Source organism: Photobacterium sp. TLY01, assembly GCF_021432065.1.
In the GTDB taxonomy this organism is placed as follows: Bacteria; Pseudomonadota; Gammaproteobacteria; order Enterobacterales; family Vibrionaceae; genus Photobacterium; species Photobacterium halotolerans_A.
On sequence record NZ_CP090365.1, the window covers coordinates 634387 to 691799 of the forward strand.

Here is a 57413-nt window from a genome sequence, read left to right on the forward strand (position 1 = left end):
GTGAGCCGGGTGAAATCATTGTTCGCGGTCATAACATCATGAAAGGCTACCTGAACCGGCCGGAAGAAAATGTAAAAGCCTTGCGCGATGGCTGGTTCTATACCGGCGATGTCGGGCGTTTTGATGAAAAGGGCAACCTGTTCATTGTCGATCGGGTGAAAGATTTGATTATCCGTGGCGGCTTTAACGTCTACCCGCGTGAAATTGAAGAAGTCTTCATGACACACACTGACGTGGCGATGGTCGCGGTCGTCGGTGTGCCTTGCGATCAGTATGGCGAAGAAGTGAAAGCCTTTGTGGTACTGAAAGAAGGTGCGACAGTGAGCGAAGAAGCCCTGAAAGCCTGGGGTAAAGAGCAGCTTGCCGCTTATAAATACCCACGTATGGTCGAGATTCGTCAGGCACTGCCAATGAATGCGACCGGGAAAATCCTCAAAAAAGATCTGCGGGCTGAAGTTCTGCAGGCCGCTGAAACCGCTTAACCCTTACTGACATCAAACACCGGGTCATCTGCCCGGTGTTTGCATTTCCTTAGTTCGTCATCATCTCCTGTTTTCCTTTGTTACAGCTACACTTATCCAGAATATCCTTAACTTTAAGCCAGTTGTTCATTCATGAACGGCAAACGGAGGCCCTATGTATACAACGCATGGATTAATGTTTGAAGTGGACAGAGATGGCGATAACTTTTTTATGGAGTTGAAAGCCATCGGCAAGCTGACTCACCAGGATTATGAACAGATCACTCCACTGATCGACGATGCTCTGGAAGGCGTGGCCAATCCTAAGGTGAATGTCTACTTTGATGGCTCAGAGTTTGAAGGCTGGGAATTGCAGGCGGCCTGGGATGATCTCAAACTGGGGCTGAAACACGGTAAAAAGTTTCACCGGATTGCCATTTACGGTAACCAGCGCTGGATGGACATCGTGGCTAAAATTGGCAGCTGGTTTATCTCAGGGGAAGTGAAATGCTTCGATACTCCCTTTGATGCCTTAGCCTGGTTACGGGAAGAGTGAGATAAAAGCTGAGTGTTTGTCGCTGTTTTTGCTGGGATTTCTCTCGTCTGTAAAGCAGGGAGTTGCTATGATGCAACAGAATTTATGCGCTGGGGAAGTCCCCGATATGGCTGTTTAAACAGGGAGGCAGCTTTGCCGTTTCGAACCTTTTCGTTTTTACCTTTTTCTTCCGTGTTGTTCTTTGGGTGTCTTGCCAGTGCCGGTTCCATAGCGGCAACTCCGCAACCGACTGCTGCTAAGGCCGAAAGTGTTCTGCCATCGGGCGAAGAGGCCGATAAAGAAGACAGCCGTTATTTCTTTGGTTTACGGGGTGGTGTCAGCCTGATGGGTTTAACAGACACAGCAACGATTGCCGGCGTGTCTGAATCGTCTGATGACGCCGGTGCCACTGGCTTCTGGGGCGTGGATTTTGGTTATTACACCCCTGAAGGGCGCAGCCGTCTCTACTACAGCTTTGAAAGGCATGTGGAAGAGAGCAAGTTTCCGTCATCAGGACTGAAATTTGACAACATTGCTAATCTGAACCTGCTCGGTACAGATTACTTTTTCTTGTACAACAAAGACTTTTCGCCTTATGTGGGCCTGCATTTCGGTTATGCCAGCGTCAGTTCCGATTCCGGCTATGGAGGGGATTACAAAGCCAGTGGCTTTGTGATTGGGATGCAAACCGGTCTGGCATGGCGCGTTTCATCGGATATGTCAGTCGAAGCCGGTTTCCGACACACTGTGCTGCCAAGCAAGCTGAAAAACTGGCAGGGGCAGGATGATTCAGGCAATACGGTGAATTTTGAATCTCAGCAGCGCGGTGTCAGCTCGTTGTTTCTGGCAGCGAACTACCGTTACTGAGTGTTGTTTGCCCACAGCTGGCGAAGTGCATGATGAAGGCAACGGCTTTGGGTTTACACCTTGGGCTGTGCGCGTATAATGCCCAGCTCCGAAAACGACAATCATTTCTGTAAGGACGTCAGCGTGAAGCTATTTGTCAGAGATCTCACCGTTATTGATGCCTCCTATCTGTGCCCGGTCCGAGGGATGGTGGGAGAAAGCTGGATTCTGGACGTGGTGATGTCTGGCGAGCTGAATGAAATGAGCATGGTGCTGGATTTCAGCCGCGTCAAAAAGCAGATCAAACAGCTGGTGGATCAGTATGTCGACCACCGTCTGCTGGTGCCGGCTGCCCATGCGTCGATCAAAATGGCCGCGACTCAGCCGGGCTATGCAACTGTAGATTTGCTTCGGGGCGATCAAAGTATCCATCTGCATTGTCCGGACGAGGCCTACTGCCTGGTGGATGCTGATGCCATTACCATCGAGACCGTCACTCAGCATTTGCACCAAGTGCTGTCGGGAAAGCTGCCGGACAATGTTCAGGGCCTGGAGCTGGTTTTACGTCACGAAAAGATTGATGGTGCTTTTTATCATTACAGCCATGGCTTGAAAAAGCACGACGGTAACTGTCAGCGCATTGCACACGGCCACCGTTCACCAATTGAGCTGTATGTCGATGGTCAGCGTGACAGCAAGCTGGAAGCCGACTGGGCGAAGCGCTGGACGGATATCTATCTGGGTACTGCCGAAGATCAGGTGCGTGTCTCTGAGCTGAACCTGAGTGAGCACGCGGCCAGTGTGTCTGATGATACCCATTACGGTTTTCGCTATACCGCGCCACAGGGTCTGTTTGAGCTTGCGATCGCCAAAAGCGAGACGGAAATGATTGGCACAGATACCACCATTGAGCTGCTGGCGCATTATATCGCCGCTGCCGTGAAACCTGCCATTGGTCAGCATCAGACGTTGGATGTTGTGGCCTATGAGGGTGTGGGTAAAGGTGCGATGGCGAGTTTGTAATCGTACCGGGGAATCGGTTATTTTCCTCAGAGTATGTCTTTAACAGCAGTGCGCCCGCGGGAACCCTAAAAGCGAGCGCAATGTCTGAAGTTTAGCTTGTATGTCGCGCTTACTTTCTGTGCCAATTTCAGCATCTTAGTATGCGCGCCAGGTACTCTTTGTTGGTGCAAAGCGTACCCAGAAAGCCCCTTTTTATTCTTTGGTGTGGTCCGGGGCGGTTGTAGGCGCTCCCGGCGCCGACAACCTGAAAATTCGTCCTGAATTTTTCCCTGGGGGAGTGATTTTCTTGGGATTTGGGGTTGGTGTTGGGTAACGGGCGTGATGGTATGTCGCGCTTGAGTTCAGTGTTTCTCTCGCCATCGTCTGATGCGCGCCAGGTACTCTTTGTTGGTGCAAAGAGTACCCAGAAAACCCCTTTTTGTTCTTTGGTGTGGTCCGGGTCGGTTGTAGGCGCTCCGGGCGCCTACAACCTGAAAATTCGTCCTGAATTTTCCCCTGGGGGAGTGGGTTTCTTGGGTTTGGGTTAATGGGCGTGATGGTATGTCGCGCTTGAGTTTGGTGGCTCATTTGGCATTGTTTGATGCGCGCCAGGTACTCTTTGTTGGTGCAAAGCGTACCCAGAAAGCCCCTTTTTGTTCTTTGGTGTGGTCCGGGGCGGTTATAGGCGCTCCCGGCGCCGACAACCTGAAAATTCGTCCTGAATTTTTCCCCTGGGTTTGTGGCACGAGTATACATTCTCACCCCGCTTCACTTTTTCGTTCAATCTCAGTCACTTTATCGCAAATGTAGTCGGCAATCGGCATCGCTGAGGTGGCAGCCGGTGACGGGGCATTACAAACGTGCAGGCTGCGTGGGCTGTCTGCGAACAGAAAATCATGAACCAGCGTGCCGTCTTTCAGTACCGCCTGAGCACGGATGCCTGCCGGGTAGGGCTCCAGATCGTCGAGTCTCAGTCCCGGACAATATTTTCGTACCCGCGCAAGATAGCCGGCTTTCCACCAGGCATCTTTGAATTCCTGCAATCCGGTTTTCAGGTGCTTGCCGGTGACACGCCAGAAACCGGGGAAAGTCAGCATGTCCAGACTGTCATGCAAACTGAAATTGAACCGCCCGTAACCCTCGCGTTTAAACCCCTGCACTGCGTTCGGGCCAACTGTGACCGAGCCATCGATCATGCGGGTCAGGTGCACCCCTAAAAAGGGCAGGGAAGGGTCTGGGATTGGATAGATCAGGTGACGGACAATCTGATTATGTCTGGCGGCCAGACGGTAATATTCTCCGCGGTAGGGGATGATCTGAAAATCTGTCTTCAGCCCCATCATTTGGGTCAGGCGGTCGGCCATTAATCCGCCGCAACACACCAGAAAACGGCCTTTGACAGCAAAAGATCCGGCACTCGCTGCGTTGCTGTGGTGGCAGGTCAGTTCGATGTGATCGCTGTGCTCTGCGATGGCTGTCACTTGCGTACCCAGGGTTATTTCCCCGCCTGAGGCGGTAAAATCACTGGCCATGTGCTCAGTCACCCGGCGGTAATCCACGATGCTGGTTGCCGGGACAAACAGTGCCCCCAGCCCGTTGATGTTCGGCTCTCTTGCCTGCAGTTGTGCCTGATCCAGTACTTCGAACTCAATACCGTTTTCATGGCAGCGCGCGCGCAGATCCTGCATCCGGCGCACTTCCGTCTCATTGGTGGCGACCAGTAATTTGCCGCAGTTGTCGACCGGAATCCCGTGCTGGCGGCAGAAATCGAGTGTACGTTGTACGCCTTCTTTGCAAAACCGTGCTTTCAGGCTGCCGGGCGCATAATAGACGCCGGCATGGATCACACCACTGTTGTGGCCGGTCTGGTGACACGCGAGCGTGCTCTCTTTTTCAATCAGCAAAATTTTGCTGGCCGGATGCCGGCTTAACAAAGCACGGGCTGTGGCAACCCCCACGATGCCGCCACCAATCACCAGATAATCGTAATACTCATTCATTGCGGATCCTTTGCAACGGTAACTTAAGCCAGAGCAGGCCGGTATCATTCTGATTCATCAGGTATTGAAACACTAAGCCTTCATTCTGGCAAAAGATTCAATGGCTTTCACTCAACCCAGATTTCTGGGGATTTCATCTTGCGGCATGCGCCGGGCGGTGGTTTAATAGCCGCCATCACCTCATTTGGAGTTAACGCCTGCATGAATCACTAACCCCTGACATCCTTTGAACTTTTTCTTTTGGATCCGCAGGGTTAGTGGGCGTTAACCGTCTATATCTGAGCAGTCACCGACTGTGAATCACATCTTGTGATCGGCTGTACAACTCAGATTTGTCTGCAAAAAAGCAATGTCTTCCGACGGTAATGTCTCTCCCTGCGCTTGCGCCGGAGGTCTTCATGACATTATTGCAAGCTCAGTCTCTGACTGTTTTACTTCCCCACGGGGAACCACTGTTTTCTGATCTATCCCTGACTTTAGACCGTGAAATCACGGCACTGGTTGGCCGTAATGGCTGTGGCAAATCTGTGCTGGCCGCATTGCTGTGCGGCGCCCGCCAGCCGGATGAAGGTCGGGTGATCAGGAACGCACACATTGCCTGCTTACCTCAGCTGACAGAGCAGAACGACTTGTCGGCGCTGGGCACTGTCGCACAGGCACTGGGTGTGGACGATTGTCTGCAAGCGATCCGACGCATCGCCGCCGGCAGTTGCGATCCGGTGGATTTTGAGGCGGTCGGTGAGCAATGGGATCTGCCTGATTCCCTGTCCCGTCAGTTGTCAGAAATGGGATTACCACCCGATCCCGGGCAGTCTTGTGCCAGCCTGAGCGGCGGTGAGCTGACCCGGTTGCGATTGTGGCTGTGCTTTCGCAGCGATGCTGAGCTGCTCATTCTTGATGAGCCGTCAAACCATCTGGATCGGTATGGCAGAGCATGGCTGTCACAGCAAATCACTCGTTTTCAGGGCGGTATCTTGCTGATCAGCCATGATCCGTCATTACTGAAAAACGCCGATCGCATTGTTGAGCTCAGTCATACCGGGTTAACCTGCTACGGCACGGATTATATTCAGTACCGGCAACAGAAAAGCCATGAATCCCGTTTACTGACAGCGCAGCTCTCCAGAGCGAAACAGCAAATCAGCGCTATCAATCGCCAGCATCAGCGCAATGAAGAAAAAGCGCAGCGCCGCGCTGCGGCCGGGAAACGGGACAGACACGCTGGCAGCCAGTCGACCTTGTTGCTTGATTACCAGAAAAATGCTGCAGAAAGTGCAGCATCTTCCAGAAAACAGCAACAAAACCAGCAGTTGGAACAGGCGCAACAACAGCTCAAATCACTGCAGGACAAAATGGACAGCAACAAACCGCTGAGCTTCAGCACCAGAAGTGCAGCCAAGCGAAGTGCGCGTTTACTGACGATCTCTGAATTGGGCTTACTGCGGGGACAATTGCCTGCCATCAGCCGAACCATCAGATATGGCGACAAAATTCACCTGCGCGGCAGTAACGGGATCGGTAAATCAACCTTGCTGAAAACGCTGATGGGTGAGCTGCCAGCCAGCTCAGGCGAGGTTCACCGGCACGGGCCGCTGTGTTATCTCGATCAGCATTTCTCCTTATTTGATTTGCAGGCAACGCTGATGGATAACCTGACACGCCTCTGTCCGGCTTTATCTGTCGCAGAGCTGCGCACGCTGGCTGCCTGTATTGGTTTTCGCCGTGACCGAGTCGGGCAGCCGATGTCGACCCTGAGCGGCGGAGAGCGAATGCGGCTGGCGATGCTGGTGGTGAGTCATCAGCAACAGGAAGGGGTTTTGCTGCTGGATGAGCCGGATAATCATCTTGATTTGGAGGGAAAAGCCATGATGGCGCAGGCACTGAGTGAACATCAGGGCAGTTTCATACTGATCAGTCATGATCCGGATTTTGTGGATGCGTGTGGTGTGAATCAAGGCTGGGATCTTTGCCGGTAATTCAACTATGCTATCAGAGGCTTATGGATAAGGAGACCACCATGTCACAAGAAACGTCACAAACAACGGCATCGCCGCAGCGTCTGACGGGCCAATGCCTGTGCGGCAAAGTCGGGCTGATTTCAACCAGCGGCACTTTACATGCCGAGGCATGTCATTGCGGCATGTGCAGAAAATGGAGCGGTGGGCCGTATTTGGCGGTCGCCGCCGGCACAGAAGTGAGTTTTAACGGTGAAGAACACATCACCCGTTTTTCATCATCCGAATGGGGAGAAAGAGGGTTCTGCAAGCACTGCGGCAGCCATCTGTTTTACTTTCTTAAGCCAACCGGCCAGTACATCGTGCCGGCCGGTTTGCTGGATCAGGAAAGTCAGCTGGTGATGGATCAACAAATCTTCATCGACAAAAAACCCGCTTTTTATGCCTTCAGCAATGACACGGAGAATTTGACCGAAGCAGAAGTGTTTGCGAAGTTTTCCTCTTAAGAGTTTGATTCTTAAGCGTTATCTTATCAAACAACACTCACCCCGGGCCGGGATTTTCGGCCCGGGATGAGATCACGAATGCTGTGTACTGCGCGCAGTCGCTTACCTGACCGTGGCTTTTTCTTGTTGTGATTCCTGTTCTTCTCCATTCATCATCGCTTTTGCAGCCACAGGCCTGCGATTGCTGAGCAAAATGGAAGCGATCACGATCACCGTTCCTCCGGCAATGGTCAGACTGTCCGGAATTTCCTGCCAGAACATCAGGCCCCAGAGTATGTTAAATACAATGCCGATATACCGGGTGACGGCGACCACGGCCGCATTCTCGTGGCTAAAGGCTTGGGTCAGGAAAATCTGACCCAGCAGAGACACGACGCCAATCGCAATTAAATACAGCCAGGTAACACCCTGAGGCATCACAAAGTGATCTGCCATGAGCATGGCGGAAATCAGCGTGGCAATGAACAGGAAGTAAAAAACGATCTCATAAGTATGGTGCCGTTTGCTTAACTGTTTGATGGTAATTGAAGCGCCTGCCGCGAAGGCGGCACTGGCCACACCGGCGAGTGCATAAAGATTATAAGAGTCATAATCCAGCGGGTTAATGATCAGCCCTGCACCGGTTAAAACGGCAAGTAACAATAGGACTGAACGGGGCGGCAGTGTCTCTTTCAGGATCAGTCTTGAAAAAACAAGAACAAAGAAAGGGGACAGATACGCCAGAATCACCGCGTCTGCCATGGGAATATTGGCCAGCGTATATACGAAAGCCAGCAGATAAAGCGCGCCAAAAACACCCCGCAATACCAGCAGCGGTATACCCTGAGAAGAGAAGCGGATGCGGCTGTGTTTCATCAGCAGCAGGATCAGTACTGTGCCGATAATACTGCGGAAAAATACAATTTCAGCGGTCGGAATAGTATCGCTGGCGGCTTTGATCAGCGCATTCATAACGCTGAAAATAAAGGCAGAGCCAATGGTTAATAATACGCCATTATTCATCGCATGCAGGTTCCTTGACAGAGTTGGTCTCAGCAGCTGGATGACCTGACAGATAGGTCAGATCTTGTCGGGCTTCGCGGGTGAGGACATCGGGATTGATGGCAATGTCGGGCTTGTTTTGCAGCCAGGTTTCAAAATCATGAATCAGCTCGCTGACGGTTGGGGTTTCAACATGGATCACTCGGGCGATTTCCCTCAAACGGTACAGCAGGCGAATATCTTCGGCGGGGATACGCGGCAACATCCGCTGACCGGATTCAACCTGTGCGCGAGGAAACGGCACCGCCGAAAAATCAAAGTAACGACCTGTTTCATCCGGTGTCGAGAACGGATCAATCAGTATGGCGCTGTAACGAATGTAGATCAGGTATTCCTGCTCTATTGCGCTGAGATCAGTAAACTGGTCGATCTTTTCTCTGGGAATACTTTCCGCTCTGACCGGGTAGTTATCGTCATTGAGAAACTGCAGCAGATTGACCCTCTCGCCCCCAAGCACGCTGACGATCACAGAGATATCCCGCCATAAGTCGACCAGCCGCCGAATCACAGCTGCGGTAATGGGCCCTTCCGGAAACAGTTTGTACAGGTAAACGGGAATCGCGGGCGGTTGCGTGATCGCCTCCAGAGAAAAATCATTGATGAACAACGCAGGGTGTACATAAGAGGTAATGTTTCTGGCTTCGACACTGATACTGTCGTTCAGCCAGGCATAGCCGACACCGATGTTGTCAAGCATGGTTTCAATACGGCGATGCCAGATTGTCTGAGCCGGGTGGTTGTTCTGGCTTGATGACAAATAGACTTTCTTCTTGATGGCTTTGGTGATGACATGTGTCGGGATCCGGCTCCCGTTTGCGTTTGTCTGGCATTTGGTTGCGGCAAAATAGGTCGAAAAGCCAATCACATCAAGTGATAAACCCTGTGACTCGCTCCAATGGCGGATGATTTGCTGGGAACCCAGAGACGGGGAAAGCAAAATGACACGCCGGAGTGAGATCAGTACTTGTTCCGGCAATGAGCGCAGCACACTGAGATAGGCATCGGCGGGAACCGCCAGAATCAATGTCTGCCAGACTGGCTCAATGTGTTCAGGGCAGGCGTAATTGCGGTTGACCTGCACATAGCCAGACAGCGCTGATAAAGCAGGTTTGGCGGCTTCACTCAGAATGCAGCCATGACGGATGTAGCTTTCCTGCCAACGCAGCCAGTTTTCAGAAGGCCGGTTTGCGATGCCCAGATAAAGACTTGGCGTTTGCTTGAGGAGTACCGCAAGTTGCATGGCCGCCGGGCCGCTGCCAAACAGCAGGACATTTTCTGTGTCAGATTGCATGGCTTTTCTCCATCAGGATGACGTCGTACAACATAGAGCCGCAGTCCACAGGCTGAGCCCGCCAGCCGAGCGAAATATCAGGATTGAACGGGTAGTTAAATGCCGATTTCAGCCCGTTACCGTATCGAACCAGCACAGCTTGTGTCGTTGTAAGATAGGGACGAAGGGCCGACAGCACCTCCCATTTATGCTCGACCAGTGACGCAATCACAATGTGGGTCGGGCGGAACAACTCTAAGCAGGTCACGAGATCTGTACTTTCGAAGGAAATCCGTAAATGGGCGGTATTCAACTGTTGGGACTGAGCCACAGCGTCCTTGTCGATGTCGATTCCTTTGACTGTGGCATCCGTCTGGGTCGCAATGGTAATCGCCGATAACGGGAACGCCCCGGATCCGATAAAAAGCACACGGCTGTCACGGTTGATATTGACCGACTGGGTTTCTTTCCGGGCACTGTCATTTAATGCATTCAGATAGTGGGTAAAGTGGGACGGGTGATCAATGGCACATCTGGACTGATGTTTTTCCAGTGCGCATAAGGACTTGATTGACGTTTCGCGGATTCTCTTGATCTGACGATCCACTTCAGGACATTGCGCAAAGTGTTGCCATATTCGCTGATTGTCAGGGTGGGTAATGAGCTCACACACAGCGTCCAGTTTTTCCTGAACCAGCGTGTAACAGTCGCAGTTTTCCAGGCTGTAATCTGTCAGGGCCGACAATTGAGCTTCGCAGGCAATCAGTGATGAAAGCAGCGCATACTTTTCATTGAGTGTTGTCATTCTCTCGTCCGTGTAGGTGACAGGGTTGCGCGAAGGGCCGATGAAAATCGCCACATCAAAATGTTATAACATAACAATTCAGGTATGTAAGCTAATGCAGCCAGAGGCATATTTCAAGTGATTTTGCTGGCAAAAAAATGAGGTGTGTTCAGATCTTCGAGTCAGTCAGCAGAAACGCTTGTGACCCCAGGGCGAGGGCGTTGATGTATTTCCGGACGAGTTGAGCCAGAAACACAACCTTTCTGCGGTCAGCCGGAGAGCTGAGCCACAGAAGGTTAACAACGGGTGTTGGGATTCACTGCTTTTTCAAACTCACCGCCACTCGGCCAATCACTTTGATCTCGTTGTCATTCACTTCAACACAGGTGTGGCCAAGCGTCACCGCCAGCTTGTTCGGCAGGCGTTGGATCGCATTGATCGACAGGCGGCCGTCCATGTCTATCAGGTAATCACCGCTTACGGCATCGTTCTGGCTTTGATCAATCAGAAACCGCCCATCATGGGTTTCCACTTCAATGGTGGACGCGGCATTGAGGTTCCAGGACTGAAAAATGCGCTTGGCGTAGGGCAGTGTGCCCGTGCTGATCAATTTGCCATTGTTCAGGCTGTAGCTCTCCAGTGTGACGACAGCGTCTGATGCAGCCGTCGGCATTTGTCGTTCTGCTCTGTACTCATTTGACGTTTCAGCGATGGCATCATGCGTTGCGTGCTTATTGCCTGTGAACGAATGATGCAGATCTTCCAACGGATAATCAGACGGCAGAATCAGTTGGTGAACAGGAATGCCGGTACGTAAATGCGTACGGACAACCAGCTCGTGAGAGGTACGATTATGGGTATTCCAGGTGCTGAAGGTGGTTTTTGGCACGTCAAACAGCGTTGCCATCTCACCAAAGGAAGCACAATGGGTTAAGTCTCTCAAATTCGAAGTAAAGTCATGACCTTTCAGATAGTCAAAAATAAGGATTTTTTTACTCATGGACTGTCCAGTCAGTGTGATTAAACTCGAAAATGATCGTCAAAAGTTAATCTTTAATGGCAAGAGTTATTGACTGCATTCAATTGAGGATCAACACTGTGCGTATTCAACAAATCATCGCAAAAATTGGCAAAAAGTGCGCAAAACCAACGTGTAAGGATACCACTCATGGCAAGGAATCAAATAGCGATTGATGGACCCTGCATCGCAAAAGTTGAGATTCAGCGTCTGACCGACTCTCATTTTCGTACTCTGCTTGTGCCGCAAGTTCAATCGATGTCGTTTTGCGAACCAAAACCGTCCCATCTGAGCCGAAGTACTCAGGTGATTCTCAAATGGCAATTCCCGGTTCACTCAGATCGCGTTCATAGGGAGGTTGCGGCATGAGTACTGTCACGTTTCATGAACTGAAGATTCCGTCGGCCAATTTCACTGACATCCTGGCCGGACGCAAAACCCACCAGTTGTGTCTCAATCATCGCCAATATACTGTTGGTGATGTGCTGATCCTGCGCGAACTGGACGAGAACGGCGACGAGACAGGGCAGGAGATGAACTCGCTCATCACCCATGTTGAGCACGGCAACGCAACCGGCCTTGAGGACGGCTGGTGTGTCTTGTCGCTGGCCAACACCACGCCTTTACTGGGAATTCGTTTGATTGGGTATCTGCGTGATCGCTTAAAAGAGCACTGCGATTACACAGAAGCGGCCTATCAGATTATCAGGAAAGCCGGCAGTACAGATACGCAGGCGAAGCGCACGGTGCAGGCAGGGCGGTGTTGGGTGGATGAGGCGAATCATTTTTTGAAGAAGTTTTCGGTGGAGTTGTGATGCTTTTTTTGAGTTATTCCAGATTCTGAGGGTATGTCGCGCTTGAGTCTGGTGGTTCACATGGGCATCTGAGTTCGCGCGCCAGGTACTCTTTGTTGGTGCAAAGAGTACCCAGAAAGCCCCTTTGTGTTCTTTGGAGTGGTCCGGGCCGGTTGTAGGCGCTCCCGGCGCCAACAACCTAAAAATTCGTCCTGAATTTTTCCCTGGGGGAGTGCGTTTCTATTGGGCTGTAAACTCGTTTTTGGACATTTCCGAGTTAGGAGCATGTATAAATGTAGGCTAACGGTCATTATCTTAAGACTTGGTTTCTATACTGCATCACTTACTTTTTTAGTATCCACCCCCCTCTTTTTCATTAGCCTCTGGTGATGTACACTTGATTGCACACTAAGTGTGAATAAAGAGAAAAAAATGAATGAAGAAGTAGAAAGAAAATGCCGTAACTTAATGAAGTTGGATGTAGTTAACGAGTCTTTGATAAAGAGTTATTTAAACAATGAGTTAGTTAATATCTCAGAGACTAGACAGGGTCAATTTGATGGTTTTGATGTCCAATTTAACAATGAAAAGTATCTGTTCCCAAATTCAAGAATCTCAAAAAAATACAATAAAACAGGAACAACTCTAAAGTTACAAAAGAAAGCAAGTCTGTTCATTATCCCTTTGCCTTTGAGTAATTTTAAAGTTCCGCCAATAGGTCGAGGTGCGTTTCGAGAATTATTGAAAGGCTTTGCTTCTAGTGATGATGGAATGTTTCAAGCGAATGAATGGCTTGTTAGTCTGTTTGAAGAAGAAGACGCTGCTCGTTTTTATACTCAACAAGTCTGTCGAAGTACGTTTTTAACCGATTATAAAGAGATCATCTTAGAAGCCATAATTGCTTATTTTAGCGGCTACAAAAGTATTTCAACTATGTCCCTTTTCCCAGTGTTTGAAGGGGCATTGAGAGAACTTCAAATTCAGTTTGCAGAAGGTGAAGAGGGTAATGTCTCAAAAGACAAATTCATTAAACAGTTCAAAAAGTTAAGTGAGAAACGAATTAAAAAAGTAACTACTCATTACACCAAAACACCTCTAGACTTTTTATCAGATGGCTGTGAAAAAATGATGTTTGCAAGCCTCTTTGACATACATTGCGATGTCATCGCTGCGATTAAAGAGTTTTTTGAAGAAGTTCTATACAAGAAAAGCACTGATTGCGACCAAGGATTTAACCGTCATTTAGTTATGCATATGCTTAAAAATGACTTTAATGAAAAAGCAAATTTTGTACGCATAATAATTGTAATTTCTTATATCGTTTACTTTGAAGATGTGGAAAACAACATAACCCCATTTGATGACATTTCTTTCGATAGAAGATTAAATCAAGAGCTTTGTGAAATGTTAAAAAAGGCGAGCAAATCCAAAATAAGCTTAGATGAGTTTTAACGTGGGTGGATGTAAACTTCACTTAGAATCTAGGCAATGGATTGGGTAAATTTGGTCGAAAGAGAACATGATGGACTGTTACTCTAAACAGAATTGGGGCAAATCTGAGCTAGCCACGGTAGCTAGCTCGTTGTTGGACAGAAATGCGTTAGGGTTGTTCTAACGCCTTTGTTCAGATGAGAAAAAGTAGCTTGCGAGTTTAGACGTTCGTTATAGGCCATACACTTGCTTACTTTTACAATAAACAGTATTAAAAGACTGACATATAAGATTTTTGTTATACCTTGATAAGGTCTCTAGATTATTGTTTACATATTTAACATTAATGGTTGAAGTTTTATTTTCTTGCATTCGTAAGAGAGACTCTATAAGCGAATTATCATCGGTAAATTTACGGGCCATTGTTTCCATATCAGTAAAACAATAGGTTATGAAAGCATTACTTGTTAGATTAAACTCATATGTATTGTGAGAATTATCATTAGTTAAAGCAGTAAATCCTCGATCAGACAATAAAACATGCTTATCAATGTGCTCACCAGTATATGTGGAAATAATAATGTTTATATAGCTCTTAGTGTCTTCAAAAAAACTTTTTGTAAGAATCTCAATTGCGTTCATGTCTTTATCAATTGGCGGAACTAAAAGCATAAACAATGACTTCATCCATTTCTTGTAATCTTCAACAGACACCCCGAATCTTGAAGATATATCCTCAGCTTTAGGGTGGTTGAAATTATCAATTTTTTCATATAGCTCTCTTAGTTCGACAGTCGCTGGGTAATAGTTAGATAACAGACCTATTGTATTAAGTGTCTTTGTAATACAATAGGGATTCCTAAAAGAATTGAGTAATTTTAAAACAAAAATCTCCAAAATTTCGCTTTTAATATCATCACTATTATCTTTGACCTTTTTTAATAAAGATTTCGTTAATTCACCAACATTGTTCTCATATGACCCAAAGCACCCTTCTAAATTAAGCCTTTGTTTTTCATTTAAAATTTCAAATGAGAATAAATCATCAAAACTAAGGTTGCTTTCAATTTTGTCACCATTTTCAGATGACAGGTTGAGTTCGTAGTTTTTTCGATCTTTGATTTGAAACGAATAAATTCTTTGGTTTTTCTTAGATATATTAGGATTAATAGAGTTAAGTCTCTGCTCCACCTGAGCAACAAAATGATGATTACGTGTAACGTTTTTCATTCAAACATCGCTCCTTGATTTAGCTTATAACGCTGAGTACTAACATAGCGCGTCTTGCATTTAGCACGCTGCCCCTTCAGTCAACTTTGACTACTTTGAATCACTATAAAAACTTGGTCAAGCAATAACTAATACTAACAAACTTTGGCGTAGTACTGAGCTAGCAATGGTAGCTAGCGCAGTGTTGGACAGAAACCAGATAGAATGAAGTCGGAAAAAGCTTGTTTCAGACAAGTAAATGTACTTTTACTTCGTTGGGACTTCTCTATGCCAGACAAGCTTTTCGTCGTTTTGGGGCTTTGTTTGTTCATCAAACTCAATGGAAAATGAGAGATAAATGATTGAATTTCTGACTAACTCAGCAAGCGTCATAAGCTGAGTATTGAAGTCTTCATCAGTCATAATAAGCGTGTGCTTTGAGCGTTTCTTTTTTTCATAGAGTTGATTTTCAATGTGTTGAATTTTCTTCTCAAGCAGTTCCTTTTCTCCAATCAATTCTATGTGCTTATCTGTGCCTTTTTGTTTTTTTATCTCTGGATATAAAGCTACTAATTCACAGTTGTATTTCTTTCTTTTATCAATTAAGTGCCGTATCTCATTTTGTTGAACAGCGTCAGAAAAAACCAAATCAGAATACAGGCTGTCAATAAGTTTAAAAGATCTGTGTTCGATGTAATTGCGAATTTCACAGATTTTAACGAGATCAGGATTGAGCCATTCTGAAATAGATTCTTGGTCTTTAATATCTCGTAAATCTTTAAGTATGTAGAAGAGCGCGTGCAAAAACTGGTTTCTACTATCCTTGAGTTTATCGTGTGGTTTCCACTCTTTATTACCTTTCCCTGAATTTGGCTTTTTAAACAAATTTTCAAAGCTAATCTGTTGGTCTTTTTCTATATCGTTAAGATCGTAATAATGACTTATAAAATAGGAAATTTTGTCAAATAAGGAATAGAGAATTTTGAAAGCTGACTTTAATTGTTGAGCTTTAACGTTATCGATTGTGTGGGTTAAATCGTCAGTCTTTTTGAATGTGTTATTGAAAAAGCTTACTTCGTAATTTGGAATGTTTGATGCACTAAAAATAAGGTAACGAGCATAACAAAAATCGTTCTTTATCTCGTCAAAGTTGGTGTGATAAACTAATTCTTCGTGATAGGCTAGGGTCATATTTAATCGAGAGCTGATAGACGGTAGTGAAAGCGAATCAGGGAATATAGCTTCAGGAAGTTCGTCGATTTCCAGTTCATCGATAAATAGGTTTTTTTCCCGCACCAGTGTAAGTAATTAACTACTTTTTTACTCAGTTCTTTATCATTTTTTCTATAAAAGTGCTTAAAATAATCGAGAGTATACTGTTCTTCAAACCACTGTTTGAAATTCTGTGTTTTTTCATCATCAAAGATGTAATGGCTGTCATTGAAATACGCTTGATTATTAGGAAGTTTCAATCGTTCAGAAAGACTTTTATATGCTAGAAACTGATGATAAATGGCTTTTTGTTCGTCATGCGATATACAGTGTGAAAGGTATAGCTCATTGTCATACATAGCAGTGTGAGCTATCGGTTGATTGTTTAAGTTAATAGCATTTTTCCAATGCCTTTTGGCGCACATAAATCGCCCTTGTTGAGAAAGATAGTTTCCGTAATTTGTCTCGATTTGGCTAGTTAGAGCAATTTGACATTCATCATCAATGTTACGGTTTTTCAGAGCATTAAGTGCTTTCTTGAAGTGAATAATCACTTTGTTCAAATTAGGGCTATACCATTCGTTTAACTGTGGAACATAGAGCAAAGAATAAGCATTCCCTAACATATAATGAAATTCAGCTTCTCGAAAATCATCTTCAAAAACAGGCGTAAATGCGTCAAACGTTCCAATGAATTTCTCCATATCTGCAACGTTCTTCCTGTCTATCAACTCATCAACTCGTGCATTGAAGAGATCGAGTGCATCATCATCAATTCGCACGGTTTGCTTTTCTTCCATTTAATCATTCCTGCCTTAGTGAAACTATGTGACTAAACATATTTTTGAGTAATAATTTAACAGGTTGCAATAGCAATTATGAATCGTGATAAAGAGATCTTATGATATGTTGCGAGTAACTGCTCTAACACGTTTTGGGGCAATAACGAGTTTCGAGCCAAACTATTTCCCCAGCTCTAGGGAAAAATTCAGGACGAATTTTTAGGTTGTCGGCGCTGGGAGCGCCTACAACCGGCCCGGACAGCGACAAAGGACTAAAAGGCATTTCTGGGTACTCTTTTTGCCACAAAAGAGTACCTGGCGCGCATAAGAAAATGCTGAGGCAGGCACAAAAGTGAAAGCGCGACATGCAAATTCACTCACGGTAAGACGAGCACGGCACCCCCTCCCATCGCACAAAAAAACACCACTCAAACAAATAACTCCTTAAAACCAAGCTAAGTCACTAAAAAGTAACTAATTGCTGGCTACACTGAAATAACTATCAGTGGAGAGATAAGGGGAAGGGTATGACAATGAAATCATTACAAGCAGATACCCTGTACCGCACCTGCACCTTAAACGGGCTGGATGCCGAGTTTTCATCAACCAAACATTTAGAACCCCTGAACGAAATTGTGGGGCAGGAACGCGCTCAGCAGGCGGTTGAGTTCGCGATGTCGATTAAAGAAAAGGGGTACAACATATATGCCATCGGCCGGAACGGGCTGGGGAAACGGACTATGGTGCTGCGGTATCTGAACCGCCATGATCCGAACGGGGATGCTTCGCCATTATATGACTGGTGCTATGTCGCCAATTTTGAAGAGACCCGGACCCCTAAGCTGCTGAAACTAAAACCCGGCACGGGGATGCCGTTCAAAAAAGACGTTGAAAAGCTGATGCTGCGCCTGGTGAAAGCCTTGCCGCTGGCGTTCGACAATGAAATGTATTATTCGCGCTCGGAGCAGCTGAAAAATCAGTTGGCGGAGAAACAGCAAACGGCCTTGGGCAACCTTACCGAACAAGCGAAAGAGCAAAAGGTGAGCCTGACCCTGACGACTCAGGGCGATTATCAGTTAGTGGCGATGAATGGCGAAGAGCCGCACACCGAAGAAAGTTTTGTGGCGCTGCCTGAAGAAGAGCAGGAAAAATTCGAAACCATCATCACGGCGCTGGAAGTGAAACTGCGTGGCATTGCGCGCCAGTTGACTGACTGGGAAGAAGAGTTTTCCGATAAAATCCAGAAGCTCAATGAAGAAGTGGCGCTGGAAGTCGTTTCGCATTTTGTCAAACCACTCAAAAAGCAATACCGCGGTCATACTGAGATAAAAGACTATCTCACGGCGATGCAGAAAGACATTCTGGAAAACCTCGATATCTTTTTGGAAGAAAGTGAAGATCAGGTCGCGCTTTCTTATGCAGCATTGGATAAGAAAATGCCGCGTCGCTATCAGGTCAATGTGCTGGTCAGCCAGGAGGGGGAACGCTTTCCGATTGTGGTGGAAGAGAGCCCGAATTATCACGCTATCTTTGGTTACATCGAAAATGCGACCTACAAAGGCACAGTCTTTACTGATTTCTCACTGATTCGATCCGGCAGTCTGCACCGGGCGAACGGCGGTGTCTTGCTGATGGATGCGGTGAAGGTGCTGGAGCGACCCTATGTGTGGGACGGCCTGAAACGGGCATTGCGTTCACGCAAGCTGAACCTGAGTTCACTGGAGCGGGAAGTCACGCTGTCGGGGACGATTTCACTGGAACCTGAACCGATTCCGCTGGATGTGAAAATTATCCTGTTCGGTGATTATCAGACCTATCAGTTGCTGGTCCATTACGATCCTGATTTTAGTGAGCTGTTCCGTGTCACAGCGGACTTTGAAGATGAAATGGAACGTACCGATGAGACTGAGCTTCAGTATGCGCGTTTCATTTCCAGTATCGTGCACGATAACGGCATGCTGCATTGTGACCGCAAAGCCATTGCCCGCATCATTGAATACAGCTCCCGTCAGGCCGAGGATCAGAACAAGCTGTCGCTGCATTCGGCAGATATCGCCAACCTGCTGCGCGAAACCAATTACACCGCCAAAGCGGCCAATGCCAATATGATCCGCGTGGCCCATGTGGAACAGGCGCTGCAGCGGCAGGAAAAACGGGTCAGTCGTCTGCAGGATCAAATGCTGCACACCTTCAGGAACGGCACCACCCTGATTGATACCCAGGGCGAGGTGACGGGCCAGATTAATGGCTTGTCTGTGGTTTCGACCTCGGATCACCGTTTCGGCTTGCCGAACCGGATCACTGCGACGACCTCGTGGGGGGAAGGCGAGGTGATGGACATTGAGCGCAGCGTGAAGCTGGGCGGGCGGATTCACTCCAAAGGTGTGATGATACTGACCGCGTACCTGTCGTCGCTGTTTGGCAAGAGCGCACGCATTCCGTTGACCACACATCTCACCTTTGAGCAATCCTACGGCGGGGTGGATGGCGACAGCGCCTCCATGGCCGAACTGTGCGCCATTATTTCTGCCTTTTCCGGTTGTCCGATCAACCAGTCGATCGCCATTACCGGCTCGATGAATCAGTTTGGACAGGCACAACCGATTGGTGGTGTGAACGAGAAAATCGAAGGCTTTTTTGATGTCTGTACCATTAAGGGGCGACATAGCAACCAGGGGGTGATTATCCCGCAGTCGAATGCCCATAACCTGATGCTCCGCAAAGATATTCTGACTGCTGTCGACAAAGGCGATTTCCACATATGGGCGATTTCTCATGTCAGTGAGGCGATCAGTCTGCTCACGGGCAAAGATGCCGGGGAATGGCTGGACGGCAATTACCCGCCAGAGTCGGTTCTGGGTATAGCGCAAAATAGGCTGAATGCGATGCGCAAGTAAACGTGTTTCGCAAAGAGAAAAAGCCATCCTGCCGGATGGCTTTTTTTTTGGTTACACAGGTTCGCGCTGGCGGGCGACGGAGAGAAAAGTCGCCATCGCCTGAACATCAAGAAAACCGTCTGTCTTTTTATGGCCACGCAGAAACTGATAACCGGCCAGCACTTTGATTAACTCCTGGCTGACACCGTCAAAAGGTTGTCCTGTGACATGTTCCCAGGCGAGGGCCAGCGCTTCTTTGTCGACTACCTCAGCCTGACGGTACAGATAGCCACAACCGGTGGCTAACCACTCCAGGGAGCAATTGGCTTTCAGCGCAATTTGATTGGCTTTTTGCAGGCTGGGTTCGCTGCCGTTGAGGTATTTGCGGATCAGGGCTTCACTGAGATCAACCCGGCGCGCGAAGCCGCTGATACTTTCTTCGCCAATCAGGCTACGCAAGCGTTGAGCAAATGACATAGACTCGTACTCTGGTTCGAAACTTGTGGGTTATATCATTGCCCGGTGGGCCGATCCAGCCTAGGATACGTTCAGCGAATTATTTCGGGCAATGAATAAAGGAGTATTGACCATGGTGGCAAACGTCGAACTGACGCCGAACGGGCCGCAGTTTTCTGAATTGGTTCAGGGTTACTGGCGTCTGGCGGATTGGGGCATGACCCCGCAGGAACGTCTGACCTTCCTGAAACAGCACATTGAATTGGGCATTACGACCGTTGACCATGCCGATATTTATGGTGGTTATACCTGCGAGCAGTTGTTTGGTGAAGCGCTGGCGCTGGACCCGAGTGTGCGCGAGCAGATTCAGATTGTCTCTAAATGCGATATCAAGCTGTGTGGCAGCCAGTATCCGGAGCAGAGAATCAACCATTACAATACAGGGAAAGCGCATATTACTGAGTCGGTGAACAATTCACTGCAACGTCTGGGCGTTGAACAGCTCGATGTGCTGTTAATTCACCGCCCGGATGTGCTGATGGATGCCGATGAAGTTGCAGAAGCATTTGCGACGCTGAAACAGCAGGGCAAAGTGGCCCATTTTGGGGTGTCGAATTTCTCTCCGGCACAGTTTGATCTGTTGCAGTCGCGTCTGGATGCGCCGCTGGTGACTAATCAGGTGGAAATCAATCCGCTCAACTTTGAGGTTTGCCATGACGGGACGCTGGACCAACTGCAGATGAAACGCACCAAGCCGATGGCATGGTCCTGCATGGCCGGTGGTGAGATCTTCCAGGGTCAGTCAGAGCAAGTGATCCGGGTTCGCAACGAACTGGAAGCGATCCGCCAGGAAATCGGCGCCGGTTCAATTGACCAGGTGATCTACGCCTGGGTTCGCCGCCTGCCGTCCAAGCCATTGCCGATTATCGGCTCAGGGAACATGAAGCGCGTTGAAGATGCCGTTGCTGCACTGGCATTTGAACTGAGCCGCGAACAATGGTTCCGCGTCTGGGTCGCTTCGAAAGGTCACGGTGTGCCATAAGCTGTTTTTCCTCAGCCATAACGACACAACCCCGCATCTGGCGGGGTTGTGGTTTCTTAGTCGCGGTCGCTGATGTGACCGCTTATTTTTTCTTCTCAGTGGTTGCTTTCAGGATTTCTTTGATGCGCTTGTTCGAGACTCGTTTAGCCATAAATCACTCCATGTAAAAAGACGACTCATACTGAAAAAACGGTCGATGCGATTGGATTGAGTGAATCTGCTGTTACTGATGGTGACGCTGTCACTTTATGGGGCAGAATGTCACTCTGTTGCATCCGACCTCAGTCCACTATAGCGTCTGACAGACTGAAAAAAGGGATCTGGCTCAACCTCTCGGGATTTGATGTTCGGAAAATGCGAGCTGTGCACCTTAGTATCACGGGGATAACGGATTGTTTTAATTGAGTCATACGCCATGAAAGAGATTGAGATTCAAGGAATGACCCCTGCGCATTTACCGCAGGTGGCTGAGTTGTCGGTCGCAACAGAGCAGGTGAAGTTTGTCGGCACCATGGCAGAGATTCTGGTCAACATCGACCATACCGTGCACCCGCACGTGATTCTGGATGGCGATACTGTGGTCGGCTTTTTTCTGATTGATACACAGTACGGGCACAAATACGACTTCGCCGATTCAGCGGCGCTCGGGCTGCGTGCTTTCTTTATCGATCAGCGCTACCAGGGCAAAGGTTACGCCAGGCGTGCTGTGCTGGGCTTAAAAGCGTTTCTGGTTTCCGCCTATCCCGGTTTTCATCAGATCGTGCTGACAGTGAACTGCAAAAACCCGGCCGCCAGACATTGTTATGAACAGGGTGGGTTTGCCGATACTCATGCGCTCTACTTAGGCGGCGCCGCTGGCCCGCAGCATATTATGAGCATGGCGCTCTAAAAGCCACATCGCATACTGACTGAAACAAGCGGGTGATGCGACAGCGTTCTTGCTGATTTCAAACTATATTTTAATCACATCAGCTATCTGCCAGAGGGATGCGCATGGACAGCAAGCACTACAAAATCAGAACCATGAAACCGGACGAAGTCAGCCTTGCTGTCGAATGGGCCGCGCAGGAAGGCTGGAACCCCGGCTTACACGATGCTGAAACCTACTACGCTGCGGATAAACACGGTTTTCTGATCGGTGTTTTGGATGATGAACCGATCGCGACCATTTCGGCGATTCGCTACGATGCGTCTTTCGGTTTTATTGGCTTTTATATCGTCAAACCCGAATACCGCGGGCAGGGTTACGGCATGCAGCTATGGCATGCGGCACTGGCGCATCTGGAAGGCTGTAACATCGGCCTGGATGGCGTGGTGGAACAGCAGGACAACTATCAAAAATCCGGCTTTCAACTGGCCTACAGTAACCTGCGCTATGAAGGCGTCAGCGGCGGTGAATCACCCGATGACCATGCCATCGTGTCACTCAAAGCCCTGCCGTTTGAAACCGTCGCCGCCTATGATCAGCGTTTTTTCCCCGCCCACCGGCCAGTGTTTTTCAAGCACTGGATCACCCAGCCAGACAGCCATGCTTTGGGCATTCTGGAAAATGGCATGCTGGCGGGTATCGGCGTGATTCGCCAGTGTCGCAACGGCTATAAAATCGGCCCGCTGTACGCCGAGAATGCTGATCTGGCCGAGCGCTTGTTCGTCGCCCTGAAATCTGAGGTGGCACCTTCACAACCGATTTTTCTCGATGTCCCGGAAGTGAACCCGGCCGCGGTTGCGCTGGCGGAAAAATATGGCATGACGGTGTCGTTTGGCACCGCGCGGATGTACACCGGGGAACACCCTGAATTGCCGTTCAATCAATTATTTGGTGTCACGTCATTTGAGATTGGGTGAGGTGAGTAAATAAGTTTGATGGTATGTCGCGCTTTAAACTCTGAGCGCCCCTCAGCATTTTCTCATGCGCGCCAGGTACTCTTTTGGGGCAAAAAGAGTACCCAGAAATGCCTTGTTGTTCTCTGGTGCTTTCCGGGTCGGTTGTAGGCGCTCCCGGCGCCGACAACCTAAAAATTCGTCCTGAATTTTTCCCCTGAGTTGTAACACCAATATACCTTCTCAACCCGTCATTCCCGCGACTGTAGTGGTCAACTAATTCCGGACAGTAAATTAGGTTGGTATTCTGCCTTTGCAGGCGGAATACCATCATTGTAGCTGTGTGGCCTTTCCCAGTTGTAGTAGTCCATCAGATAACGACTGATATCTTTGGTTGAGTCTGTCAACGATGTATAGCCTGTTGCTGGTATCCACTCCGATTTCAGACTTCTAAACAACCGCTCCATGGGTGCGTTGTCCCAACAATTACCACGACGACTCATACTTTGAGTCATGCGATAACGCCATAGATGTTGGCGAAACAGACGACTGGTGTACTGACAGCCTTGATCTGAATGAAACAGTACATCTTGTGGCCGGCCTCTTTGCTCATAGGCCATGGTCAGAGCCTTTGCGGCTAATGAAGCATCTGGTTTATCTGACATCGCCCAACCGACAACACGACGACGGAACAGGTCAATCACAGCAGCCAGATAGCACCACCGATTACCAGCCCAGATGTAAGTGATATCACCACACCAAGCCTGATTAGGTCCACACGCATGAAATTCTCGGTTGAGACGGTTCGGAACATCAAGCCGCTCAACGGTCGCATTCCTGTAAACATGTGGACCTGGCTGCTTACTGATAAGTTGCGCTTCTTTCATCAGCGCTCTGACTTTGAAACGACCGATGGAATAACGGCGTTCACGCATCATCCAGGTGATCGTACGACTACCGGCAGCACCTCGGCTGAGTGTAAAGAGTCGATTGACTTCGCTACGAAGTTCCATGCGTTCAACATCAACGCGTTGTTGTCGTTGCTTGTAGTCGTAATAACTGGATGAAGAAATATCGAATACTGAACAGACCAAGTGAACCGATTCATGCTCCCTCAACTGGTCTATCAGCGTGTACGTTCGAGTTCGTCCGACATTAAGAGAGCTGTGGCCTTTTTTAGAATCGCTTTTTCCCGCTCTAAGCGATTAATTCGTGCTTCAAGCTCCTGAATTTTTTGCTGTTCTGACGTGAGTGCTTTCGATGTTGGTGTTTGGCCACCGCGCTCAGCTCTGAGCTGATCAACCCAACGTCTAAGTGCCGTCTCTCCGACGTCAACGGAGCGGCATGCCTCAGGAATTGAATAATTCTGGTCGAGTACCAAACTTGCAGTATCACGTTTGAACTCAGGACTAAATGAGCGTCGTTTTTTGGTCATTGAACACCTCTTTCTTTGGTGGCTACTTTACCACCTTAAATGGTGTCCGGGTTCATTAAACCACTACAGACAAGCGGGAATCCATACAGCGAGTACGATTCTTAAGGCTGGGTGAGTATGTCGCGCTTTTCATCCGGGGTATCCCTCAGCATTTTCTCATGCGTGCCAGGTACGCTTTTGGGGCAAAAGAGTACCCAGAAATGCCTTGTTGTTCGCTGGTGCTTTCCGGGTCGGTTGTAGGCGCTCCCGGCGCCGGCAACCTGAAAATTTGTCCTGAATTTTTCCCTCTTTCGCGCATCATGCTTAAACTCATCATTGCCCTGAAGCTGGTTAGAGTTAAAACTTATATTCACTTCAAGGACGTGCATTTATCCTACTAAAAGTTATCTGAATTCAGTGCATTCAAAGGTTATGTCTCAAGAGCAGTCTAACTTTTTAATTCTACTGCTAATTTTTGGGTTTTGAGTTGAGGCTAGATACTTTGCTTCAGATAGAGCCCCATTCTGATTAAGAGTTCAATCGTGTTGTTCTCACAGATGTACGCCATGAACATTTTTTTATTACTGACGCTCAGCAGTTCGAAGGCACGCTTGAGGTGCGTCTGTACGGAGCTGTCTTTGATGTTCAACGTCGCCGCCACTTCTTTGACCGACAAACTCAGTGTCGATAGTGCGAGGCACTCGACCTGACGCTGGGTTAAGAAAGGGGAGAGCAATTGTGGGATGACCGTATACAGTTCCTCTGAAGCGCTTCTTGGCTTGAGAGGTTCAGTGCGAGGGGTATAACGGCCCATCAGTTGGCTGAGTATGCTTTGGGTATTCACGACCGAAGTGTAATGGCTGACTTTATTATTGATAAACGTCAGTTGTGAGTTGCCTTGATAGACCAGATCTTTCCCCGTCGCCGACACACCTAAGAACTCCCCCAAATGCTTTCCTTTCGCCGTCCACTCAATCACAATGTCGTTCTTACGGGTGATCACGCGGCTTTCTTTGTACTCTAGTGTAGGAAAGGCGCGCTGCCACACTCTGAGCGTCTCGCAAAAGGAGTCAGATCCTACCGATAATTGAAGAGGACTTTCTATCACGGTGTGGGAGGTCATTACTTCCGTCACGGCCTCCGTCATCTTGTCATTCCAAACGCGATTCATAAGGTTACGTGCGGTCTGAACACACGGTTGACGATGAGTAATAATGCGAACCTTCCTTTGTTGTACTCGTGGGATGACGTCTATCTAAGACGCTGTACTAGCACGGTGAACTTGGCGGCAGGCACGCTGCCAATCAACAAACCTAAAGCGATCAGGGCGCAGCTTACCACTTTTTGTGAAGAAATGGCCTCATGAAACAGAGCGCTTGAACCCAACAGGGCAAAAAGGGGCACGAGCAACGTAAACGGGGCCACATGCGACAAGTGGTAAGACACCACCAACTTGTTCCAGATCCAGTATCCAAACAACGTGGTGGCATATGCCTGGTACACAATGGAAAACACACCGGGTAGGGTTATATTGTCCACCAAAGCCGTAAAGCCCTGGGTCCCAACCTGAAGATAGGACAGGAGACACAGCGGGATCGGCGCAAAGAGCATCGACCACACACTGAACGAGAACACGTGTTGGGTGTTGGATTGCTTTAACAGTACTCCTGATATCGACCAACATAGTGCCGCCACCAAAATCAACCCCACTCCGGTCAGCGTGACAGAACCGTCGGACACCGTCAGGCTCAAGGCCAAACCACACAATGCGATCAATGCCCCGAGCGATCGAAGCGGGCTCACCGACTCTTTGAGTAACAGCCAGCCCAGTCCCAAACCGAACACCACGTTCGTCTGAATAAGCAACGCTGCCATGCCGGGGGATAAACCCGCCCCGATCGCCCAGGTGGACAGTCCCCAAACCCCGACTGAAAACGTCAGGCCATAGGCTGCCAGGTATCCCCAGTGTACGTCGGGTTTCTTAACAAAAAAGACCGCTGGAATGGCCGCCAGGGTAAATCTCAAAGCGGTCAGCAGCATCGGATCCAGTGCATCCAACCCCAGTTTGACGACGGAAAAATTCAGTCCCCAGATCGCCATGATGAACACGCACAGGGTGTAGTCTTTCAAGCCCATGCGTTACCCCTTCGTTAACATTGTGTTTGGCGCCGCTTGTTGCCAGATCGCGAACTGTTTCGCAAAGTAGGTGACGATGAGATCCGCGCCCGCTCGTTTAAAGCCGATCAGAGTTTCCAACACTGCTTCCTGTTCGTTTAAGATGCCCATTTGCGCTGCGCATTTGATGGCCGCATACTCCCCGCTGACTTGATAGGCCGCCAGTGGAAGCTGAGTTTGACGGCGCAATTGGGCCAAAATATCCAGGTAAGGGGTACCGGGTTTGACCATCAAAATGTCCGCGCCCTCTTGTTCATCCAGCAAGGCTTCACTGAGCGCTTGTCTGGCATTGGCGTAGTCGAGCTGATACGTGCGTCTGTCGCCCTTAAGTTCGCACTCAACCGCCTGTCGAAATGGCCCGTAAAACGCCGACGCAAATTTCGCGCTGTGTGCCAGTATCGCGACATGCTCAAATCCCGCTTCATCCAAGCCCTGGCGGATCGCCCTTACCTGGCCGTCCATCATGGAAGAGGGGGCGAGCATGTCCGCCCCGGCTTGCGCGGCATTGACACACTGCTTCACCAAGTGAGCCACCGTCTGATCATTGTCAACGTCCTGATCGGTCATGACACCGCAATGACCGTGCGTGGTGTACTCGCAAAAGCAGATATCGGGGATCACCATCATGTGCGGACAGGCTGATTTAATCGTGCTGATCATACGACTCAGCAGACCGTCTCGACACCAGGTGTCACTCCCGATGTCGTCTTTGTGATGACTGATACCAAAGGGCATGACATAGCGGATCCCAAGCGCGTCCAGCGCATGGATTTCATCGGCGAGTTGAGTTTCAGGGATCCGGGTCAATCCCGGCAGACCGGTGATCGGCACCGGACTGGTGATGGTTTCTTCGACAAATATCGGATAAATCAAATCGCTTAATTGAACCTCATGTTCCCGAACGAGCGCTCTGATCATGGGGGTAGTCCGCAAACGGCGCAGGCGTTTGGTGATCCCCGGTTGGGTGGTGTGGTTGGATTGGAATTCCATGGGTGGTACTCCCGAGAGTGGGTTGTCTAAAAGGGTGATGAGTGGCCCTCGATCGAGACTATCGAGTCAGGGCCCCTCGGGCATGATGGTGCGTGTTACACGCGCTCGATGATCATTGCCATGCCTTGGCCGACTCCGATACACAAACTGCACAGTGCATAGCGTCCCCGTTGCTGGGTGAGTTGATTCATTGCCGTACCAATTACCCTCGCGCCACTCATGCCCAGTGGGTGGCCCAGCGCAATCGCACCGCCATTGGGATTGAGGCGCGGATCGTCGCCGTCAATCCCCAGGTGGTTGACCACCGAGAGGACCTGCGAGGCGAAGGCTTCATTGATTTCAATCACGTCCATCTGATCCAGCGACAACTGAGTGAGTTCCAGGACCTTTTTGATCGCCGGCGCCGGGCCAAATCCCATAATGCTGGGCTCAACACCGGCACACGCCGTGGCCACAATGCGCGCTTTGGGCACCAGTTGGTGATTGGTCAGTGACCGCTCCGACGCGACCAAGAGTGCCGCCGAACCATCGTTAATGCCCGATGCATTTCCCGCTGTTACGGAGCCCTGTGGGTGCACCACGGGTTTGAGTTTGGCCAAGGTCTCGAGACTGGAGAGTCTGGGGTGCTCATCGGTCTCAATAATCAACGGGCTCTGACGTTTGCGCGCGACTTCGACCGGAACAATTTCATGACGGAAGAACCCCCGTTCTTGCGCCGCGGCGAATTTGGTCTGACTCCACCGGGCAAACGCGTCCTGCTCATCTCGGCTAATGTCGAATTTGACCGCCAGGTTTTCTGCGGTCTCTGGCATCGAGCAGGTGCCGTACATCTCATCCAACCTGGCATTCACAAAACGCCAGCCCATGGTAGTGTCATAGAATTCGGCGTTGCGGGCAAACGGCAAGTCGGTTTTTCCAAGCACGTACGGTGCGCGTGACATCGACTCCACCCCGCCGGCAATGATCAGGTGCGCTTCGCCCGTTTTGATGGCCCGCGCGGCGTTAGATACTGCTTCCATCCCAGACGCACACAGTCGGTTGACAGTAGACCCCGGCACTTGGGTGTCCAATCCGGCCAGCAGCAAACTCATTCGGGCGACGTTGCGGTTGTCTTCACCCGCTTGGTTCGCACACCCCAAAATCACATCGTCGACGCGACGCCAGTCGACCGTTGGGTGACGTTCTGTGAGTGCTTTTAACGTGATGGCGGCCAGATCGTCCGCGCGGATCGACGACAATGCGCCGGCGTAGCGGCCAATCGGGGTTCTGACGAAATCACACAGGTACGCGTGAGACATGGGCCACCTCCTTGTGAGACGCCGCGAAGCTGGCGGTGATCAATCCTCTGGCCAGATCGATTTCCGATCGGGCAATGCGGTGCTCTCGTTCGGCAAAGATCTCAAGGTGGACACTCGCCCCTAACTGCTCAAAATAGTCGGCCGTCTGAGTGACGCGCTCCGCGGAGACCCAAGTATCGGTATGACTGCCCGAGAGCAACATCGTCATGCCATCAAACACGGGCTTTTGAGCCGATGCAGTCGGGCACTGAGGACCAAACAGTCCACCAGTGAATAAAATGGCGCCCCCCATCGGCTGTTGAGATTGCCTGATGAACTCTGCCGCCATGCACGCGCCCTGCGAAAAGCCCATGATCCAGATGCGCTCGCGGCTCACGCCTTGTGAGAGCAAGTTTTGCAGGACGTGATCGATCACCTCGAGCCCCTGGTTTAACTGTGGCTGGTTGTCGTCAAGAGCGCGGGTGAACCCTCGGGGGTACCAGGTGGCGCCGGGTGCACTCGGCAGATAATAGGTCGTCTCAGCCAAATTCAATTTGTTGATCAGTTTCGTCATATCGTCTGCAGTTTGGCGGCGTCCATGCAAAAGGATCACCACAGGGTTGCCGGCGCTCAGTTCAGCGCCTTTCATAACCACGGTGTACGGGTTGAGGGTTAACACGTTATCGATTCCTTGTTTTGAAGGCGGTTACACAGCTATCGCAGCGATGGTGTCGGGCTTGGCAGGTTGTGGGTTTAGGCCTAAGAGCGTTCTGGCCTCATCGATAGTGGCCACGTCCCGGCCCAATTCGTGAGACAGTCTGACGATGCGATCCACCAACTGGGCATTGCTGGTGGCGAGCTCACCTTTTCGGTAATAAATGTTGTCTTCGAGCCCCGTGCGCACATGACCACCCAGTAAAATCGAGTAGGTGTTCAGCGGCAACTGCGCCTGCCCAATCCCGATGGCCGACCAGATGCTGTTGTCAGGCAGGCTGTCCACCAGATGCAGCAAGTCTTTGCAGGTCGGCCGGACCCCACCATGAATGCCCATCGCAAACGCAAACACCAACTTCTTGTCCAAGTAACCTTGTTGCTGAAGGGTGATGGCCTCGTGGATGACCCCGGAATGGTAAATTTCTATCTCAGGGGTCACCTGATGCTCCTTCATCGCCAGTGCGAGTTTTCTTGCCAGGGCGGGGCTGTTGATGAAGGGTTTGTCGCCATGATTCACCGACCCACAGTTAAAGGAAGCGATCTCTGGGCCGTACTGAAGATGATTCCAGGCTTCCTCTTCTGGCATGCCGTGTGGCAGGTTGAGGCCCGAGGTACTCAGGTTGAGGATAATGTCGGAACGTTCACGGATACGCTCAATGATCTCGCGCCAAACGTCTTTGTCGTAGCTTGGCTTACCCATTTCATCACGGGCGTGGATATGCGCGACACTGGCACCCGCCTGACTGCACTGAACGACGGCATCGGCAATTTCTTTTGGCGTGTGTGGGACGGCGGGGTTTTTACTTCTTGGGGTGATCCCGCCATTAACGGCGGCAGTGATGATTAAATTGTCCATCTGTTTTAATTCTTCATACTATGTAACCACCTTCATAATAAATGTATAAAACTAGAGTAATGTCCCCAAAAAATGGTGACCAAATAGAATTTGTTGCATAAAACCACATAGGGCCTTGTGATGCGCGGAGTGGTTACAACACAGTCTATATACCTATGCACTCAGTAATGCGACATGCCTTGCCTGTGGTCATTCGTGAATTGCTCATTTAGCAAAGTCGACGAAAAGCTTTTGTCTGAAAATAAGCCTGAAATCAGGGTATTTCACTGCCACAGGGAAAGGTTCAGGACGAATTTTCAGGTTGTCGGCGCCGGGAGCGCCTGCAACCGCCCCGGCCAATAGCAAAGAACAAAAAGGGGGTTTCTGGGTACGCTTTGCACCCACAAAGCGTACCTGGTGCGCGTACAAAGGTGCAGAGAGAAACGCCGGGCTCAAGTTCGAAAAATCAGCAACCCCTCAAGACTTGCACTCGTGATCTGGATTGCCATCGGCGAGTCAATGACAGGCCGGGTGTATTTTTTTAGCTCAAATGCTCGACAAACCCAGGGGAAAATTGGTTCTGAATTTTTTCCTGGGTCGTACATCTTGTTGAAACTCTGAATTGCTCACTATTGCGTTAGTTAACAGTAACACTCGTTCAACATAGCTCACGACTTGCAATAGTGATGTCAATGGCACTTCAAGATAGGTGCAGATATCTTCTATTTCATCGTATTTTCTTTATCAGGAATAATATCGCTAGTAACAATCTATTTAAAACAGTATGTTAAGATGTTTCTGGGTTAAATCAGGCTGTGAAAAGTTGACCCAGAATGTGTCTATTTTTACTCCCCGGTTGGGATCTGTTCAATGTCGATAGAGCATGGAAGTTAGGAATCGCAATGAGTCAAATTACCTTCAAGAACGTAGAAACAGCTAAGCTTGTCACGCTTGATCTTAATCTAAAAGTATTGAAATCCTCTGGGCGAGAAATGTTTATACAAGACTCTGCTGTGTATGTACTTCTTCATCAGCTCTTTACACAAAAAGTGTCTTTGATTAGCTATAGCGATATAGGCAGCATTGTCAGGGATCAGAAGTCGGCATTCCACATGGAAGATAGCCCTGACAGCATCATCGCTAATAAGTATGTCTTTAAATCACGTGCTGTTTTAAAGAATGTATTGGTAGACGATTTCATCGTTACTGTTCGAGGGCTGGGATATAAAGCCTCCAGCAAATGGTTACCGGTTTTGGAAGAGAAACGGGACGAACAAAACAAAAATGCCTTTTTGATGGAAATCACGGCAATTATTGAAGACTGCATTGCGTATAGCGAGTCAGCCGATATTACTCAGGATAAGAGTGGATTTTCCTTCATCAAACCGGACCAGGAAACGGCCTTGGATCACTTTCGCCGTATGAACGATTGCTACCATACTTTCTTGAGCAGATATTCAGCACCTGGAAATAGCATCGAATTGTTGGAGTTAAGAGAAAAAATCACCAAAGTACTTCTTTACGCAATCTATTGGCGGGTGGGTGATAGCCTGACCTCTGAGAAATTCCGGTCAGACTATAAAAATGAACTGCAAGTACTTCTCAGACAGGTGAAGCAGGCCGTGGATTTACTTGATTAAGAAGCATACTGGACAGGTTTAAATTCGCTCATATATTGATAGGCACTATCAATTTCTGCTTTATCAACGGCAGAGCAAGTGATGAAGGCACAGAAATCCAAGTTTGAAAAACACCCTTGATGCTGTTCTCCTATAACCGAATGAATAACAAAATTCATCTCAATATCACAATGATTAGAAGGTGTATTCAGAGCTTGAACTCGACCATTTCTCTTCGGGTAAACTAAATAAAAGGCATGTTTTTTTCTGGAGAATGAGAAGTCATTTGGTACTGAACGTGTTTGAATCATAATATCAAGGTTAAGCAAATTGACGCCTGTCGCTTTTTCATACATGGTTGTTACCAGCATACCTGGCGGCCGGGCTCCGACTTCAAGAAAGACGAGATCTTTCGCATCATTATTCCGAACAAAAATCTCCATGTGATAAACCCCGTCACTTGATTCCAGTGCTTTGAGTGAAACTTTAGCGAACTCGATCAACTGCTCTCTTAACGGACTGTTGGTATCCATGACTCTTCCACCTAGTGGTGAGCCGGACTGAAAATCAATAGTCGGGCAGAGGTACTCGGTACATTCAGCAAAGATGCTTTCTCCCATCCACAAAGCGATATCACAGTGATACAAGTCACCGTTTATGTACTCTTCCGCCTCATAGTTACTTAGAGATCCAGCGGCTGTGTTCTGCACTTCTAAGAAGTCATCTTTACTGCGAATAATATATATGTTGTTTGAGCCTGCAGATCGTTTTGATTTTACTACAAACGGTGTTCCGACTTTGGAACTGATCTCATCAAATCTCTGATTTTCAGAAATAGTTTCTATGAAGAAAGGTGTTGGGATATTCCTTTTCTTTAGCCATTTCTTCATTTCGACTTTATCCCGGAAACGCTCTAGATTTTGGTTGCTCTGTGAGTTCTGGCGCAGAGAATCGGCAAGTTCGACATTGCCTTCATCAAAGCAAACAAAATCAACCGTTGAATAAGACTGTCTGATAGAAGCGACGATCTCAACGATTTCGTTATAGACGTACTCGATAATCACACCATCATCAGCAGAGATTGATACAGGGAACTGAAGTGTAAAATGCGATGAGATGTTATCAGGTAAACGGTCTAACTCCTGTTTTGACGCGACAAGTATCAGGTCGTGTTCGCCAAGAAGCGGTAATGAAAAATCGACTTGCGTTAGCTGTCTTGTTGAAAGAAATAGGATTGCTGTTGTCATTCATTTTATCCTTGAAATTATGGATTTTTAAGCGTGGTTTGGTAGAGCATCGCCAACGCCATGAGCAAAGTCAGGCTGACTTCCAACACAGAAAAGCGTTCGTTCTCCACTAGTGTCATAAATATCAGGCAAAGGATTGGTGTCAGTGGCGTAAATTGGGCTGTGACTTTGGCTCCTAATTTCTTGATCGATTTCTGCATCAAAAACATCGGGACAATACATCCAGTAATCGCAATCACAGACAATAACGCGAGATCATGAATGCTGATGCCATATTGACCAATAGAAAAAATGCTATAGACACCACACAAAGTGATGACCATGAAAAAGCGAATAGCGAGGATTTGCGAGGCCGAGATACCCGTTTCCTGATGAAGGTGAGCGCTCTCTCGCATGTAGAATGCGCCAAAAAGCGTTGAGATCAGTGTCAGACACAGACCAACCAGAGTGTCATACACTTCCGCGTTAGAAATTAAGAATGATATTGAGATAGCAAGTGCGAGTGCCACGATGTTCATCACTTTTTCAAGGTTGCTGATCGCACGGTGGTGATGAAGCGCATTGAAAAATGACAGTCCTGAGAAAAAAACCATGATGTAAGCAATGGGGCTAATATATAGTACGACGTAAAACGCTAATAATGTGTTAATAAGAGTGGATAAATTAATTTTGAAAATAATCTTCTTATTATTGATCAGGATGTCAAGGATAAGTTTCCGGCTCTTTACATTGACAGAGAAAAAGAAAATAGCTGCCAATCCATAGGTGATAAATGTAGATACTATGGGGTCTACACTTTTCACGACTCTTGACATAAATACAAATGACAGAGCAAAGAACATACAAAATGCGATGATTTCTTTATATTTAAGCATAATAACTAAGCAATCCTTTCTTTGAGCACCGAGTTAAGCGGACTATGTCTGAGACGATTTTTTTAGCTTGAGTGACAGAAGAGCGTACATAGTTAGTGATCGGCACTTCCCCTGCGGCTGGTCCCCCAATTACATACAAAGGAACACTGTCATTCTCAGAGAGTACTCTCATCGAGCTGGAACTCACTTTTAATCCTCCCGCTTTATTTTTGGTAACGGAAAGCTGAGATAAACTGTGAATGAGAGTGTCGTCTATTGGCTTGTGAGAGATCCCAGAAGCATTAATGACGACATCAAAATTTTTTAATCTGTCCCTTTCTTTTCCGAAAATATGTTTATCTTTTACCACAATGTAATCAGATATGTCCTTTTTGAGGATGGTGAGGTTGCCAGACTTTATCGCTTGTAATACGATTTCTGCATTTGCTAGTGGAAACGATGAGACATAGTGTTTAATAAAGTATTGGTACTTCGACATTAGCCGTAGTTGTCGGTCGGGTGTCATTGTAGGAATTTGTTCATTAAACTCCTCAATAAACTGACCTACTATGTCCTCCCAGTGGTTAAGACTGGATTTACAGCAGGCAATATCTTGCTCCAGTTTGTATTCTGCATTGATCTTATCGGCACAGGAAGAAGCGCTCAGTCTGCTTAAGCTGTTGTAGTCTTGTGGGACAGTACTCTTAATGAGCAGGGAACTTCGCACTGATGGAAGCTCTCCGGACCTTGAAACCATGGTCATCTGAGCATTAGGGTACTTGTTGTGTATTGCTACAGAGACATCGATGGCTGACAGCTTGGATCCGAGTATCAGAACTTTACTGTCATTGTTAACGCGCTGAAGAAACAGACTTTCAGGGTAAGGGTTTGTAATCAGGTTGGTACAGCTGTTATCTAATCCGCCAGGTGTCGTTGTCGTCACGCCGGTTGCTAAGATAACTGCATTAAAGAAAAAATCGATGTCGTTCTGACTGGTGACAATCATCCTGCCATTCTTGAAAGCAAGTTTATGAACCTCTGAATTTTCAACAAACGTTGAGCATCCAAAGGCATCAGCATAGTCTTTTGATTGCCAGAAACGATCCTGACAATACTCTTTGAAATAATATCGGCTGATGAAGTCTGACGAAGATACATTTAAATCTGATTTTTTGTCTTGTAGCCATTTGAAATAATCAAGCTTATCATCAGAGTATAAAGAACTGACACCAACACTGGTATTGTTAAGTGACGATGCCAAATCAGTATTGAAACTGAAACTTTCAGCGATACCAATCGGATCAAAAATGGTAATGGATGTTAAATCGTTGTGTAGTTCTTTGACGAGTTGCAAATAAGCTGAAATCCCACTTGGTCCTGCGCCAATAATCGCAATATTTTTGATATTTGTCATAAATTTCCGTTCCATAGAGTTTAGACTCTGAGGTTAAGGGATAATCTCAGATGCCTGGTAATCTTCTAATAATGAACTTACCTAAAGGTATAGGTGGCAATCATATAAAGCCCCATGAATGCCATGAGTGCCCCTAGCGTGCGGTCAATCAGATAGATATTACTGTTGAATTTTGCCCTGACACTTGGGATGGTCACAAAATAAATGAATGTCAGGTACCATGCCATTTGCACTGCAATAATCGAGACAATGACCAGCAATAGTTTCTCTGCGCCCATGGTGGGTGAAATAATGATTGAAAATAAAGAGATGAAATAAATCGCTGCCTTCGGATTGAGAATGTTCACGATCAAGCCGCTCCAAAAAGCCGACTGAGTCTCGGTTTTGCTTCCTTCATTAACGACGACTTCTGCTTGCTCTGAGAAAGAACTTTTGATGGATTGATAGCCGAGGAACACAAGGTAGCTTCCGCCAAAAATCCCGATTCCCTGAGCAATATGCTCAGAATGTCCCAACGCAGTGGTTAAACCGGCCACGGAGTAGCCGATGTGGACCAATAGCCCGACACAAACACCAATACCGCAAAAAATACCGGCTTTTCGCCCTTGGTGCAGGGTTTTCTGAGAAACCACAACAAAATCCGGGCCTGGTGAAATTGAAGCCATTAAATGAATGGTCAAAATAGAAAACAATGCGGTCGTGAAATCCATGTCTTACCTCAATTGATTAAATAACTCACTTTTATGCGATCTTTTTTACGTTTGATTCGCGTGACCCGCAGTCCTTTCAGTTCAGAAGTGCTGCTGACATGCGTTCCTCCGCATGGAACGGGTGTAAACCCATCAATGGCAATCATTCGGATCTTCGTGCTTTGAGGGATGAACTTGCTTAATAGCGGGCGAAGAGATTGAACCTCAGCCAAATCTAATTCGATGGACTGAATAGGTCTGGGCGTTTTATCTACCAAGGTGTCGATTTGCTCGTTAATCAACGCTACTGAGAAAGTATCGTTGGTTCTTTCACTTTCTATCAGCTCAATGTAGGCATCATCGGGATAGTGATGTCCCTTTGCCGGAGATAAATTGCTGTCCAGCTCTTCGAAGAGATGAGAGATAAGGTGTCCGGCAGTGTGAGACTTCGCATTGAACAGACGGCGCTGTATATCAATGCGCTGTATACATGGCTTACCAGTGCACGTTAAAAGTGAAGGATGTGATTCCAAAACATGGGCGATGCCATCTTCTGTCGTTTCAGTGTGATGCACTCGGTGAGTGCAACCGTCAATAATTATGATGCCTAGGTCACAAGGCTGGCCTCCGCCTTGGGGATAGAAAATTGTGTCATCACAATACACTGCCACAGAGTCATCCATTTCTATCACTTTCGTGATTTTTGCTGTGAATTCTTCCAGATAGGTGTCCGAGAGGTATTTAGGTATTGTCATAGAATCAGCTCCAGATTTGAAGCAGGGCGGGAGCATACTTTGCTCACTTTATAGCCCGAAGAAAACTCTTGTCCGATAATCATCGCTCCAAGCAGCCTTTTTCAGTTTTACTTTTTGGCTTGGGGCGCCACAGTCACACTGTTTTAGCATGTTCATTACAAAACGCCTGAATAGCGCTATATTTTCAACCGCACCATCTAGGGTTATTCGTGAGCTATCTTCTTTTAAAACAACATCTAACACATAATGCTGGCTGTTCTCTATACGCCAATGCTGACGAATATAATGCCCGAGAAGCTTATGCTTTGGTGACAATGAACTCACGTAATAAGACGTTTCGACGCTACCTTTACCTTTGATAACACGATGCCGCTCCACGGCGATGATACTTCGAACCGTCGGCCACTTTTCTTTCAAATCGTCGGGTAAATTGGCCTTCAGCTGAAAAACATACCGCTCTTCTTTACGACCATGTTGCTCTTGAACAATTTCTGTAACAACTTGCTCTTTTTGTGCGTCGAATACCGCCTGAAACTGAGAAACAACGGCTTCACGAAGCTTTGGCTGGTTGTTTTTCACTTGAACGACAATGTGCGCTTTTTTCTCTGAAATTTTTTCGAGAGTTTCGCGCTGACAATGCAAAGCGTCGAGCGTGATGATACTTCCTTTTACATTAATTATATCAAGTAGTTGCCTCACAACACTGATTTCACCATTTTTGCTTTCAGTTGGCTTTTGGCTAAGGACTAAACCACGTTCAGTATCGTAGGCAGTGACGAGCTGTAAGGCGTTTTTCTTATCGCCACGATAGGCACCACGCAGTACCTTGCCATCAAAAGCGATGACTGGCTTGTTTTGAGTCGTTCGCTGGTCATTAATCCAAAGAGCGAGTGCTTCAAGTAATGACTCTGCCACCACCGAACGTAATATGCGAGCAATGGTATGTCGGCGCGGGATACCATGTGTAAACGGGCGGTACTTTCGCAACCAGTGAAGCTTCTCATCACCATAAGTTTCAATGTCTTGCCAGCCTTCACAACCTGATGTGATGGCACTGATAACAAGGAAGATGACATCAACAAGATCATGCTTTCGATTAATGTCAGAGCGGTTTTCTGTCACCACAGAAAGATATTCAATAAGGTTCAATTTCGTAGGCTAGTTAAGAGTTTACGTTTATTAGATCATAGTTTTTAACAAAGTGCGATCCCGCCCTGAGATTTGAAGTGCATGAGTTTTTTTCTCCAGACCAATGAAGCATGACCAAGTCAGCCTGGAGCCTTGCAGGATTTCGTTCACAGAGTGGATACGCATGGGGTTAAACAGAATCAGCTCGCCTGTTTCTGGTGTGATTTCAAAGCAGCTGTCGTTTAGTTGTTCCTCTTTAACGCCGTAACTGCCTTCAATACGGATGCTATCGTATTCTTCTTTCGTTGCTGGCCACTCGTGCCAGAGTTTTAACTCTCCACCTATTTCAGAGGTCTCCAAATACACATTGGCAGCAAGCTGGTTGGTAATGTCTGTATTCATTTCATTGACGAGATCCCAACTTAGAACATCGTTGTGTGGCTCAGCGTAAGCACCTGCTTTGAACTCTCTGACTAATCCAGCGAAAGCCTTGTGACCACCAATTTCAGCAAGGCTGCAGTGGGATGGCCAAACTTCATCTAGTTCTAATCGCAAGCGATCGATTGGTGACAGATACGGGCTTATTTCTTTGCGCATTTCTTTTATCCAAACTTTCGCAAATTCACGGTAGCGGCTTAACGAAACTTCGTCGTTCTGACATTCGAAAAAAGCTTGTCCTATACGCCCAATTTTGGGAGCGTTCACATAGCTGCCAAAAAACGCACTTTGTTTTATTTTATTGGCGATCGCTGTCGCACTCCGTGTGCTGAAATATCCAGGTACCCGCACTACATCAATGGTCCGGTTGAACAGGCCATCTAAATGCCACTTTTCGAGTTCATTGGTGAGGATGATGTTTTCTGATTGTTGTGAGAGCGCTGTAGCGAGATTTGAAAGAGACATATTGATACCTAGCGTTGTATGGTTGTTTTCGTGATTTACATGCTAAGTAATCTGTTGAAATGAATAAAATACGAATAAATCCAGAATAAAAAAATAAAATGGGAGTATTTCTAAGAATCGTTTCGTAAACAAGCGGTGTGGATAGCTTCTTAATTTATATGCGAGTAGCTCGGATCACTTTTCCCAAACTCCGGCATCCTATTCATCCCTCCAGAATAATCACTTTTAATCCACACATTCTATATGGATAATGCATAAATACTACAGGAGAACTTTCATGTTAAAGAAGATCATCGGTTTCAGCTTTTTGGCAACAATCGCCACTTTTCCCAGCCTGGCTCAGGAGTCTCTTAGGGGATGCGACGCCAAAGCTTATGAGATACAGCAACAAATCGAATATGCAAAAAACAATGACAATACGCATCGTGTCGCCGGTTTGGAAAAAGCACTTCAAGCAGTACGGGATCACTGTACGGATGAAGGCTTAATGCGCGACAGACTGGCAAAAGTGAATGAAAAAGAACAGGAAGTTGCCGAGCGCAGACTTGAACTGAAAGACGCTCAGGAATCTGGCCGAGCCGATAAAATTGAGAAAAGAATGAATAAGCTGAAAGAAGCAGAGGCAGAGCTTGCCGCCGCAAGAAGTGAGTTGAAGAAGTAGGTTCAGGTCATAGAACTTGTTTTGCGATAATTTGATCTTAAGAGACTCACTCCCAAAGGGGAAAATTCAGGACGAATTTTCAGGTTGTCGGCGCCGGGAGCGCCTACAACCGCCCCGGCCAACAGCAAAGAACAAAAAAGGGGTTTTCTGGGTACTCTTTGCACCCACAAAGAGTACCTGGCGCGCGTACTGCGATGCCAAATGAACCGCTAAACTCAAGCGCGACATACCATCACGCCCGTTTATGCAGCAACAACACCAACGAACAAGCAGGCATTTCTGGGGACGCTTTGCACCCACAAAGCGTACCTGGCGCGCGTACTGCGATGCCAAATGAACCACCAAACTCAAGCGCGACAAACCTTCAAACTCCAAATGTGTTCAACATAACTTATCGATTATTCCTCAACACTCATCAACCACCAACGCCGTCCCATAACTGCTGTTGATCCGGGTCTGGGCCTCAGGCGAAACAGACAGCTTCGTGCCGGCAGATTGTCTGCCTGAGACTGATTTGGCATGGCACAGGCTGGCACTGGCGCCCATACCCAATTCAACGGTCGCTTTGTCGACATGCAAAGGCTGATCGCTGTGATCGAGCGTGGCGCCCATGGCCAGGTCCAGCATCAGAACCTCGGTTTGACCACTGAGCACCAGTTTGCTGCCCATCTGGCCTGTGACTGCGAAGCTGTCGCTGGCGAGAGCGCAGCTGTCAACGGTCGCATCAATGCCAAACCTGGCGTCGAGGCGCTGAAGGGGCTGGGACGTGTAAATATGGACCGTCAGCGGCTCCGTGCTTTCCCAATCGTCACCCGAGCGATTACTGATCAGCAAGCTGCCCTGCCGTTCAGTCACTGTCATTTTCTCCAGCGCAGCAGCCTGACCTGTCGCTTCAAGGTAGTTGCTGTCGCTGCAATGCACATAGATCTCCAGGCCTTTTTCGACAGACAGTTGATTGAATGCACGGACAGATTCTGTGCGTGTCTGCTCGTCGGCAAAGCTGAAATTGATGATGCCGGTATACAGCGCAATACCAGCCAGAGAAGCAGGAAGAATCACTTTTTTCAGGGTCGGTTTCATCGAATCATCACATCCGTTTTGTGGAAAGTGACATTCACTAATCAATAGTCGTGCCAATATGCATAAAAGTGTACAGGGCAGGCTGAATGCGGGTTGGCGGTGATTTAACTCTGAGCACTGGCTCTGATTGATATTAGTGTTAGCTGAAAAAACTAACAGGTGGCAAATTTCGCCACCTGTTTTTTCTCGTGACCTACTCGTGACCTATGGTCGTGATTGCCGCCACGGTTTACATCATCCGGGATACCGTAAAGCGGGTTTGCTGGATAACGCCATGATCCGGGTTCAGCTGCCAGTCCGGATTTTCCAGAAAGCCCAGGGCAGAGAAGCTCAGGCCATCGCTATCCTGCAACTGCCAGGTCATCACTTTATCGCTGTCGGTAAAGGTGATCACCAGTTGTCCTTTGGCATTCACCACCCAGCTGAATGCTTCAGTCAGCGGCTGATCGGGTTGCTCGGCGTTTGGCACATTGTAAGTACCGTTCCCGGAGAGCAGGCCGTCTGAATTACTGACCGGCACCCCGGCAAATGCCAGGCTGTGACCGTTATCCAGCGTCAGCAGGGCAGTGCTCAGCAGGTTGCTGGTAAAGGCCAGCGGTGTCGCCGTCCAGGGCGTGCCACAGCTTGTGATGGCCTGATCATAGGCGGCCGGTGTCGCGCCGTTGTCGGTCGGGCTTTGTGTGCTGTCATTCCAGCCGGTGTCGAAGTCATCACACTGGGTCAGCAAACGGCCGGGCAGGGCACTTTGCACCAGCGAACCGGAGCCGATCGCCCCTTGTTCGGCGGTAATTCCGTCCGGCGTATTGTCCTTAACCCATTGCTCATCCAGGGTAAAGGTTTTCCAGCTGGTTTCACCGTTGGCCTCAGCTTCCGCCAGCAGAGAGAAAGTCTGGGTCCAGTTGGTGGCATTCGGGATATCGCGGCCCTGAATGACCAGCAGGTTATTATCGACTTCCCATTGATAGCTCTCCGCTTTTTCGCCGGTCAGACGATAGCCGAAGCCCTGGTTGTCGCCACTGTTGGTGAGGAAGGTGTAGCGGCTGCTCAACTCTTCACCCGGTTTGCCCCACAGGAAGGACTGGCTGGCCAGACTGTTGACCGTCACCGTCAGATCTCCCCCGGAAGTACTTTGTTTGCAGGTCTCGACGGCCGTATCAAACTGAGCTCGGGTGGCTGCTACAGTTGGGGCGCTCTCGTTCATCACGGAATCATCTGTTGTGCAGGGCGACAGGGTTGCACTGGAAACCGGGACAGGGGCGTCAGACTGACGGTAATCCAGACTGCGCATTTGCCACAGCGCCTGGGTATCGATGATATTGTCGCCGTTGCTGGCGTATTGCGAGAAGACGATAAACAGGTTCTGCTCACCGATTTTGTTGAGCATGGCCCAGACTTCGGCGTCCCCATTGCTGTTGAACAGCTTGATCATGCCGGAAGCGAACCCGTCTTTCTCGTTGCTGCCGGTGATACTCCAGGTGTAGTTGCCGGCCGCAACGCCATTGAGGTAACGCACAGCTGTGCCATTATCTGCAAATTCATAGGCTTCGGTCGCGCCGGATTCTGACTGGCTGCCATAGCTGGTGCCGGTTTCCATTACCCGGTTGCGGCGCAGCGCAGTCAGCGCTTTGACATCGTTACCGCCCAGTGGCAGGTAACCGCCGCATTGCAGAATGATGTTGTGCATTGTGTTGGCGTCCAGTTCGAACGAGCTGGAAATCATGGCATCGAAGCGGCAACTGAGCTTGGTGGGATCCTGCGGATCTTCATCGTACTCATCACTGACGCCGTCGTTGTCATTATCCGGATCGGCATTGTCTCCGATCCCATCGCCGTCGGTATCGACGGTTTCGTTTTTATCTGTCGGGAATGCATCTTCGCTGTCGTTCACCCCGTCCCCATCGGTATCCGGGTTGAACGGGTCGGTGTTCAGCATCTCTTCCTGCACATCGGTCAGGCCGTCATTATCGTCATCCGGATCAAGGTTATCGCCCAGACCGTCGTAATCGAAGTCGGCGCTTTCATTGGGATCGTTCGGGAAAGCATCTGCCTTATCATAGACGCCGTCATCGTCGCTGTCGGTTTCCAATGCCGCATCATCCACGACTATGGGAAGATTGTTATCGCCGAGCACGACGCGGTCATGCGCATCAAAGACCAGGTGATGATGAGTATCCAGCTGCTTTAACACATCACGCAGACGGCGGAACTCAGCCATGGGGACGGCGAGTTCTTCTTCACTGCTCACTTCCTGCTTGAGTAAGATGCCCAGCTGAACAATGGCCCGCGCTTTGACCGCAATATCGTCCAGACCATTGGCAATGTAATCGCCCATCACCTGACTGGCACCGATACCCAGCGACTGGGCAGTGGCAGAAATCGCCGTCGACTCACCTAATCCTTCGTACATATAGAGGTGGACAATACTGGTGAGCGGGGTGACTGTGGTATAGCCGATCGGCGCAGACATTAAAAACCCTTTGCTGACCGGCGTGCCCGGATTGTCCAGATCCACTGTCTGTCCGGCAATCGCCAGCACGAAAGAGGCGTATTGCGACGGGTTTTCCAGTCCGTTCAGGGCGATGGATGCCTGGCCCGACGCGTTGGTTGTGCCCTGGCGATCGCCGGATTCAAAACGGAAATTCTGTCCCACATCCACCCAGGCCCGTGCGCTTTGCAGGTACCCGTCAATGGCAGTAATGGTATAGGAAGGTATGGTTTTTACTGGCGCGACAGGCTGTTTGGCATCGCCACCACAGCCAGCCAGCAGGCTGATACCAATCAGCCCACATGCGCACTCCCATGATTTGTTCATCATGTTCAGCCCCTAAGTCAATCGCACCGCGCTCCGCGGTCAAGAAGAAGGTGTTGCGGCGCTGCATCAGCTCAGAGCCGCTTTTTATTGCTTTCTGACTGTTAGCTTAGTGTTGTCCAGCTAGACCTTCATAAACGCCGGAGAAAATGGGTGTCGCGAGAATAAGAATGTGTGGGTTTAGCGAGGATGCAAAACGCAAATCATGGTGTAAGATGATGAAAGTTTGGGTAATTAACCGGGAGCGTTCAGGAGATGACAACAAGTTTTTTTGCAGCCGTGCTGGCACTGTGGTTGTGCTGGTTATCGATGCAGGTGATTAAAGCACGCAGGCGGCATCAGATTGGTTACGGCGATGGCGGAGCAGTTGCAAAAGATCTGCAACTGGCGTGTTCTGCGCAGTCAAATGCGGTGAATTACATCCCAATAACCCTGATCTTGCTGTTTCTGCTCGAAGACAACGGCGGTGCAGGCTGGTTGATTGTGGTGATTGGCCTGCTTTTCACAGCTGGCCGGGTGATTCATGGCCGTGGCATCTTAGCCGACAGCCTGAAAGGGCGAATATTGGGGATGCAGTTGACGTTCTGGCCGATCATCGCGCTGGCGGTTTTGAATCTGCTGTATTTTCTTTTTGGCTGAATGAAAGGGGCCGCCATAGTGCGCAGCCCCTTTTTGAAATACTCAAAATAAACAAAATATTAAGCGAAATAGAGCACACCCAGTGATGCGGGGCGGCTGGCGCCGGTCACTTCAGGTAAATTGCTCGGCAGGCCATGAATGCGGCGCTGCGCCAGCCAGGCAAAGGCCATGGCTTCCATGTAATCGCTGTCGACGCCATAGTCGCTGGTGGGTGCGACCTGCCAGTCGCCCAGCAGTGCCGACAGGCGCGCCATCAGCACAGGGTTTCGTGTACCGCCACCGCACACCAGCAACTGGGGAGCCGGGCCGCTTTTAAAGCGTCCGACCTCGCGGGCAATGGTCACTGCGGTGAATTCACACAGGGTGCGTTGCACATCTGCCGCACTGACAGTGCGATTGACCAGTTTGGCGTCAAGCCAGGGCAGATTGAACAGCTCCCGGCCGGTGCTTTTGGGGGCAGGTTGCGCAAAATACGGCTCGCTGAGTAAGTGGTTCAGTAAAGCTTCGTCCACCGTGCCCTGTCTGGCCAGGTCACCGTTGCGGTCGAACTTGTGGCCGGTATGCCGTTCGCACCAGGCATCCATCAGCATATTGCCCGGGCCGGTATCGAATCCGAGCACCTTGTCATTGGGGCGAATCACGGAAATATTGGCAATTCCGCCGATGTTCAGTACGATCACGCTGGAATCGGTCGACTGGAAAATGGTTTTGTGGAAAGCCGGGACCAACGGCGCGCCTTGTCCGCCCAATGCCATGTCTTTACGGCGGAAATCCGCCACGGTATCAATCCCGGTTTTCGCGGCCACAATATTGGCATCGCCGATTTGCAGTGTGAACGGCGCATCGCCGATCGGCTGGTGATACACAGTCTGACCATGATTGCCGATAGCGCGGATTTGATCGGCCCGGTAACCGGATTTGTCCAACAGGGCATTGACGGCATCGGCAAACAAGTGGCCCAGTAAATGGTCCAGCTCGCCGATTTCAACCAGGGTGGTTGGTTGGCCGATGCAGACGTTCATCAAACGCTGCTTGAGCGGATCAGGCATGGGATAGTCATCATGGGCCAGCAATTGAATCTGGTCACCGTCAACAGACACTAACGCCGTGTCCACGCCGTCCATGCTGGTGCCTGACATGACACCGATATAGAACTCCTGAGTCATTCCTGTTCTCCCGATCTGTTGTCGATCGCTGTTCAGTGAAATCTTGCTATGGCACATAGTGTCCCAGACTACGGGAAAACACGATATAAAAAATTGTCCGCTGAACAGTATGAAATGGTTGGACTGTGAATCGGCGTCGCTGAGTGACCCTGTGAGGCCAGCGCGAAGTTCAGGCTCATCAACAGCGGGTCATCGACATTGAGAAACCGGATCTTCCTGACTAGGCTTGCTGGTAAGTGCCGAAATAATAAATAAAATTTGTTTTGGTCTTTTCAGTATTCAAGCAGGAACCCCTATGTCCGATTTCTGGCAAAAGAATCTGTCGACGGCAAAAACCTTTCGGCAGGATTTACACCGCCATCCTGAGCTGGGATGGCAGGAGCACAACACGGCTGCCGCTATTCGCGATCGTCTGACCGCAATGGGGATCGACTGGCGACCTTGCGCGCAAACCGGCACGCTGGCGCATATTGCGTCTGGCAATCCTGGCGGTCGCCACATTGCCCTGCGGGGTGATATTGATGCTTTACCGATTGATGAAGACAGCGGCCGTACCTGGTCATCACAGCAGCAGGGCTGTATGCATGCCTGCGGCCATGACGGCCATACCGCAGCGCTGATGGCCACTGTCGCCTGGCTCAAACAGCATGAAGACAGTTTGTCCGGCCCCGTCACTTTTCTGTTTCAGCCCGCGGAAGAAGGCGGGCACGGTGCGCGGGAAATGATTGCTGACGGGGCACTGGAAGGGGTGGATGAAATTTACGGCTGGCACAACTGGCCGGCGATCCCGTTTGGCAAGATGATTTGCCCGGATCAGCTGGTGATGTGCGGTAACGCCACCTTCTCTATTACCGTCAAAGGGCGGGGCGGCCATGCCAGCCAGCCGGAACTTTGCGCCGATCCTGTGCTGGCGGCGTCGGCAATTACCCTCAATTTGCAGCAGATCATCAGCCGGCGCTTACCGCCTCAGTACGCGGCCGTGGTGAGTGTGACTTCTATCGAAGCCGCCAGTGGTCTGACGGTGATCCCACAGCAGGCGGTGCTGAGTGGCAGTATCCGGGTGCCTGACGATCAAACGAAAACCCGAATCAACCAGTTGATTGAAGAGATCAGCCATCACACCGCCCTGAGTTATGGCGTGGATTGTGAGGTGGCGATCCAGCCGCGTTACAGTGCCACGATCAACCATGCCAAACCCGCCGAAAAAGCCCGTACTGCCTGGCTGGCCGAACCGGGTCAGCAGCTTGATCATGCCATCTCCCTGCCTGTGATGGCTTCGGAAGATTTCAGCTATTACCTGCAGCAGGTGCCCGGGGCGTTTGCCTTGATTGGAGCCGATGATGGTGAGCCTGTCCATCAGTATCCCTGCCACAGTCCCCACTACGATTTTAATGATCGACTGCTCGAAAAAGTCGTTCGCTGGTATGCCCGGCTTGCGGGGGCGCCATTACCGGACTACACAGGGTAGAGAGGGTTAAAAAAATCAAAGGGCTGTTGAAGGCTGGCTGAGTGGATCAGCACAGCGCAACAGCCCTGTTCACACCAGAGATTTGAAAGCACAAGGAGATGTACGATGAGCATTTTTGAACAGCGCGAATCCGAAATCCGGGCTTACTGCCGGGTCTACCCAGTCGTTTTTGATACGGCGTTCAATGCCAGGCAGACCGATGAGCAGGGTAAAGAGTACATCGACTTTTTTGCCGGTGCCGGGGTGCTGAACTTTGGACATAACAACGAACGCATGAAGCAGGCGGTCATCGACTACCTCCAGCGCAATGGGGTGACCCACAGTCTGGACATGCACACCAGCGCAAAACGCCGCTTCATGGAGCGCTTTCATCACGTGATTCTTGAACCACGCAACATGCCGCACAAGATGCAGTTTATGGGGCCGACCGGCACCAATGCCGTCGAGGCAGCGCTGAAACTGGCACGGCGGGTCACCGGACGCCATGAGATCGTCGCCTTTCAGCACGGCTTTCATGGCATGACCTTAGGGGCGCTGGCCTGTACTGCGAATCAGTACTTCCGCGGCGCGGCCGGTGTGCCGCTGACTCATGTGTCACATACCGCTTTCGGTGCCCAGGGCAAAGCGGCAGAGCAAGCCCTGCAGGCGCTGGAAATGCTGGAAGACAGCTATCAGGACGGCTCTAGCGGCGTCACCCCACCGGCCGCGTTTCTGGTCGAAGTGGTGCAGGCCGAAGGGGGCGTCAACATTGCCGATAAAGCCTGGCTGCAGCGGCTGGCATCGCTGGCGAAATCGGTCGGTGCATTGCTGATTGTCGATGATATTCAGGCCGGGATGGGGCGTACCGGCTCATTTTTCAGTTTCGATGATTACGGCATCGACCCGGATATCGTTTGTCTGGCTAAAGGACTGGGTGGCATGGGCACCCCGATTGCGATGAATCTGGTGAAACCTGAGCTGGATAAACACTGGTCGCCGGGTGAGCACACGGGGACTTTTCGCGGGCAGTGCCTGTCCTTTGTAGCGGCTGCGAAGCGCTGAGTTACTTCGAAGACAGCCACCTGATGGAGGAAGTGCAGCAAAAAGGCGCGATCATGTCTGCGGCGCTTGCACCACTGGCGGATCTGGCCGGAGTGGAAGTACGCGGCAAAGGCATGTTGTATGGCGTCGATGTGGGCCTTGGGGAGCTGGCGAAAACCATAGTCGGACGCTGTTTCGAGGCTGGATTGCTGGTCTCGGCCTGCGGCAGCGGCGGCCGGGTGATCAAGCTGATTCCGCCGCTGACAACACCGGAGTCAGACTTGCAGTCAGGGCTGGCCATTTTGGTGGAAGTGACGCAAAACGTGCTCCGGGAGGCGGTATGAAAAAACGCGACGATATGACGTTTCCTTTTGAGGAATATGAGCGACGTCTGGGCGAATTGCGACAGCGTATCGCCCAGCGCCAGCTGGATGCGGTGGTGATCACCGATCCGGAAAACATCATGTACCTGACCGATTACCAGACCACCGGCTATTCCTTTTTTCAGGCGCTGGTTGTGCCACTGGAAGATGAGCCCTTCATGATCACCCGGGCGATGGAAGAGTCGAACATTTTTGCCCGGACCTGGATTGAGCGGACCCGGCCTTATCCGGACACCGGAGATGCGATTCAGATGCTGGTGGACGCGTTGCGGGAATTCGGACTGTCGAGAAAGCGCATCGGCTACGAAAGAAACAGCTACTTCTTTCCTGCCTATCAGCAGGACACCATACACACCACGCTGACGGAAGCGAAACTGCTGGATTGTTTTGGCATTGTCGAGCAGGGACGCATCTGCAAATCGCCGGTTGAAATTGAGCTGATGCGCAGGGCGGCGGTTGCCACTGAAGCCGGTATGAAAGCCGGGATTGCGGCCTGTCAGGCCGGGGTCACAGAAAACGAAATCGGCGCGGCCATCAGCGCGGCGATGTTCAAGGCGGGCGGGGAGCCCCCGGCAGTGATGCCGTATGTGACCTCCGGGCCCAGAACCATGATCGGGCATGCAACCTGGGAAGGACGTGTCGTGCAACCGGGCGAGCACGTGTTTCTCGAAGTGGCCGGTTGTTATCGTCGCTATCACACCGCCATGATGCGCACTGTGATTTTAGGGGAACTGACCGATTCCATGCACAAAGCACAGGAAACCATGAAGCTGGCGCTGCAATCGCTGCATGCCTATATTCAGCCCGGGATGACGGTGTCGGATGCTGATAATCTGATCCGCAATATCATTTCTCACAATGACGTAGGGGCCAGGTTGATCACCCGATCCGGCTATTCGATTGGGATCGCGTTTCCGCCCAGTTGGGACGAAGGCTATATAGTCAGCCTGAAACAAGGCGAGTCGACCGTGCTGCAAGAGGGCATGACGTTCCACATCATTCCCTGGATGTGGGGGGTGGATGGCGATAAAACCTGTGGGATCTCCGATACCATTGTAATCACGTCAGATGGTTGTGAATCCTTCTTCACCCTGCCGAAAGACTTCACTGTGTTACCCGAACAGGGCAAACCGGCCAAACCTGAAGCCGCCACAACCAGCGTGTCGTCAGACAAAGCGACATCCATAGACAAAGCCCGCAAAGGGAAACAGCAACAGGCGAACGGATAGCCGAGTAAGGGGGAGTTATGTCTTTAACAGCGATCAATCCGGCCAATGGCACTCTGATTGAGGAGTACCCGACGCTGAACTCGGAAACACTGGACAGCCAGATTCAAGCGGCGAGGGCCGCGCAGCCCGACTGGCAGCGGTTAACCTTTGCCGAGCGCGGCGAGGTATTGCGCCGCGTTGCAGAACAGTTGCGGGAACATAAAACCCGTTTGGGCGAGCTGATGACACTGGAAATGGGCAAGCCGGTGAAGGAAGCCGGCCCCGAAGTGGAAAAAGCGGCCTGGTGTGCCGAGCATTATGCCCAGCATGCTGAAGCTTATCTGGCGGACCAGAGTCTGCCGTCTGATGCCAGCCACAGTTATGTCTGCTACCAGCCTCTCGGCACAGTGCTGGGCATTTTGCCCTGGAATGCCCCGTTGTGGCTGGCCTTCCGGTTTCTGGCACCGGCGCTGATGGCCGGCAACACCTGCGTGATGAAGCACGATCCGCACGTGCCGGGTTGTGCCCGCGCAATCGCAGAGATGTTTTCACTGGCGGGTGCGCCCGCCAATATTATGGTCAACCTGCCCATTGACAATGAGCTCGCTGAGCAGGCGATCCGCCATCCGGACATTGCGGCGGTTTCGTTTACCGGATCAGACCGTGCGGGTGCGAAAGTCGCCGCGACCGCAGCCAGTGAAATCAAACCGGCAGTGCTGGAGCTGGGGGGATCGGATCCTTTTGTCGTGCTGGCTGATGCTGATCTGGAAACGGCCGCTGATGTGGCGACACTGTCACGTACGATTAACGCCGGTCAGTCCTGCATTGCGGCCAAACGGATCATTGTGGAAGCACCTGTGTATGACATCTTCATCCAACTGGTGGAGAGACGGCTGACGCTGCTGAGAGTCGGCGACCCGTCTTCGCCAGACACGGATGTCGGGCCGCTGGCCCGGGATGATTTAAGGCAGAACCTGCATCGTCAGGTGCAGGCAACGATAGAGGCCGGCGCACGATGCCTGATGGGCGGGCAGCCAGAGACCGGGTTAGGGTATTATTATCCGGTGACCTTGCTGGCTGATGTGACACCCGAGATGTGCGCGTTTCGTGAAGAAACCTTTGGTCCTGTGATGGTGCTGGTCAAAGCGGATGATGCCGAACATGCGCTGCGGCTGGCGAACGATACGGCCTACGGACTGGGGGCCGGCGTCTGGACGGGCAGCCCGGTCCATGCGCAGCGTTTCATTCGTGAGCTGCAGGCGGGACAGATTGCTGTCAACGGCATCGTCAAAACGGATCCCCGTTTGCCGAGCGGTGGTATTAAACGCTCTGGCTACGGGCGGGAGCTTGGGCCGCAAGGCATTCACGAGTTTGTGAATGCCAAGCAGGTTTGGGTGAAATAGCGGGTATCGCAAGCGTATTGCCGGTACAAGCGGCTATGGCTGAGTGGCTTGTACCGGTTTGCTGTTTTGCTGCTGTAAGCGGGCAGAGCAGCGGTATAAATAGCCCGCCAGAATCAGCACACAGGCGGTGGACATGAACAGCGCCGGGCCGCCGTACAGCGACAAGATAATCCCGCCAGCTAATGGCGACAAACTCACGCCGATAGAGGTCAGATTCCCCGCTCCGAAGTAAGCGCCGCGCAGATGATCCGGCGCTGCTCTGTCAATCAGCAGATTGAAGGTCGGGAACAGAATCACCTCGCCCAGGCTCAGTACAAAAGTGGCCAGTAACCAGTAAAGGTCGGGCGCATCAAGAGGAAAACTGGCGTACAGCAAAAAGGCACTGGTAAACAGAGCAACGCCCAGATACACACGGCGGTAGAGTGACCAGCCACTGAGCAGCTTCAGCAGCGGAAATTGCAGCAGCACAATCACACTGGCGTTAACAAAAATCATGCTGGTATAAAGTTCAACCACTTTATCGCCCAGCCCATTGAGATACTGTACCAGGGTTGTTTCCTGATGCAGGTAAGCGTACATCACCAGGGTATTGGCCAGAATCAGCACCATGAATGCCTTGTCACGTGCTAATACTTTCAGGGTCTGGCTGAAATTCTGTTCGTTTTTGGGTGGTTGCGGCCTGTTGCGAATCTGCCAGAACGCCAGAATAAAGCACACGCTGTAGATCAGGTAAGCCAGCGCCACCAGATAAAAAGAGGATTGTTCACCGGTAAAGCCCAGCTGTAAGCCCACTAACGGCCCGAAAGCCGCACCCAGATTGATGCAGTAATAGCGCACCTGATGCGCCATTTCCCGGACCGGGATCTCAGGTAATAAGTCAGAAATCATTGCCCGTGCCGGCGGTTCCAGCATCGACCGGCTGATGCCTGCCATCAGTGCGCCAGCGGCGTATAACCAGGCCTGATCAGCCTCGGCCAGAATGATAAATGTCGCAACATGGGCCAGACAACTGATGATCAGTAAATTTTTCCGGCCAAGCTTATCAGACAGGTAGCCCACATACAGGGCGACCACAGCGCCGCCGAGTGCCGCCAGACTCATGATGGTGCCGATTTCAATCTCAGACAAACCAAATTTGCGGTGCAGCATCACGGCCATATAAGGCCAGACCATAAAAAAGGAGGCGCGGGTCAGCAGGGTGCCGATCAAGACGGCCCAGATCGGTGCCGAAAAACGGCGGACGTGAGACAACTCCATGTCGTTGATTTTCCTTTGAACTATCAAGTCGTTCATAGTGTCATAGCCCCTGATTATTGTCTGTATTTTTTCAACTCAGACAGCAAATTATTCTGTTGTTCGATTTATTCGAATTAGTTACTCAATTTCAACCCATGTTGTTTGACGGTCACAGCCACTACACTTGCTCTCAATCGAGGAAGACAGGGCTGAGACCAGTGCATAAGCTACCAGTACAGGTTCTGTCATTGTTTAACGATCACAGTTTTGAATCCTTTTTTTGTTCAATTTTTTTGAGGAAATCCTAATGAATACTTCTTTGATCAAACGCCTGATTACGTCTGCAGACAGTTTTGCCCCGCTGGCGCTGCGTGTGCCTGCCGGTATTATTTTCATGGCCCATGGCGCGCAAAAGCTGTTTGGTGCCTTTGGGGGTTATGGTCTGGAAGGGACGGGTCAATGGATGGCATCCATCGGTCTGGAGCCTGGCATGCTGATGGCATTTCTGGCCGGTAGCGGTGAGTTCTTCGGCGGCCTGTTTATCCTGGTTGGATTACTGACCCGTCCGGCGGCCTTCGTGTTGGCAATCACTATGATTGTGGCAATCGTGAGCGTTCACTTACCGAATGGCCTGTTTATGTCCAACGGTGGCTACGAGTTTGGCTTGTCGCTGCTGGCTATTGCGGTATCACTGGTTGTCTCCGGGGCTGGCAAAGTATCGGTTGACTCCCTGCTGGCAAAACGCGTCCGCTAAGGACGCGATCAGCCTGGCTATTCCGTTTTCGACAACATTTAAGAGGTGACATTATGCTGGAAATCAGACGTGCTGCAGATCGTGGCAGAGCCTCGTTCGGATGGCTTGACAGTCGTCACACCTTCTCGTTCGGTCATTATTACGATCCCAAGCATATGGGCTATTCGGCGCTGCGGGTGATCAATGATGATACCGTTCGCGCCGGTGCCGGGTTTGATACCCATGGTCATCAAGACATGGAAATTATCAGCTATGTGCTGGAAGGTGAAATTGCCCATAAAGACAGCGCCGGTAACATCAAGCGTTTGCCCGCGGGTGAGTTCCAGCTGATGTCGGCCGGTAAAGGGATCTATCACAGCGAGTTCAATGCGTCGCAGCAAGACACCCTGAAATTTCTGCAAATCTGGATTCAGCCGGATCAGCTGGGTGGTGAGCCGGGCTATCAGCAGAAAGACTTTGGTCAGCGTGAAGGCCTGACCCCGGTGATCACGCCGGATGGTGAGAACGGCACTCTGTCCATCAAGCAGGATGCCCGGCTCAGTCAGCTGATATTACCGGCGGGTGAATCTCTGGTGCTGACACAGCAGGCCGGACGCCGGTTTTATCTGCATCAGATCAAAGGTCAGCTGACAGTCGAAGGTGAGATCTTATCACCGGGGGACGGACTGAAGGTGGCGCATCAGTCTGAGCTGATTGTATCCAATCAGGGCGATGTTTCGGTCACAGCGCTGGTGTTTGACTTACCCTAAAGGTTTTCCGAACGCCCAAGATTGCTTACACTAGCACAGGGGCCGCTTCTCTGTTTGTGATGACAGACAGCCGTGATATCAATTGCCTTGATGGCAACCGGCTGTGATTGCAGACAGAGAAGCGGCCCTTGTTTGCCACGCGATGTGGCTGGTTCGCAATAGCAAGGCGTTGGCCTGAGGAGAAAAAATGACCACAGCGAAGATTGGGATTGTCACCGTCAGTGACAGAGCGAGTGCGGGTGTGTATGAAGACCTTTCCGGGCAGGCGATCATGGATACGCTGAAAGCATACCTGACTTCGCCATGGGAACCTGTCTACGAAGTGATTCCTGATGAGCGTGATGTCATTGAGTCCACCTTAATTCGTATGGCTGATGAAGAAGAGTGCTGTCTGATTGTTACCACCGGTGGAACAGGCCCGGCAAAGCGGGATGTTACCCCGGAAGCAACAGAAGCGGTGTGCGATCGCATGATGCCTGGCTTTGGTGAGCTGATGCGTGCTGAGTCACTGAAGTTTGTGCCAACCGCGATTTTGTCACGTCAAACTGCAGGACTGCGCGACGATACACTGATCGTAAATCTTCCCGGTAAACCGAAGTCTATCCGTGAATGTCTGGACGCGGTATTCCCGGCCATCCCGTACTGTATTGATCTGATGGAAGGGCCGTATCTGGAAAGCGATGAAAGCGTCATTAAAGTGTTCCGTCCAAAACAGAAATAAAGTGCTGCTTTCCCTGTTGGTCACCGTGTCACACTGACAGGGAAAATCTCCCCCCGCTTTTCCATCTGACTGATTTTGCAATCTACACTTTAAACAATATATCCAAGTTTCCTGTGTAGAGCGTGAAGAGGTCAGTGCTATGGAAAGCTTTATCCGAACCCTGCCGAAAGTTGAACTGCATGTCCATATTGAAGGGACATTAGAGCCAGAACTGATGTTTGAACTGGCGCAACGCAATCAGATCCCTTTGCCTTATGCCAGTGTTGAAGAAGCCAGAGCTGCCTATCAGTTTGATGATCTTCAGTCTTTTCTGGACATGTATTACCTCGGTGCCGCTGTGTTGCAGACCGAGCAGGACTTTTACGATCTCACCTGGGCGTACCTGCTGCATTGCCAGCAAGATCATGTCATGCATACGGAGATCTTTTTTGATCCGCAAACCCACACTGAGCGAGGTGTGTCATTCCAGACCGTGATGGCCGGTATCACCCGGGCACTGGCCGACGGAGAGCAGCAGCTGTCGATTTCAAACCGGCTGATCATGTGCTTTCTGCGCCATCTCAGTGAAGAGGCGGCGTTTGAAACCCTGGCTCAGGCCATGTCGTATCAGGAATATATTATCGGCGTTGGGCTGGATTCATCTGAGCATGGTCATCCACCTGAAAAATTCCGCCGTGTGTTTGAAAAAGCGCATGAGGCCGGTTTTCTGACTGTCGCTCACGCCGGTGAAGAAGGGCCTGCCAGTAACATTCGTGATGCGATGTCGATGCTTCGGGTGTCCCGAATTGATCATGGCGTGCAGTGTAGCCAGGACCCGGCGCTGGTGGAGGAGCTGGTTCGTAACCAGATGCCTTTAACTGTCTGTCCCTTATCGAACGTACAACTCAGGGTGTTTAATCGCATGGCCGATCACAATATCATTGCGCTGCTGCGCAAAGGCGTGTGCGTGACGATCAATTCCGATGATCCGGCGTATTTTGGGGGTTACATGACGGACAATTTTCTGGCTGTGACCGCGGCCTTTGACGTTACAAAAGAAGAAATGGCTGTATTTACTGCCAACGCGATCCGGGCCAGCTTTTTGCCGGATGAAGAAAAAGCGCAGTTGCAGGAACGTTTGGATCATTATCTGTCTGTTCAGCTTCACCCGATCCTGTAAAACAGATAAAAAAAACGCCTGTCATAGGCATGACAGGCGGGGAAATAAATCAACTCAAACTGCTTCAAAGACCCTGGCGGCATTTTCCGTTCCGGTTATCTTTGCTGCAGGAGTTTTAAAGGAACAACATACTTGGTTAAAGCGTAGGCGGTATTATAGGGGTGATTAAAAAACGCGCAATGATCACTTTTGTAAAAAATGTATCGCAGAATGTTAAATAGTAAGCTGTTCAAAACCTTAAGGGAGTTAATTTTTCAGTCAGAAAGACATGAAAAATCCGGGTGCTCAGTTAATTGTATGATTTAGCATGTTTTATTTACGATGTTGTAATTTTTTTGCCTTCATCAACAACATATTTGCTTTGGTTCTACTATGGTTTTTGACTGTCACGGGTGAAATATTCGTTGAAGCCAGATTTTGAATATTTTTATGAGAGTAACGGCTTGCTTCTCATGCCCGGCTGACGCTTTCCCTTGATAGTAGGCTTGCATGAAACGGCGTCGGCTTTGCTCTGCACGGCTGTGGCTGGGTCCCGTCGAATCTTCCGGAAAGAGCAGGGTTGCGCTGGACTGCGCATGATCGGCGGCATAGCTGAGATCAATCTGCAGATAGCCGAGCACCAGCATCCACAGGCGTGTGACCAGCATAAAATAGCCATGATGCTGGTTTTCAAACCGTGCCGCATGTTCCAGGCCAACTTGCTGAACGAACAGATCGCGCATGGCTTGGCTCTGACTGTCCGTACTCTGTAATTGCTCCAGAGCGGATAGATGCGTTTTTGTCATCAGCCCCAGTAAAAGATCGTCGCCTTTACCGTCTGGCCGTTGCTGTTGCAGTGTGGCAAATTCTGTATCGAGCTGGCTGAGCAGGGCGTTCAGGCTCGTGGTTTCAGACTCGGTAAAGTCTAAGCGTCTGAGACCCATAGCGGTCAGTTTCTGGCTGAATGAAGACACGGCAGCTCCCGGCAGTGAAGGTGACACATAATGTTGGGTGCCAGTATACGGTTTTAAAGCACAATTCCCAGTTGAACCGGTTCGCCTGATACACTGGCCACACGCGTACAGGTCTATCTACATCACAGGTAAGGAACAGAGTTATGGCGGCATTTTACGATTTTTCAGTCACCAGTCTGCAAGGCGAGGTCGTGCCATTGAGCACTTATGCAGGGAAAGTTGTGCTCGTGGTGAATACGGCCAGCAAATGCGGCTTTACGCCGCAATATCAGGGGCTGCAATCACTTTATGACACATACAGTGAACAGGGCCTGGTGATCCTCGGTTTTCCCTGTAACCAGTTTGGCCAGCAGGAGCCGGGCAACAGTGACGCCATCAGTGAATTTTGTGAAATCAACTATGGTGTCAATTTTCCGATGTTTGAAAAGGTGAATGTGAAAGGAGCCGATAGCCATCCGCTGTTTGCCTACCTGACCGATGCCTTACCCGGCCTGTTGGGGAAAAACATCAAATGGAACTTCACCAAGTTTCTGATTGGCCGGGATGGTCAGCCGATGAAACGTTACGCGCCGCTGACCAAACCAGAGGCGCTGGAAGCGGATATTCAAGCCGCCTTAAAATGAGCTTATTTGTCGGCCGGTTGCAGACTGGCCGACATGTATGATCGTCAGCTTGAGGTTGGAGAATTGGCCCGGCAGTCACTGATTTTGCTCAGCGCTGGTTGCATGGCTTCTATTGAGAGGCGAACGCGTTTTGCACCTTCGGTCTGCATGGTGCTCGTTTGAGTCAGGGAATGAATCGGGTGCTGTTCTGGCTGGCTGCATTGAATGGCTGAAATCGTGTTAAAAACACCCAGCGCGTAACCCAGACACAGGGACTCATTCTGATAAGTGCGCAGGCAGTCGTTCATGAAGGCTTGTTGCGCGTCGGCCGCTGCAACCTGGGGTGG

Annotated in this window: 53 protein-coding genes and 1 pseudogene (2 of these 54 only partly in view); 25 read left to right on the forward strand and 29 right to left on the reverse strand. The window is 49.8% G+C overall.

Annotated features, from left to right (window positions below; all coding sequences use genetic code 11):
• The 4 genes from LN341_RS18370 to LN341_RS18385 all read left to right on the forward strand — a co-directional run.
• On the forward strand, positions 1–482 hold the 3' portion of the coding sequence (locus LN341_RS18370) for a long-chain fatty acid--CoA ligase (protein WP_234206529.1). It extends 1072 nt beyond the left edge of the window; only the last 482 of its 1554 coding nucleotides appear in the window; the start codon falls outside the window, past its left edge; its stop codon occupies positions 480–482.
• Positions 483–636: 154 nt separating this feature from the next.
• A complete protein-coding gene (locus tag LN341_RS18375) occupies positions 637–1017 on the forward strand; it encodes an STAS/SEC14 domain-containing protein (RefSeq protein WP_234206530.1) in 381 nt (126 codons plus the stop codon).
• 132 nt (positions 1018–1149) lie between these two features.
• The gene (locus LN341_RS18380) at positions 1150–1863 is read left to right on the forward strand and encodes an outer membrane beta-barrel protein (protein ID WP_052729926.1); all 714 of its coding nucleotides are present in this window, start codon (positions 1150–1152) and stop codon (positions 1861–1863) included.
• A 123-nt stretch (positions 1864–1986) separates the two neighbouring features.
• Positions 1987–2865: a 6-carboxytetrahydropterin synthase gene (locus LN341_RS18385; protein WP_234206531.1), complete on the forward strand. Its 879-nt coding sequence runs from the start codon at positions 1987–1989 to the stop codon at positions 2863–2865.
• 737 nt (positions 2866–3602) lie between these two features.
• On the opposite strand, the gene lhgO is transcribed toward LN341_RS18385, so the two are convergent.
• Positions 3603–4844 (reverse strand): L-2-hydroxyglutarate oxidase, encoded by a 1242-nt coding sequence (lhgO, locus tag LN341_RS18390; protein WP_234206532.1) that lies wholly within the window; start codon positions 4842–4844, stop codon positions 3603–3605.
• A 398-nt stretch (positions 4845–5242) separates the two neighbouring features.
• Between lhgO and LN341_RS18395 the strand changes: the two genes are divergently transcribed.
• Positions 5243–6820 (forward strand): ATP-binding cassette domain-containing protein, encoded by a 1578-nt coding sequence (locus LN341_RS18395; RefSeq protein WP_234206533.1) that lies wholly within the window; start codon positions 5243–5245, stop codon positions 6818–6820.
• Positions 6821–6861: 41 nt separating this feature from the next.
• Positions 6862–7305, forward strand: a complete 444-nt coding sequence (locus LN341_RS18400) for a GFA family protein (protein ID WP_234206535.1) — start codon at positions 6862–6864, stop codon at positions 7303–7305.
• 102 nt (positions 7306–7407) lie between these two features.
• Here LN341_RS18400 and LN341_RS18405 read toward each other — a convergent pair whose 3' ends face one another.
• The 4 genes from LN341_RS18405 to LN341_RS18420 all read right to left on the reverse strand — a co-directional run bounded on the left by LN341_RS18405 (position 7408) and on the right by LN341_RS18420 (position 11400).
• Complete coding sequence (locus tag LN341_RS18405; RefSeq protein WP_234206537.1) at positions 7408–8307, reverse strand: DMT family transporter; 900 nt, start codon at positions 8305–8307, stop codon at positions 7408–7410.
• Positions 8300–9637, reverse strand: a complete 1338-nt coding sequence (locus LN341_RS18410) for an opine metallophore biosynthesis dehydrogenase (RefSeq protein ID WP_234206539.1) — start codon at positions 9635–9637, stop codon at positions 8300–8302. The genes LN341_RS18405 and LN341_RS18410 overlap by 8 nt, the downstream gene beginning before the upstream one ends.
• The gene (locus LN341_RS18415) at positions 9627–10421 is read right to left on the reverse strand and encodes a nicotianamine synthase family protein (protein ID WP_234206541.1); all 795 of its coding nucleotides are present in this window, start codon (positions 10419–10421) and stop codon (positions 9627–9629) included. The genes LN341_RS18410 and LN341_RS18415 overlap by 11 nt, the downstream gene beginning before the upstream one ends.
• Before the next feature lie 295 nt (positions 10422–10716).
• On the reverse strand, positions 10717–11400 hold the full coding sequence (locus LN341_RS18420) for a helix-turn-helix domain-containing protein (RefSeq protein WP_234206542.1): 684 nt from the start codon (positions 11398–11400) through the stop codon (positions 10717–10719).
• 383 nt (positions 11401–11783) lie between these two features.
• Between LN341_RS18420 and LN341_RS18425 the strand changes: the two genes are divergently transcribed.
• The gene (locus tag LN341_RS18425) at positions 11784–12233 is read left to right on the forward strand and encodes a DUF3850 domain-containing protein (RefSeq protein ID WP_234206544.1); all 450 of its coding nucleotides are present in this window, start codon (positions 11784–11786) and stop codon (positions 12231–12233) included.
• Between the two features lie 411 nt (positions 12234–12644).
• On the forward strand, positions 12645–13664 hold the full coding sequence (locus tag LN341_RS18430) for a hypothetical protein (RefSeq protein WP_234206546.1): 1020 nt from the start codon (positions 12645–12647) through the stop codon (positions 13662–13664).
• Between the two features lie 210 nt (positions 13665–13874).
• Here LN341_RS18430 and LN341_RS18435 read toward each other — a convergent pair whose 3' ends face one another.
• The 3 genes from LN341_RS18435 to LN341_RS18445 all read right to left on the reverse strand — a co-directional run bounded on the left by LN341_RS18435 (position 13875) and on the right by LN341_RS18445 (position 16864).
• Positions 13875–14873 (reverse strand): hypothetical protein, encoded by a 999-nt coding sequence (locus LN341_RS18435; RefSeq protein ID WP_234206548.1) that lies wholly within the window; start codon positions 14871–14873, stop codon positions 13875–13877.
• A 246-nt stretch (positions 14874–15119) separates the two neighbouring features.
• Positions 15120–16043 (reverse strand): LA2681 family HEPN domain-containing protein, encoded by a 924-nt coding sequence (locus LN341_RS18440; RefSeq protein WP_234206550.1) that lies wholly within the window; start codon positions 16041–16043, stop codon positions 15120–15122.
• A gap of 2 nt (positions 16044–16045) precedes the next feature.
• The gene (locus LN341_RS18445) at positions 16046–16864 is read right to left on the reverse strand and encodes a hypothetical protein (RefSeq protein WP_234206553.1); all 819 of its coding nucleotides are present in this window, start codon (positions 16862–16864) and stop codon (positions 16046–16048) included.
• A gap of 509 nt (positions 16865–17373) precedes the next feature.
• Between LN341_RS18445 and LN341_RS18450 the strand changes: the two genes are divergently transcribed.
• Positions 17374–19743, forward strand: coding sequence for a Lon protease family protein (locus LN341_RS18450; protein WP_234206554.1), 2370 nt, complete (start codon positions 17374–17376; stop codon positions 19741–19743).
• A gap of 51 nt (positions 19744–19794) precedes the next feature.
• Here LN341_RS18450 and LN341_RS18455 read toward each other — a convergent pair whose 3' ends face one another.
• Positions 19795–20199 carry a helix-turn-helix transcriptional regulator gene (locus LN341_RS18455; RefSeq protein ID WP_234206558.1) on the reverse strand — a complete coding sequence of 135 codons (405 nt, stop codon included), beginning with the start codon at positions 20197–20199 and terminating at the stop codon, positions 19795–19797.
• 112 nt (positions 20200–20311) lie between these two features.
• On the opposite strand from LN341_RS18455, the gene LN341_RS18460 reads away from it, so the two are divergent.
• From LN341_RS18460 to LN341_RS18470, 3 genes are all read left to right on the forward strand, one after another.
• Positions 20312–21220, forward strand: coding sequence for an aldo/keto reductase family oxidoreductase (locus LN341_RS18460; protein WP_046220016.1), 909 nt, complete (start codon positions 20312–20314; stop codon positions 21218–21220).
• 415 nt (positions 21221–21635) lie between these two features.
• Positions 21636–22109, forward strand: coding sequence for a GNAT family N-acetyltransferase (locus tag LN341_RS18465; RefSeq protein WP_234206560.1), 474 nt, complete (start codon positions 21636–21638; stop codon positions 22107–22109).
• 104 nt (positions 22110–22213) lie between these two features.
• Complete coding sequence (locus tag LN341_RS18470; RefSeq protein ID WP_234206562.1) at positions 22214–23065, forward strand: GNAT family N-acetyltransferase; 852 nt, start codon at positions 22214–22216, stop codon at positions 23063–23065.
• 248 nt (positions 23066–23313) lie between these two features.
• Here the strand turns inward: LN341_RS18470 and LN341_RS18475 are convergent.
• Positions 23314–24476 (reverse strand): IS3 family transposase gene (locus LN341_RS18475; protein WP_234203679.1). Its coding sequence is split into 2 segments (ribosomal slippage): positions 23314–24221 and positions 24221–24476, totalling 1164 coding nucleotides; the frame shifts between segments, so codons are not numbered across the junction.
• Between the two features lie 158 nt (positions 24477–24634).
• Here LN341_RS18475 and LN341_RS18480 point away from each other — a divergent pair.
• Positions 24635–24856: a hypothetical protein gene (locus LN341_RS18480; protein WP_234206564.1), complete on the forward strand. Its 222-nt coding sequence runs from the start codon at positions 24635–24637 to the stop codon at positions 24854–24856.
• Positions 24857–24948: 92 nt separating this feature from the next.
• Here LN341_RS18480 and LN341_RS18485 read toward each other — a convergent pair whose 3' ends face one another.
• The 6 genes from LN341_RS18485 to LN341_RS18510 form a co-directional block, all read right to left on the reverse strand.
• Positions 24949–25626 (reverse strand): ester cyclase, encoded by a 678-nt coding sequence (locus LN341_RS18485; RefSeq protein ID WP_255783152.1) that lies wholly within the window; start codon positions 25624–25626, stop codon positions 24949–24951.
• Positions 25627–25706: 80 nt separating this feature from the next.
• Positions 25707–26591, reverse strand: a complete 885-nt coding sequence (locus tag LN341_RS18490; RefSeq protein WP_234206566.1) for an EamA family transporter — start codon at positions 26589–26591, stop codon at positions 25707–25709.
• Positions 26592–26594: 3 nt separating this feature from the next.
• Positions 26595–27620: a porphobilinogen synthase gene (hemB, locus tag LN341_RS18495; RefSeq protein ID WP_046220010.1), complete on the reverse strand. Its 1026-nt coding sequence runs from the start codon at positions 27618–27620 to the stop codon at positions 26595–26597.
• A 95-nt stretch (positions 27621–27715) separates the two neighbouring features.
• The gene (pcaF, locus tag LN341_RS18500; protein WP_234206568.1) at positions 27716–28918 is read right to left on the reverse strand and encodes a 3-oxoadipyl-CoA thiolase; all 1203 of its coding nucleotides are present in this window, start codon (positions 28916–28918) and stop codon (positions 27716–27718) included.
• On the reverse strand, positions 28896–29576 hold the full coding sequence (locus tag LN341_RS18505; RefSeq protein WP_234206571.1) for an alpha/beta hydrolase: 681 nt from the start codon (positions 29574–29576) through the stop codon (positions 28896–28898). The genes pcaF and LN341_RS18505 overlap by 23 nt, the downstream gene beginning before the upstream one ends.
• Before the next feature lie 27 nt (positions 29577–29603).
• The gene (locus LN341_RS18510; RefSeq protein WP_234206573.1) at positions 29604–30467 is read right to left on the reverse strand and encodes a 3-keto-5-aminohexanoate cleavage protein; all 864 of its coding nucleotides are present in this window, start codon (positions 30465–30467) and stop codon (positions 29604–29606) included.
• A gap of 881 nt (positions 30468–31348) precedes the next feature.
• Here LN341_RS18510 and LN341_RS18515 point away from each other — a divergent pair.
• Positions 31349–32086: a hypothetical protein gene (locus tag LN341_RS18515; protein ID WP_234206576.1), complete on the forward strand. Its 738-nt coding sequence runs from the start codon at positions 31349–31351 to the stop codon at positions 32084–32086.
• Here LN341_RS18515 and LN341_RS18520 read toward each other — a convergent pair.
• The 7 genes from LN341_RS18520 to LN341_RS18550 form a co-directional block, all read right to left on the reverse strand.
• On the reverse strand, positions 32083–33312 hold the full coding sequence (locus LN341_RS18520; RefSeq protein WP_234206578.1) for an acetyl-CoA carboxylase biotin carboxylase subunit family protein: 1230 nt from the start codon (positions 33310–33312) through the stop codon (positions 32083–32085). The two genes, LN341_RS18515 and LN341_RS18520, sit on opposite strands and share 4 nt — an antisense overlap.
• A 17-nt stretch (positions 33313–33329) precedes the next feature.
• Positions 33330–34187 carry a DMT family transporter gene (locus tag LN341_RS18525; protein WP_234206580.1) on the reverse strand — a complete coding sequence of 286 codons (858 nt, stop codon included), beginning with the start codon at positions 34185–34187 and terminating at the stop codon, positions 33330–33332.
• Positions 34180–35580, reverse strand: coding sequence for an FAD/NAD(P)-binding protein (locus LN341_RS18530; RefSeq protein ID WP_234206582.1), 1401 nt, complete (start codon positions 35578–35580; stop codon positions 34180–34182). The genes LN341_RS18525 and LN341_RS18530 overlap by 8 nt, the downstream gene beginning before the upstream one ends.
• 77 nt (positions 35581–35657) lie before the next feature.
• Complete coding sequence (locus tag LN341_RS18535) at positions 35658–36290, reverse strand: LysE family translocator (protein ID WP_234206584.1); 633 nt, start codon at positions 36288–36290, stop codon at positions 35658–35660.
• An 8-nt stretch (positions 36291–36298) separates the two neighbouring features.
• Entirely contained in the window at positions 36299–37024 is a 726-nt protein-coding gene (locus tag LN341_RS18540) for an alanyl-tRNA editing protein (protein ID WP_234206588.1), read from the reverse strand.
• Between the two features lie 48 nt (positions 37025–37072).
• The gene (locus LN341_RS18545; RefSeq protein ID WP_234204133.1) at positions 37073–38173 is read right to left on the reverse strand and encodes an ISAs1 family transposase; all 1101 of its coding nucleotides are present in this window, start codon (positions 38171–38173) and stop codon (positions 37073–37075) included.
• A gap of 30 nt (positions 38174–38203) precedes the next feature.
• Positions 38204–39055 carry a 2OG-Fe(II) oxygenase gene (locus LN341_RS18550; protein ID WP_234206590.1) on the reverse strand — a complete coding sequence of 284 codons (852 nt, stop codon included), beginning with the start codon at positions 39053–39055 and terminating at the stop codon, positions 38204–38206.
• A gap of 277 nt (positions 39056–39332) precedes the next feature.
• On the opposite strand from LN341_RS18550, the gene LN341_RS18555 reads away from it, so the two are divergent.
• Entirely contained in the window at positions 39333–39716 is a 384-nt protein-coding gene (locus tag LN341_RS18555; protein WP_234205117.1) for a DUF1090 domain-containing protein, read from the forward strand.
• A gap of 405 nt (positions 39717–40121) precedes the next feature.
• On the opposite strand, the gene LN341_RS18560 is transcribed toward LN341_RS18555, so the two are convergent.
• Positions 40122–40796, reverse strand: coding sequence for a GIN domain-containing protein (locus LN341_RS18560; RefSeq protein WP_234205119.1), 675 nt, complete (start codon positions 40794–40796; stop codon positions 40122–40124).
• 229 nt (positions 40797–41025) lie between these two features.
• A complete protein-coding gene (locus LN341_RS18565) occupies positions 41026–43611 on the reverse strand; it encodes a hypothetical protein (protein ID WP_234205121.1) in 2586 nt (861 codons plus the stop codon).
• Positions 43612–43860: 249 nt separating this feature from the next.
• Here LN341_RS18565 and LN341_RS18570 point away from each other — a divergent pair, with 249 nt between their 5' ends.
• Complete coding sequence (locus LN341_RS18570) at positions 43861–44244, forward strand: MAPEG family protein (RefSeq protein WP_234205122.1); 384 nt, start codon at positions 43861–43863, stop codon at positions 44242–44244.
• A gap of 59 nt (positions 44245–44303) precedes the next feature.
• On the opposite strand, the gene LN341_RS18575 is transcribed toward LN341_RS18570, so the two are convergent.
• Positions 44304–45410 carry an anhydro-N-acetylmuramic acid kinase gene (locus tag LN341_RS18575; protein ID WP_234205124.1) on the reverse strand — a complete coding sequence of 369 codons (1107 nt, stop codon included), beginning with the start codon at positions 45408–45410 and terminating at the stop codon, positions 44304–44306.
• 295 nt (positions 45411–45705) lie between these two features.
• On the opposite strand from LN341_RS18575, the gene doeB2 reads away from it, so the two are divergent.
• From doeB2 to LN341_RS18595, 4 genes and pseudogenes are all read left to right on the forward strand, one after another.
• Complete coding sequence (gene doeB2 / locus LN341_RS18580; RefSeq protein ID WP_234205126.1) at positions 45706–46878, forward strand: N(2)-acetyl-L-2,4-diaminobutanoate deacetylase DoeB2; 1173 nt, start codon at positions 45706–45708, stop codon at positions 46876–46878.
• Between the two features lie 105 nt (positions 46879–46983).
• Positions 46984–48242: pseudogene (locus LN341_RS18585) on the forward strand (aspartate aminotransferase family protein).
• The gene (gene doeA / locus LN341_RS18590) at positions 48239–49510 is read left to right on the forward strand and encodes an ectoine hydrolase (protein ID WP_234205128.1); all 1272 of its coding nucleotides are present in this window, start codon (positions 48239–48241) and stop codon (positions 49508–49510) included. Before LN341_RS18585 ends, doeA begins: the two are co-directional and overlap by 4 nt.
• A 17-nt stretch (positions 49511–49527) precedes the next feature.
• Positions 49528–50892 carry an NAD-dependent succinate-semialdehyde dehydrogenase gene (locus LN341_RS18595; protein ID WP_234205130.1) on the forward strand — a complete coding sequence of 455 codons (1365 nt, stop codon included), beginning with the start codon at positions 49528–49530 and terminating at the stop codon, positions 50890–50892.
• A 33-nt stretch (positions 50893–50925) separates the two neighbouring features.
• Here the strand turns inward: LN341_RS18595 and LN341_RS18600 are convergent, their stop codons facing one another.
• Positions 50926–52149, reverse strand: a complete 1224-nt coding sequence (locus LN341_RS18600) for an MFS transporter (protein WP_046219989.1) — start codon at positions 52147–52149, stop codon at positions 50926–50928.
• A gap of 286 nt (positions 52150–52435) precedes the next feature.
• On the opposite strand from LN341_RS18600, the gene LN341_RS18605 reads away from it, so the two are divergent.
• The 4 genes from LN341_RS18605 to LN341_RS18620 all read left to right on the forward strand — a co-directional run bounded on the left by LN341_RS18605 (position 52436) and on the right by LN341_RS18620 (position 55511).
• The gene (locus tag LN341_RS18605) at positions 52436–52882 is read left to right on the forward strand and encodes a DoxX family protein (protein ID WP_046219988.1); all 447 of its coding nucleotides are present in this window, start codon (positions 52436–52438) and stop codon (positions 52880–52882) included.
• A 53-nt stretch (positions 52883–52935) separates the two neighbouring features.
• Positions 52936–53631 carry a pirin family protein gene (locus LN341_RS18610; protein ID WP_234205132.1) on the forward strand — a complete coding sequence of 232 codons (696 nt, stop codon included), beginning with the start codon at positions 52936–52938 and terminating at the stop codon, positions 53629–53631.
• A gap of 187 nt (positions 53632–53818) precedes the next feature.
• The gene (mog, locus tag LN341_RS18615) at positions 53819–54352 is read left to right on the forward strand and encodes a molybdopterin adenylyltransferase (protein ID WP_046219986.1); all 534 of its coding nucleotides are present in this window, start codon (positions 53819–53821) and stop codon (positions 54350–54352) included.
• A 139-nt stretch (positions 54353–54491) separates the two neighbouring features.
• On the forward strand, positions 54492–55511 hold the full coding sequence (locus LN341_RS18620; RefSeq protein WP_234205133.1) for an adenosine deaminase: 1020 nt from the start codon (positions 54492–54494) through the stop codon (positions 55509–55511).
• A gap of 386 nt (positions 55512–55897) precedes the next feature.
• On the opposite strand, the gene LN341_RS18625 is transcribed toward LN341_RS18620, so the two are convergent.
• Entirely contained in the window at positions 55898–56464 is a 567-nt protein-coding gene (locus LN341_RS18625; protein WP_144409019.1) for a hypothetical protein, read from the reverse strand.
• A 143-nt stretch (positions 56465–56607) separates the two neighbouring features.
• On the opposite strand from LN341_RS18625, the gene LN341_RS18630 reads away from it, so the two are divergent.
• Entirely contained in the window at positions 56608–57087 is a 480-nt protein-coding gene (locus LN341_RS18630; protein ID WP_046219984.1) for a glutathione peroxidase, read from the forward strand.
• A gap of 44 nt (positions 57088–57131) precedes the next feature.
• Here LN341_RS18630 and LN341_RS18635 read toward each other — a convergent pair whose 3' ends face one another.
• Positions 57132–57413, reverse strand: partial view of a hypothetical protein gene (locus LN341_RS18635; protein WP_234205135.1) — the 3' portion only. The gene runs 57 nt beyond the window's last position; the window shows 282 of its 339 coding nt (coding positions 58–339); its start codon lies off the right edge, out of view; it ends in the stop codon at positions 57132–57134.

Excerpts from the sequence above, each read along its gene's own strand:
- pcaF (WP_234206568.1), bottom strand. The coding sequence starts at position 28,918 with ATGTCTCACGCGTACCTGTGTGATTTCGTCAGAACCCCGATTGGCCGC.
- LN341_RS18560 (WP_234205119.1), bottom strand. The coding sequence starts at position 40,796 with ATGAAACCGACCCTGAAAAAAGTGATTCTTCCTGCTTCTCTGGCTGGT.
- LN341_RS18420 (WP_234206542.1), bottom strand. The coding sequence starts at position 11,400 with ATGAGTAAAAAAATCCTTATTTTTGACTATCTGAAAGGTCATGACTTT.
- LN341_RS18480 (WP_234206564.1), top strand. The coding sequence starts at position 24,635 with ATGCGTGCCAGGTACGCTTTTGGGGCAAAAGAGTACCCAGAAATGCCT.
- LN341_RS18610 (WP_234205132.1), top strand. The coding sequence starts at position 52,936 with ATGCTGGAAATCAGACGTGCTGCAGATCGTGGCAGAGCCTCGTTCGGA.
- LN341_RS18620 (WP_234205133.1), top strand. The coding sequence starts at position 54,492 with ATGGAAAGCTTTATCCGAACCCTGCCGAAAGTTGAACTGCATGTCCAT.
- LN341_RS18520 (WP_234206578.1), bottom strand. The coding sequence starts at position 33,312 with ATGACAACAGCAATCCTATTTCTTTCAACAAGACAGCTAACGCAAGTC.
- LN341_RS18565 (WP_234205121.1), bottom strand. The coding sequence starts at position 43,611 with ATGATGAACAAATCATGGGAGTGCGCATGTGGGCTGATTGGTATCAGC.
- hemB (WP_046220010.1), bottom strand. The coding sequence starts at position 27,620 with ATGGAATTCCAATCCAACCACACCACCCAACCGGGGATCACCAAACGC.
- LN341_RS18460 (WP_046220016.1), top strand. The coding sequence starts at position 20,312 with ATGGTGGCAAACGTCGAACTGACGCCGAACGGGCCGCAGTTTTCTGAA.
- lhgO (WP_234206532.1), bottom strand. The coding sequence starts at position 4,844 with ATGAATGAGTATTACGATTATCTGGTGATTGGTGGCGGCATCGTGGGG.
- LN341_RS18470 (WP_234206562.1), top strand. The coding sequence starts at position 22,214 with ATGGACAGCAAGCACTACAAAATCAGAACCATGAAACCGGACGAAGTC.
- LN341_RS18490 (WP_234206566.1), bottom strand. The coding sequence starts at position 26,591 with ATGGGCTTGAAAGACTACACCCTGTGCGTGTTCATCATGGCGATCTGG.
- LN341_RS18415 (WP_234206541.1), bottom strand. The coding sequence starts at position 10,421 with ATGACAACACTCAATGAAAAGTATGCGCTGCTTTCATCACTGATTGCC.
- LN341_RS18605 (WP_046219988.1), top strand. The coding sequence starts at position 52,436 with ATGAATACTTCTTTGATCAAACGCCTGATTACGTCTGCAGACAGTTTT.
- LN341_RS18485 (WP_255783152.1), bottom strand. The coding sequence starts at position 25,626 with ATGAATCGCGTTTGGAATGACAAGATGACGGAGGCCGTGACGGAAGTA.
- LN341_RS18435 (WP_234206548.1), bottom strand. The coding sequence starts at position 14,873 with ATGAAAAACGTTACACGTAATCATCATTTTGTTGCTCAGGTGGAGCAG.
- LN341_RS18530 (WP_234206582.1), bottom strand. The coding sequence starts at position 35,580 with ATGACAAATATCAAAAATATTGCGATTATTGGCGCAGGACCAAGTGGG.
- LN341_RS18375 (WP_234206530.1), top strand. The coding sequence starts at position 637 with ATGTATACAACGCATGGATTAATGTTTGAAGTGGACAGAGATGGCGAT.
- LN341_RS18575 (WP_234205124.1), bottom strand. The coding sequence starts at position 45,410 with ATGACTCAGGAGTTCTATATCGGTGTCATGTCAGGCACCAGCATGGAC.
- LN341_RS18595 (WP_234205130.1), top strand. The coding sequence starts at position 49,528 with ATGTCTTTAACAGCGATCAATCCGGCCAATGGCACTCTGATTGAGGAG.
- LN341_RS18440 (WP_234206550.1), bottom strand. The coding sequence starts at position 16,043 with ATGACCCTAGCCTATCACGAAGAATTAGTTTATCACACCAACTTTGAC.
- LN341_RS18570 (WP_234205122.1), top strand. The coding sequence starts at position 43,861 with ATGACAACAAGTTTTTTTGCAGCCGTGCTGGCACTGTGGTTGTGCTGG.
- doeB2 (WP_234205126.1), top strand. The coding sequence starts at position 45,706 with ATGTCCGATTTCTGGCAAAAGAATCTGTCGACGGCAAAAACCTTTCGG.
- LN341_RS18400 (WP_234206535.1), top strand. The coding sequence starts at position 6,862 with ATGTCACAAGAAACGTCACAAACAACGGCATCGCCGCAGCGTCTGACG.
- LN341_RS18410 (WP_234206539.1), bottom strand. The coding sequence starts at position 9,637 with ATGCAATCTGACACAGAAAATGTCCTGCTGTTTGGCAGCGGCCCGGCG.
- LN341_RS18555 (WP_234205117.1), top strand. The coding sequence starts at position 39,333 with ATGTTAAAGAAGATCATCGGTTTCAGCTTTTTGGCAACAATCGCCACT.
- LN341_RS18525 (WP_234206580.1), bottom strand. The coding sequence starts at position 34,187 with ATGCTTAAATATAAAGAAATCATCGCATTTTGTATGTTCTTTGCTCTG.
- LN341_RS18465 (WP_234206560.1), top strand. The coding sequence starts at position 21,636 with ATGAAAGAGATTGAGATTCAAGGAATGACCCCTGCGCATTTACCGCAG.
- LN341_RS18445 (WP_234206553.1), bottom strand. The coding sequence starts at position 16,864 with ATGGAAGAAAAGCAAACCGTGCGAATTGATGATGATGCACTCGATCTC.
- mog (WP_046219986.1), top strand. The coding sequence starts at position 53,819 with ATGACCACAGCGAAGATTGGGATTGTCACCGTCAGTGACAGAGCGAGT.
- doeA (WP_234205128.1), top strand. The coding sequence starts at position 48,239 with ATGAAAAAACGCGACGATATGACGTTTCCTTTTGAGGAATATGAGCGA.
- LN341_RS18405 (WP_234206537.1), bottom strand. The coding sequence starts at position 8,307 with ATGAATAATGGCGTATTATTAACCATTGGCTCTGCCTTTATTTTCAGC.
- LN341_RS18430 (WP_234206546.1), top strand. The coding sequence starts at position 12,645 with ATGAATGAAGAAGTAGAAAGAAAATGCCGTAACTTAATGAAGTTGGAT.
- LN341_RS18550 (WP_234206590.1), bottom strand. The coding sequence starts at position 39,055 with ATGTCTCTTTCAAATCTCGCTACAGCGCTCTCACAACAATCAGAAAAC.
- LN341_RS18540 (WP_234206588.1), bottom strand. The coding sequence starts at position 37,024 with ATGACAATACCTAAATACCTCTCGGACACCTATCTGGAAGAATTCACA.
- LN341_RS18455 (WP_234206558.1), bottom strand. The coding sequence starts at position 20,199 with ATGTCATTTGCTCAACGCTTGCGTAGCCTGATTGGCGAAGAAAGTATC.
- LN341_RS18425 (WP_234206544.1), top strand. The coding sequence starts at position 11,784 with ATGAGTACTGTCACGTTTCATGAACTGAAGATTCCGTCGGCCAATTTC.
- LN341_RS18515 (WP_234206576.1), top strand. The coding sequence starts at position 31,349 with ATGAGTCAAATTACCTTCAAGAACGTAGAAACAGCTAAGCTTGTCACG.
- LN341_RS18600 (WP_046219989.1), bottom strand. The coding sequence starts at position 52,149 with ATGGAGTTGTCTCACGTCCGCCGTTTTTCGGCACCGATCTGGGCCGTC.
- LN341_RS18395 (WP_234206533.1), top strand. The coding sequence starts at position 5,243 with ATGACATTATTGCAAGCTCAGTCTCTGACTGTTTTACTTCCCCACGGG.
- LN341_RS18535 (WP_234206584.1), bottom strand. The coding sequence starts at position 36,290 with ATGGATTTCACGACCGCATTGTTTTCTATTTTGACCATTCATTTAATG.
- LN341_RS18450 (WP_234206554.1), top strand. The coding sequence starts at position 17,374 with ATGACAATGAAATCATTACAAGCAGATACCCTGTACCGCACCTGCACC.
- LN341_RS18510 (WP_234206573.1), bottom strand. The coding sequence starts at position 30,467 with ATGGACAATTTAATCATCACTGCCGCCGTTAATGGCGGGATCACCCCA.
- LN341_RS18630 (WP_046219984.1), top strand. The coding sequence starts at position 56,608 with ATGGCGGCATTTTACGATTTTTCAGTCACCAGTCTGCAAGGCGAGGTC.